Annotated in this window: 55 protein-coding genes (1 of these 55 only partly in view); 24 read left to right on the top strand and 31 right to left on the bottom strand. The window is 61.9% G+C overall.

The window, feature by feature from the left end; genetic code table 11:
- A protein-coding gene (locus tag J1G37_RS01825; protein WP_207039983.1) for a CynX/NimT family MFS transporter crosses the window boundary here: on the top strand, nucleotides 1-183 show its 3' end. It extends 1,071 nt beyond the left edge of the window; 183 of the gene's 1,254 nt are visible here — the last part of the coding sequence; its start codon lies off the left edge, out of view; it ends in the stop codon at nucleotides 181-183.
- Between the two features lie 3 nt (nucleotides 184-186).
- Here J1G37_RS01825 and J1G37_RS01820 read toward each other — a convergent pair whose 3' ends face one another.
- From J1G37_RS01820 to J1G37_RS01770, 11 genes are all read right to left on the bottom strand, one after another.
- On the bottom strand, nucleotides 187-807 hold the full coding sequence (locus tag J1G37_RS01820) for a DUF1120 domain-containing protein (protein ID WP_207039982.1): 621 nt from the start codon (nucleotides 805-807) through the stop codon (nucleotides 187-189).
- Between the two features lie 40 nt (nucleotides 808-847).
- Nucleotides 848-1,483: a DUF1120 domain-containing protein gene (locus J1G37_RS01815; protein ID WP_207039981.1), complete on the bottom strand. Its 636-nt coding sequence runs from the start codon at nucleotides 1,481-1,483 to the stop codon at nucleotides 848-850.
- 10 nt (nucleotides 1,484-1,493) lie between these two features.
- On the bottom strand, nucleotides 1,494-2,120 hold the full coding sequence (locus J1G37_RS01810; RefSeq protein WP_347402331.1) for a DUF1120 domain-containing protein: 627 nt from the start codon (nucleotides 2,118-2,120) through the stop codon (nucleotides 1,494-1,496).
- A 10-nt stretch (nucleotides 2,121-2,130) separates the two neighbouring features.
- The gene (locus J1G37_RS01805; RefSeq protein ID WP_207039979.1) at nucleotides 2,131-3,258 is read right to left on the bottom strand and encodes a DUF1120 domain-containing protein; all 1,128 of its coding nucleotides are present in this window, start codon (nucleotides 3,256-3,258) and stop codon (nucleotides 2,131-2,133) included.
- A gap of 11 nt (nucleotides 3,259-3,269) precedes the next feature.
- Nucleotides 3,270-5,720 carry a fimbria/pilus outer membrane usher protein gene (locus J1G37_RS01800; protein ID WP_347402330.1) on the bottom strand — a complete coding sequence of 817 codons (2,451 nt, stop codon included), beginning with the start codon at nucleotides 5,718-5,720 and terminating at the stop codon, nucleotides 3,270-3,272.
- 124 nt (nucleotides 5,721-5,844) lie between these two features.
- Nucleotides 5,845-6,591 (bottom strand): fimbria/pilus chaperone family protein, encoded by a 747-nt coding sequence (locus J1G37_RS01795; protein ID WP_207039977.1) that lies wholly within the window; start codon nucleotides 6,589-6,591, stop codon nucleotides 5,845-5,847.
- A gap of 2 nt (nucleotides 6,592-6,593) precedes the next feature.
- Nucleotides 6,594-7,220, bottom strand: coding sequence for a DUF1120 domain-containing protein (locus J1G37_RS01790; protein ID WP_207039976.1), 627 nt, complete (start codon nucleotides 7,218-7,220; stop codon nucleotides 6,594-6,596).
- A gap of 82 nt (nucleotides 7,221-7,302) precedes the next feature.
- Nucleotides 7,303-7,926, bottom strand: a complete 624-nt coding sequence (locus J1G37_RS01785) for a DUF1120 domain-containing protein (protein ID WP_207039975.1) — start codon at nucleotides 7,924-7,926, stop codon at nucleotides 7,303-7,305.
- Nucleotides 7,927-7,965: 39 nt separating this feature from the next.
- Entirely contained in the window at nucleotides 7,966-8,580 is a 615-nt protein-coding gene (locus J1G37_RS01780; RefSeq protein ID WP_207039974.1) for a DUF1120 domain-containing protein, read from the bottom strand.
- Nucleotides 8,581-8,611: 31 nt separating this feature from the next.
- Entirely contained in the window at nucleotides 8,612-9,256 is a 645-nt protein-coding gene (locus J1G37_RS01775; RefSeq protein ID WP_207039973.1) for a DUF1120 domain-containing protein, read from the bottom strand.
- On the bottom strand, nucleotides 9,253-9,630 hold the full coding sequence (locus tag J1G37_RS01770) for a DUF1120 domain-containing protein (RefSeq protein ID WP_207039972.1): 378 nt from the start codon (nucleotides 9,628-9,630) through the stop codon (nucleotides 9,253-9,255). The genes J1G37_RS01775 and J1G37_RS01770 overlap by 4 nt, the downstream gene beginning before the upstream one ends.
- A 362-nt stretch (nucleotides 9,631-9,992) precedes the next feature.
- Between J1G37_RS01770 and J1G37_RS01765 the strand changes: the two genes are divergently transcribed.
- The 8 genes from J1G37_RS01765 (at nucleotide 9,993) to dacB (ending at nucleotide 18,456) form a co-directional block, all read left to right on the top strand.
- Entirely contained in the window at nucleotides 9,993-10,811 is an 819-nt protein-coding gene (locus J1G37_RS01765; protein ID WP_207039971.1) for a response regulator, read from the top strand.
- A 180-nt stretch (nucleotides 10,812-10,991) separates the two neighbouring features.
- The gene (locus J1G37_RS01760) at nucleotides 10,992-11,630 is read left to right on the top strand and encodes a response regulator transcription factor (protein WP_207039970.1); all 639 of its coding nucleotides are present in this window, start codon (nucleotides 10,992-10,994) and stop codon (nucleotides 11,628-11,630) included.
- A gap of 164 nt (nucleotides 11,631-11,794) precedes the next feature.
- Nucleotides 11,795-12,439, top strand: a complete 645-nt coding sequence (locus tag J1G37_RS01755; protein WP_207039969.1) for a DUF1120 domain-containing protein — start codon at nucleotides 11,795-11,797, stop codon at nucleotides 12,437-12,439.
- A 99-nt stretch (nucleotides 12,440-12,538) separates the two neighbouring features.
- A complete protein-coding gene (locus J1G37_RS01750) occupies nucleotides 12,539-13,009 on the top strand; it encodes a nuclear transport factor 2 family protein (RefSeq protein ID WP_207039968.1) in 471 nt (156 codons plus the stop codon).
- 37 nt (nucleotides 13,010-13,046) lie between these two features.
- The gene (locus J1G37_RS01745) at nucleotides 13,047-13,322 is read left to right on the top strand and encodes a GIY-YIG nuclease family protein (protein WP_090409144.1); all 276 of its coding nucleotides are present in this window, start codon (nucleotides 13,047-13,049) and stop codon (nucleotides 13,320-13,322) included.
- 75 nt (nucleotides 13,323-13,397) lie between these two features.
- On the top strand, nucleotides 13,398-14,333 hold the full coding sequence (locus tag J1G37_RS01740) for a glutathione S-transferase family protein (protein ID WP_207039967.1): 936 nt from the start codon (nucleotides 13,398-13,400) through the stop codon (nucleotides 14,331-14,333).
- A gap of 164 nt (nucleotides 14,334-14,497) precedes the next feature.
- Entirely contained in the window at nucleotides 14,498-16,921 is a 2,424-nt protein-coding gene (locus tag J1G37_RS01735) for a TonB-dependent receptor (protein ID WP_207039966.1), read from the top strand.
- A gap of 95 nt (nucleotides 16,922-17,016) precedes the next feature.
- Nucleotides 17,017-18,456, top strand: a complete 1,440-nt coding sequence (gene dacB / locus J1G37_RS01730) for a D-alanyl-D-alanine carboxypeptidase/D-alanyl-D-alanine-endopeptidase (RefSeq protein ID WP_207039965.1) — start codon at nucleotides 17,017-17,019, stop codon at nucleotides 18,454-18,456.
- Between the two features lies 1 nt (nucleotide 18,457).
- On the opposite strand, the gene J1G37_RS01725 is transcribed toward dacB, so the two are convergent.
- On the bottom strand, nucleotides 18,458-19,237 hold the full coding sequence (locus J1G37_RS01725) for an IclR family transcriptional regulator (RefSeq protein WP_124527366.1): 780 nt from the start codon (nucleotides 19,235-19,237) through the stop codon (nucleotides 18,458-18,460).
- Between the two features lie 120 nt (nucleotides 19,238-19,357).
- Between J1G37_RS01725 and hmgA the strand changes: the two genes are divergently transcribed.
- The 4 genes from hmgA (at nucleotide 19,358) to J1G37_RS01705 (ending at nucleotide 24,090) form a co-directional block, all read left to right on the top strand.
- Entirely contained in the window at nucleotides 19,358-20,641 is a 1,284-nt protein-coding gene (hmgA, locus tag J1G37_RS01720) for a homogentisate 1,2-dioxygenase (protein ID WP_207039964.1), read from the top strand.
- A gap of 3 nt (nucleotides 20,642-20,644) precedes the next feature.
- The gene (fahA, locus tag J1G37_RS01715) at nucleotides 20,645-21,931 is read left to right on the top strand and encodes a fumarylacetoacetase (RefSeq protein WP_207039963.1); all 1,287 of its coding nucleotides are present in this window, start codon (nucleotides 20,645-20,647) and stop codon (nucleotides 21,929-21,931) included.
- Between the two features lie 13 nt (nucleotides 21,932-21,944).
- A complete protein-coding gene (maiA, locus tag J1G37_RS01710) occupies nucleotides 21,945-22,580 on the top strand; it encodes a maleylacetoacetate isomerase (protein WP_207039962.1) in 636 nt (211 codons plus the stop codon).
- A gap of 139 nt (nucleotides 22,581-22,719) precedes the next feature.
- Nucleotides 22,720-24,090, top strand: a complete 1,371-nt coding sequence (locus J1G37_RS01705) for an aromatic acid/H+ symport family MFS transporter (protein WP_207039961.1) — start codon at nucleotides 22,720-22,722, stop codon at nucleotides 24,088-24,090.
- 54 nt (nucleotides 24,091-24,144) lie between these two features.
- On the opposite strand, the gene J1G37_RS01700 is transcribed toward J1G37_RS01705, so the two are convergent.
- Nucleotides 24,145-24,948: a transglutaminase family protein gene (locus tag J1G37_RS01700; RefSeq protein ID WP_207039960.1), complete on the bottom strand. Its 804-nt coding sequence runs from the start codon at nucleotides 24,946-24,948 to the stop codon at nucleotides 24,145-24,147.
- A 187-nt stretch (nucleotides 24,949-25,135) separates the two neighbouring features.
- Between J1G37_RS01700 and J1G37_RS01695 the strand changes: the two genes are divergently transcribed.
- Nucleotides 25,136-26,155 carry a Glu/Leu/Phe/Val dehydrogenase gene (locus J1G37_RS01695; protein WP_207039959.1) on the top strand — a complete coding sequence of 340 codons (1,020 nt, stop codon included), beginning with the start codon at nucleotides 25,136-25,138 and terminating at the stop codon, nucleotides 26,153-26,155.
- A gap of 55 nt (nucleotides 26,156-26,210) precedes the next feature.
- On the opposite strand, the gene J1G37_RS01690 is transcribed toward J1G37_RS01695, so the two are convergent.
- Entirely contained in the window at nucleotides 26,211-26,471 is a 261-nt protein-coding gene (locus tag J1G37_RS01690) for a YebG family protein (RefSeq protein WP_010564043.1), read from the bottom strand.
- A gap of 287 nt (nucleotides 26,472-26,758) precedes the next feature.
- Here J1G37_RS01690 and J1G37_RS01685 point away from each other — a divergent pair, with 287 nt between their 5' ends.
- Nucleotides 26,759-27,208 carry a phosphate-starvation-inducible PsiE family protein gene (locus tag J1G37_RS01685; RefSeq protein ID WP_207039958.1) on the top strand — a complete coding sequence of 150 codons (450 nt, stop codon included), beginning with the start codon at nucleotides 26,759-26,761 and terminating at the stop codon, nucleotides 27,206-27,208.
- Nucleotides 27,209-27,220: 12 nt separating this feature from the next.
- Here the strand turns inward: J1G37_RS01685 and J1G37_RS01680 are convergent, their stop codons facing one another.
- The 6 genes from J1G37_RS01680 to J1G37_RS01655 all read right to left on the bottom strand — a co-directional run bounded on the left by J1G37_RS01680 (nucleotide 27,221) and on the right by J1G37_RS01655 (nucleotide 34,593).
- Nucleotides 27,221-29,626 (bottom strand): TonB-dependent receptor, encoded by a 2,406-nt coding sequence (locus tag J1G37_RS01680; protein WP_207039957.1) that lies wholly within the window; start codon nucleotides 29,624-29,626, stop codon nucleotides 27,221-27,223.
- A 100-nt stretch (nucleotides 29,627-29,726) separates the two neighbouring features.
- Nucleotides 29,727-30,698 (bottom strand): FecR family protein, encoded by a 972-nt coding sequence (locus tag J1G37_RS01675; RefSeq protein WP_207039956.1) that lies wholly within the window; start codon nucleotides 30,696-30,698, stop codon nucleotides 29,727-29,729.
- On the bottom strand, nucleotides 30,695-31,210 hold the full coding sequence (locus tag J1G37_RS01670) for a sigma-70 family RNA polymerase sigma factor (RefSeq protein ID WP_207039955.1): 516 nt from the start codon (nucleotides 31,208-31,210) through the stop codon (nucleotides 30,695-30,697). Before J1G37_RS01670 ends, J1G37_RS01675 begins: the two co-directional genes overlap by 4 nt.
- 68 nt (nucleotides 31,211-31,278) lie before the next feature.
- The gene (locus J1G37_RS01665) at nucleotides 31,279-31,593 is read right to left on the bottom strand and encodes a DUF3509 domain-containing protein (protein ID WP_207039954.1); all 315 of its coding nucleotides are present in this window, start codon (nucleotides 31,591-31,593) and stop codon (nucleotides 31,279-31,281) included.
- A gap of 270 nt (nucleotides 31,594-31,863) precedes the next feature.
- Entirely contained in the window at nucleotides 31,864-33,156 is a 1,293-nt protein-coding gene (locus tag J1G37_RS01660) for a serine/threonine transporter (protein ID WP_124527357.1), read from the bottom strand.
- Between the two features lie 60 nt (nucleotides 33,157-33,216).
- Complete coding sequence (locus tag J1G37_RS01655) at nucleotides 33,217-34,593, bottom strand: L-serine ammonia-lyase (RefSeq protein WP_207039953.1); 1,377 nt, start codon at nucleotides 34,591-34,593, stop codon at nucleotides 33,217-33,219.
- Nucleotides 34,594-34,729: 136 nt separating this feature from the next.
- On the opposite strand from J1G37_RS01655, the gene J1G37_RS01650 reads away from it, so the two are divergent.
- Together J1G37_RS01650 and J1G37_RS01645 are read left to right on the top strand one after the other, a co-directional pair.
- Complete coding sequence (locus J1G37_RS01650) at nucleotides 34,730-35,677, top strand: LysR substrate-binding domain-containing protein (RefSeq protein ID WP_207039952.1); 948 nt, start codon at nucleotides 34,730-34,732, stop codon at nucleotides 35,675-35,677.
- A gap of 212 nt (nucleotides 35,678-35,889) precedes the next feature.
- Nucleotides 35,890-36,300 carry an HPF/RaiA family ribosome-associated protein gene (locus J1G37_RS01645; protein WP_017736189.1) on the top strand — a complete coding sequence of 137 codons (411 nt, stop codon included), beginning with the start codon at nucleotides 35,890-35,892 and terminating at the stop codon, nucleotides 36,298-36,300.
- Nucleotides 36,301-36,353: 53 nt separating this feature from the next.
- On the opposite strand, the gene J1G37_RS01640 is transcribed toward J1G37_RS01645, so the two are convergent.
- Entirely contained in the window at nucleotides 36,354-37,868 is a 1,515-nt protein-coding gene (locus tag J1G37_RS01640; RefSeq protein WP_207039951.1) for an MFS transporter, read from the bottom strand.
- Nucleotides 37,869-37,974: 106 nt separating this feature from the next.
- Here J1G37_RS01640 and J1G37_RS01635 point away from each other — a divergent pair, with 106 nt between their 5' ends.
- Nucleotides 37,975-38,847, top strand: a complete 873-nt coding sequence (locus J1G37_RS01635) for a LysR family transcriptional regulator (protein WP_207039950.1) — start codon at nucleotides 37,975-37,977, stop codon at nucleotides 38,845-38,847.
- On the opposite strand, the gene fecA is transcribed toward J1G37_RS01635, so the two are convergent.
- The 3 genes from fecA to J1G37_RS01620 form a co-directional block, all read right to left on the bottom strand.
- Nucleotides 38,844-41,180 carry a TonB-dependent Fe(3+) dicitrate receptor FecA gene (fecA, locus tag J1G37_RS01630; RefSeq protein WP_207039949.1) on the bottom strand — a complete coding sequence of 779 codons (2,337 nt, stop codon included), beginning with the start codon at nucleotides 41,178-41,180 and terminating at the stop codon, nucleotides 38,844-38,846. The genes J1G37_RS01635 and fecA overlap by 4 nt on opposite strands.
- Nucleotides 41,181-41,270: 90 nt before the next feature.
- Nucleotides 41,271-42,212, bottom strand: a complete 942-nt coding sequence (locus J1G37_RS01625; protein WP_207039948.1) for a FecR domain-containing protein — start codon at nucleotides 42,210-42,212, stop codon at nucleotides 41,271-41,273.
- Complete coding sequence (locus J1G37_RS01620) at nucleotides 42,209-42,697, bottom strand: sigma-70 family RNA polymerase sigma factor (RefSeq protein WP_017736184.1); 489 nt, start codon at nucleotides 42,695-42,697, stop codon at nucleotides 42,209-42,211. The genes J1G37_RS01625 and J1G37_RS01620 overlap by 4 nt, the downstream gene beginning before the upstream one ends.
- A 171-nt stretch (nucleotides 42,698-42,868) precedes the next feature.
- Here J1G37_RS01620 and J1G37_RS01615 point away from each other — a divergent pair, with 171 nt between their 5' ends.
- From J1G37_RS01615 to J1G37_RS01595, 5 genes are read left to right on the top strand one after another with little or no spacing between them, the layout of a single operon-like run.
- Nucleotides 42,869-43,171 (top strand): DUF3649 domain-containing protein, encoded by a 303-nt coding sequence (locus J1G37_RS01615; protein ID WP_124527349.1) that lies wholly within the window; start codon nucleotides 42,869-42,871, stop codon nucleotides 43,169-43,171.
- Nucleotides 43,168-44,742, top strand: a complete 1,575-nt coding sequence (locus tag J1G37_RS01610; RefSeq protein WP_207039947.1) for a PepSY-associated TM helix domain-containing protein — start codon at nucleotides 43,168-43,170, stop codon at nucleotides 44,740-44,742. Before J1G37_RS01615 ends, J1G37_RS01610 begins: the two co-directional genes overlap by 4 nt.
- Nucleotides 44,743-45,069: a DUF3325 domain-containing protein gene (locus J1G37_RS01605; RefSeq protein WP_207039946.1), complete on the top strand. Its 327-nt coding sequence runs from the start codon at nucleotides 44,743-44,745 to the stop codon at nucleotides 45,067-45,069.
- A gap of 9 nt (nucleotides 45,070-45,078) precedes the next feature.
- Nucleotides 45,079-45,657, top strand: coding sequence for an RNA polymerase sigma factor (locus J1G37_RS01600; RefSeq protein WP_207039945.1), 579 nt, complete (start codon nucleotides 45,079-45,081; stop codon nucleotides 45,655-45,657).
- Nucleotides 45,654-46,631: a FecR family protein gene (locus tag J1G37_RS01595; protein ID WP_207039944.1), complete on the top strand. Its 978-nt coding sequence runs from the start codon at nucleotides 45,654-45,656 to the stop codon at nucleotides 46,629-46,631. The genes J1G37_RS01600 and J1G37_RS01595 overlap by 4 nt, the downstream gene beginning before the upstream one ends.
- Here J1G37_RS01595 and J1G37_RS01590 read toward each other — a convergent pair whose 3' ends face one another.
- Both J1G37_RS01590 and yejK read right to left on the bottom strand, forming a co-directional pair.
- A complete protein-coding gene (locus J1G37_RS01590) occupies nucleotides 46,632-46,982 on the bottom strand; it encodes a glutaredoxin family protein (protein ID WP_207039943.1) in 351 nt (116 codons plus the stop codon).
- Nucleotides 46,982-47,986: a nucleoid-associated protein YejK gene (yejK, locus tag J1G37_RS01585; RefSeq protein ID WP_003171997.1), complete on the bottom strand. Its 1,005-nt coding sequence runs from the start codon at nucleotides 47,984-47,986 to the stop codon at nucleotides 46,982-46,984. Before yejK ends, J1G37_RS01590 begins: the two co-directional genes overlap by 1 nt.
- Nucleotides 47,987-48,381: 395 nt before the next feature.
- Between yejK and J1G37_RS01580 the strand changes: the two genes are divergently transcribed.
- Nucleotides 48,382-48,663: an HU family DNA-binding protein gene (locus J1G37_RS01580; RefSeq protein WP_017736177.1), complete on the top strand. Its 282-nt coding sequence runs from the start codon at nucleotides 48,382-48,384 to the stop codon at nucleotides 48,661-48,663.
- Nucleotides 48,664-48,727: 64 nt separating this feature from the next.
- Here J1G37_RS01580 and rlmF read toward each other — a convergent pair whose 3' ends face one another.
- From rlmF to J1G37_RS01555, 5 genes are all read right to left on the bottom strand, one after another.
- Nucleotides 48,728-49,747, bottom strand: a complete 1,020-nt coding sequence (gene rlmF, locus J1G37_RS01575; protein WP_207039942.1) for a 23S rRNA (adenine(1618)-N(6))-methyltransferase RlmF — start codon at nucleotides 49,745-49,747, stop codon at nucleotides 48,728-48,730.
- Nucleotides 49,748-49,963: 216 nt separating this feature from the next.
- Complete coding sequence (locus J1G37_RS01570; RefSeq protein WP_017736175.1) at nucleotides 49,964-52,810, bottom strand: valine--tRNA ligase; 2,847 nt, start codon at nucleotides 52,808-52,810, stop codon at nucleotides 49,964-49,966.
- Nucleotides 52,811-53,021: 211 nt separating this feature from the next.
- Complete coding sequence (locus J1G37_RS01565) at nucleotides 53,022-53,405, bottom strand: DNA polymerase III subunit chi (RefSeq protein WP_207039941.1); 384 nt, start codon at nucleotides 53,403-53,405, stop codon at nucleotides 53,022-53,024.
- A gap of 7 nt (nucleotides 53,406-53,412) precedes the next feature.
- Complete coding sequence (locus J1G37_RS01560; protein WP_012722396.1) at nucleotides 53,413-53,841, bottom strand: DNA polymerase III subunit chi; 429 nt, start codon at nucleotides 53,839-53,841, stop codon at nucleotides 53,413-53,415.
- Nucleotides 53,842-53,896: 55 nt separating this feature from the next.
- Nucleotides 53,897-55,387 (bottom strand): leucyl aminopeptidase, encoded by a 1,491-nt coding sequence (locus J1G37_RS01555; protein ID WP_124527338.1) that lies wholly within the window; start codon nucleotides 55,385-55,387, stop codon nucleotides 53,897-53,899.
- Nucleotides 55,388-55,515 lie beyond the last annotated feature (128 nt).

The raw sequence follows: 55,515 nt of genomic DNA, 5'->3' as shown, positions 1-55,515 counted from the left end.
GCCCAAGGCATCGGCTATACGCTGGCGTCGCTGGGGCCCTTGGCGGTGGGTGTGTTGCATGATTGGACCGGTGGCTGGGCAGCCACCGGCTGGGTGTTCGGCGTGATCGGCGTGGGCGCGATCATTGCCGGGTTGGGGGCTGGCCGCGCGCTGTACGTCGGGGTCAGCAGCGAGAAGCTCTGAAGGTCACAGGTATTTCACCTCCATCGTGGCCGAGCCATCGATAGCCACCTCGTTGCTCAGGTCCAGACTGTTTGTTGCGACGACAACGGTACGTACTTTGATTTGCGCTGTGAGCTTCTGAATGGCGATCGGCAAGGTCAGGTCATCAGCCGCCGCGAACCCTGCCCAAAGGCCCGCGTACCAGAACGTCAGGTCTGGGGACCAGGTGCTGCCGTCCCAGGAGGTAATCAGCCTCACAGGGTCATTATCAGCGATCGGGTTCTCCAGCGTCATCCAAAACCAGCCCAACTTCTGGGTGCCATTGATCAGCCCCAGGCCGTAGTTGTAAATGGAATTGCTGGTGGCTGCGCGGTTGTCGATACCCCGCAGGGCAAACAGGGTCGCCGCGTCGCAACTCACCTCCATCGTCAGGGGGCTTATGCCAAGGGTGGTCGGTGATGTGGGGCTAAGGTCCTTGGCGGACAGTTTTCCGTGGTCGATAACCCCGCTATTGGACAGCGTCGGCGTGCACGCACTCGGGGTAATCGAGCCTTTGACGCTCAAATCCACGCTGGACGCCGCGAAAGCATGGCCGGTGCTGGCCAGTAACAGGCCAGCGATCAGGGTGTTGAGGGACTTGCTCATGGTGTTGTTCCTACCTAGGGACAGGGGAGAGTTTCAGGGATTACAGGTACACAACTTCCAACGTCGCAGAGCCGTCCATCGGCGTTTCCACGCTGAGGTCGAGGTTTTGCCGCGCGTTGATCGTGGCTTCCAGCTTCAGGGTGCTGGTCAGGCTCTGGATCGCCGAAGGGCCGGAGGTGCTGCCCACCACATCGGTAAAACCGAGCAGGCTGCGTGAACCGACGTCGATGGGGTTGAGGTTGGCGGTACGCCAGGCCAGGCCACCGGTGGTGGACTCGGTGCCGTACACCACGGCCAGGTCATCGACCACGGTTTGCTTGGGGTCGAAACTCACCGAGTACACGCCGATCTTGTTGCCGCTGCTGTCGAGCCCGAGGCCGTAGAAAATCTCGCTGTTGACGTGGGCGGTGCCGTCGCGGTTGTCGCGCATGCGCAGGGCATAGCGCCCGGCGGCGTTGCAGTTGACGGTCAGGGTCAGGTACTTGTGGGGTAGGCGCGTGCCGTTGGTGAGGTTGAGGTCGTTACGCGAGATCTTGCCGAAGTCCACCAGCCCGCCGCCGGACAACAGCGGCGTGCAGGCCATCGGGGTGATCAGGCCTTTGACGGTCAGTTCGGTGGTGGAGGCCGCGTGGGCGGTGCCGGTTACAAGGGCCAAGGCAATCAGAGTGTTTTTCATGGGGATGTACCTAGAGGTAGTTGATGTCGAGGGTGATCGAGCCGTCGATGGGCACTTCTTGCGTCAAGGTCAGGGTGTTGGCCGGGGCGATCGTCGGTTCGATCAGCACGTCGGCGGTCAACCGTTGGATCGCATCCGGCACGATGTCCGGTGTGGTTCGGTCGAGGGTGAACGAGGTGCGGAAGGTGGGTGACAGGATGGGGGTCGGCGCCCACGTGCTTGACCCCACGGAGCCGATGGGCTGCATGGCGGCGTCATCGGCGATGATCGATTCGAGGCGCAATAGCAGGCTGCCAACCTTTTCATCGCCATTGATCAGCCCCAGGCCAAATTTGAGCGGGTTGTCGCTATCGAAAGGGGAGCCTGCGCGATTGTCGCTGGGCTTGAGCGCGACCAGAGTCAAGGCCTGACAGGTGAGCGTCAGTTGCAGGCGTTTGTCGGGCAGGCGGGTGGGCTGATCAAGGTTCAGGTCCTTGGCGGGGATCTTACCCAGCTCCAGTACGCCGCCATTGGACAGGCTCGGTTCGCAGGCGCTTGGGGTGATTTTCCCGCTGACGCTCAGGTCGATGCTCGACGCCGCCTGGGCTGTGGCGCACAGCAAGGTCAGCGCGGCAAGTGGCAGTAAAAGGTTGATCACGGTGATGCTCCTAGAGGTAATGGAGTTCAAGCGTGGCGGCGCCATCGAGGCGCACCTCGCTGCCCAGGTCCAGGGAACCCAGCGGTGCCAGCACCGCCTCCAGGCTCGCCGTGGCGCTGAGTTGTTGAATCGGCTCGGGTCCACTGCTGCTGCCGGCGCTGGCGTTGAAGCCCAGGTGGCGGTTGGCGCCAATGGCGAATGGGCTGGCGCTGGAACTGCTCCACGGCGCTTCACCGGTGGGGGAGTCGGTGCGATAGAGCTGGGCAAAACTGTCGGCGGTCGCGCGCAGCGGGTCGAAGATCACCGCGTAACGCCCGATTTTCTGGCCCTTGGCATCAAGCCCCAGACCGTAGGTGGTTTGATCAACCGGGCCGGTGGCCGAGCCCTGGCGGTTGTCCTGCAGGCGCAGGGTGAAAGCGCTCGGCGCGTCGCAGGCCACACTGACCACCAACGGTCGGGCGGGCAGGGCGGTGTCCTTGTCCATGTGCAGGTCCATCACCGACAACTTGCCGAAATCCACCGTGCCGCCGTTGGACAGGCTCGGTGTGCAGGCCGCCGGGGCGAAGCGTGCTTGCAGGCGCAGTTCTCGCGAGCGGCCGGTGTTGATGGCGTCGAATAGGCCGCTGGTGTCCCAAGTCACCGCATCGCTGACCCGCGAGGCTTCGGCGCTGGCCCAGGCAACGGCCTCAAGCTGTACCGTCAGGCTACGCCCACTCACCGGCACCCCGGCGCGCACCGGTACGATGCCGTGGTCCGGGCGCCAGACCAGGCTGGCGCCGCTGCTGACGGCGGGCTGGCCGCTGCCCGCGAGCAACCCCAGTTCTACCGCTTGGCCGTCGAGCAGGGCATCGCTGGCGCGCAGGCTGTAACTGCCGCGCTGGGTCAATTGAAAGCGTTCGGCGCCGGCGCCGATAGCGCGATAGAACAGGCTCATGTCCGCCGGGTTCGCGCAGTTCAGGCTCAGGCTCAAACGCCGTTCTCCCAGCCAACGCTCCGCCGTCGGCACCAACGCGACCGCGCGGTTCATCAGGCCGAAATCCAGCGTGGTTTCGCTCAGGTTCAATTGGCACTCTTCGGAGCCCCATGCATTGGCGGCCACTAGCAGGCCCAGCGACAGCAAGACGGGTTTCAGGCCCATGGTCATCGTCCTCATGGTTGGCACCGCGCCGGTGCGGTTTCGTAATACAGCTCGGGGTCGCCGCGTTCCGGCAGTTCGAAGCTCAGGCGGCAACGGGGTTGGCCGGTTGCGCTGATCCACAGCGGGCGAGTGTCGAGTACATCGGGCAGGAACACTTGGCTGCCTTCCTGCACCAGGGTCACGAACTCGCCGTCTGCGGTACTGACGGCGGCGCCACGGGGCAGCGGCTGGCCGTCGGCGGAGGTCACGTTGAGCAGTGCACGGCGAGTCAGGGCGACCCCAAACTCGACCTTGTCCACCGCGCCCCGGCCGGCGGACAGTACCGCCAGGCCATTGCTGATATCGGCATTGCGCGGCAGCGAGCGGGTTTGCACTTCCACCGGGCTACGGCCGTAGGCGCTGAGCTGCGGGACGACAGCCTGGCCTTGCCAGTCGGTCCAGACCGGGCCGCTGGGGGTGCTGACCTTGATGCCCGCCATGTCGCCCACCGACATCACCGCAAAGGTCTCGCGCACGGGGTACGGCGAAAACGTCAGGCCGTCGCCGTGCAGCACCACGCCACCGCGCGCGCCGCCCTGATAACTGGAACGCTCGGCATCATTGCGGGTGTAGTTGAAGTCCAACTGGCTGTAATAGGGCAGGGCCGAAACGCCGATGGAGGACTCCACCGTGCGGTCGCGGCTGTCGCGCTCGACGCCGACCCGGTAGCCGAGCTGGTCGTTGAGTTGCTCACTGACGCCCGCGCCGATGCGGTGTTCGCCGCCGGCATTGCGCGCCCAGGCGCGGCCTCGGCGGTTTTCGCCGAGGGGCACGCTGATATTCAGGTAAACACTGTCATCGCTCTGCTGGCGCCCGCCGACTTGCCATTCGGCGCTGGCCGACACCGACACCCGGCCGAAACTGGTGCCCCAGGACGCCAAGGCGCGGCTGCTGCTGTCGCCGGTAAAGGTCGATGAGCGCGAGATGCCAGCACTGAACGCGCCCAACATCGGGTGCGACCAGGACGCCGTGGCACTCTGTTGGTCGCGGTAGCGCGAGCGCTGTTGTTCGCGGGTAGTGGTGGTGTAGGTGGAGTCCTCAAGGTCGCGATAACCCATGGTGCGCCACGAACCGGCGGTGGTGATCGCCCAGCGCTCGGTCAGCCGCTGCGACCACGATAGGTCCGTTTGCACGCCGCGCTCGTTGCCTTGGCGGGTGGCCTGGGCGAGCTGCGTGGACACTTGGAACTGGCTGTCCTGCCACGGCAACCACCCCACGTTCAGCCCTGTGGCGCGATAGTCTTCTGCCCCCAGCACGCCGAGGCCAAGGCTGATCTGCGGGTGCACTGCGCCGCTCCAGCCGCCACTGACCACCCAGGGCTCGGCGCTGTCACCGTCCCCGATCTTACGCACGTGCCCGGCGGCCACCGAATAACCCGGTGCTGGTAAACCCAGGCCGAGCATGGCGGCCGGTACCGTGAAGCGGCGTTCCTCCCCCGTGGTTTCCTTGACCGTCACTTCCACGTCGGAACGGCTGTTCAAGCGCCGCACATCGCTCAGGGAAAACGGCCCGGCGGGCACCACGGTTGAGTGAATCAGTGTGCCGTTCTGGCGGATCTCCACTTGCGCGGGGCTGTTGGCAATACCGGTGATGGTCGCGCCCTGATTCTGGTCCTGTAGCGCGGTTTCGGTCAGCACCTGGGCGCCAGTGATCTGCGCGCCCGCCAGCACGGGGTTGTACAGGTTGATCTGCCCGGCCTGGAACACCGCCTGTTGCTCGGCGAAGGTGCGCTGGGCGTAGGCATCCAGGTGCGTGGTGCGCGCGACCTTATCTTGCCAGGTGCGCACTTGGCGGCTGCGCACGATCCAGTCACCGGCATTGAAGCCCACCTCGGTATTGGCCGAGGCGAAGCGGCTGTCGTCGTCGCCGTAGTCGTTGTGCAGGCCGGACACATCGTAGTTGAGCAAGCCGGCTACCCCGCCGGTCTGGTAGCCGGACACATCCTGCATCGCCGGGCGCAGCGCTTCGGTGGGCACGATCAGCAACAGGCTGAGGTTGGCCGGGTCTTGCTCGATCACGGTTTGCGGGTAAGCGTCGAGAAAGTCATGGCATGCGCCATCGCCAGCGGGCATGCGCAACATGCCGGCGTCCAGCAACGCCTGGTTGAAACACAGCGCGCCCTGGTCGTCGAACACCACCTCGACCCGGCCGCGGCGTTGGCCGTTCACGTTGAGGTTGAGCGCATGGCGCCCGGCGGCAAAACGCGGTGCTTCCAGCAGCAGGTTGGCCAACTGCGGATCAATGCCGCGTTGGGACAGGGTTTGCGGGTCGAACCAACCGGCGGCCTCATCGGCCAGGGGTTTACCGGTTGGCAGCGCGGTGCCGAGGGTCAGCGCGAGGCCCGCGAGCAGGCAGCGGCGCGCTCGGCGCGGTGAAACGCCAGGCACGGCTTTGCCGTCGCGATCAGTCATTACTGTGCTCACAAGTCGTACTCAAATAATGGAGGCGTTCCCGTTCCACTCCCTGGCGCGGGCAGGCTCCTGGTGGCCTTCAATGTGAGGCCACTTCGTTATCAGGGCGCCGAGAACCAGTCCCCCGGCGCTGCGATCAAAGGGTGATCGGTGCTTGGTAAGGTTCCACGGCAAAGCCGTAGACCGTCGCCGGCTGCAGTTGCACGGTGCTGGCCGTGGCCTGGCTGGCCGCGACCTTCAGGGTTTCGCCCGGCAGTACATAAGTGCGTGGCAACAGCGCTGAACCATTGCCAGGCAGCAACTTCAGTTCCTGGGCCATGCGCACCACGTAGGGCGTCGGGTTGTGCACGCTCAGTTGGCTGTCTTGCAGGCTCCAGGTCAGGCCGGTCCAGGGTGTGCGGTTGGGCGCCAGGCCCTTGGGATGCAGGATCACCGGCAGGTTTTGGCGCACGGTCACACCGACCCGCGCATGGCCCGCCTGGCCCGCGGCCTTGCCCTGGGGCATGCCCTCGAAAATCACCCGCATCAGGTGCTGGGTCTTCAAGGGCTCAGGGGTTTGCAGGATGAAGCGAATCAGTTGGCTCTTGGCCGGCTCGACCCGTGATAGGGGGGGGGTGACGAATAACCGCGAGGCGGTGTCTTCGGGAATGTTTTCCAGGGTCACGTGCAGCAATGCCAACTTCGCGTCGGTGTTGGTCACCGATACCGAGGCTTCGCCGTCTGCTTCGTTGACGATCACCACGGAGGTGTCCGGCACCATGCCGTCCGCCAGTACCAGGCTGGGGCCCCATAATGTCAGCGCCAGTGCGACGAGGTATAGGCCGGCATAACGCACGACGTTGAAGGCACGGGTAAACCAGGCAAAACGAGGGAGGGGAAACATGACTATAGATACCTCAGGTCTAGCACGATGGAGCCGTCCAGCGGCACCTCTTGGTCGAGGGTCAGATAGGCGGCAGCGTTGATCGATGTGTTGATTTCCAGGGTGGCGCTCAGCAGGCGATGACGTTCGGGCACCAACGTGCCGGGGTGCGCAAAGCCCATGAAGGTGTCCGGGTAGGCGCTGGACTCGGGAAACCAGGTTTCACCCTGATTGCTGGACGCCAGCACCAGTGCACGCTGGTCGTCGGCCATCACTTCGCGAATCGCCAGTGACACTGAGCCCAGGCGTTCATCCGGCGCATGCACGTTATTGCCCAGGCCGTAATAAAACCCCGGTCCCACTGACGAATCGGCACGGTTGTCCACACCCACCAGCACATACAACACCGGCTCGTTGCAGCTCACATGCAGGTCCAGTTTTTTGCTTGGCAATTGGGTGAACTCGTATTGGTTGAGGGAACGGGCCGGCACCCGTCCATGATCGACCACGCCGCTGGGCGACAGGGTTGGTGTGCAGGCGCTGGGAATGATGCTGCCGCTCAACGTCACCTCCACCGACGAGGCGCACAGGGCGGGAGTGGCGGTCAGGCAGAGACCGAGCGTCATCAAGCGGCGTAGGAGCGTGTTCATGGTCGGGTGTTGGAACCGTGGTTAAGGGGACATCCTTGAGAACTGCAAAGGGTGCAAGGCAGAGCGCTGCACCCGTATTCCGTTACAGGTATTTGACGGTCAGGGTGGCGGAGCCATCGATGAGCACTTCTTCGGTCAGCGTCAGGCCACTGGCGGGGGCGATGGTGGGGAGGATTCTCATGTCAGCATTGAACAACTGAACGGCAATGGGTGCATCGACGCTCGCATCGGCCACGGAGACGATGTTATTGCGCATGAAATTCCGTTCCATCAGCCAGGTTGTGCCGCCGTCAGTGGAGCCGATTGTTCGGGCTGCCACGGAGTCGGCCAGCGGATTGATCAGCGACAGCTCCATGGCACCGAGTTTTTCGTCGCCATTGATCAGGCCCAGTCCGAACGACATCAGGTCGTTGTTGTAGTCCGAGCCCTGGCGGTTGTCTTTGGCTTCCAGAGCCATCAAGGTGGCCCCGTCGCAGGTCACGGTCAGGGCCAGATTTTGTTGCGGCAACAGCGTTGGCTGGTCGACGTTGAGGTCTTTGGCGGAAATCTTACCGATCTCGACTTGGCTGCCGTTGGACAAGGTCGGCTCGCAGGCACTCGGCGTGATCAGCCCTTTGACGGTCAAGTCCACGCTGGAGGCGGCGAACGCCTGACCGGCACCGGTGATCATCAGAGTGGCAAGCAGGGAGTTCAGGGTCTTGTTCATGGTGTTGCTCCTTGTAGGGGAAAGTTGAATGACAGCTGCTTACCAGTACTTCAGTTGCAGCGTGGCCTGGCCGTCGATCGGGACTTCATCGAGCAAGGTCAGGTCGGTGGATTTGACGATGATGGTGAATGCCCGAAACCGTGCGCTCAGGTCTTTCAGGGCAATGGGGGTGTTGGGGCCGCCGATGGCCGCGAACGAGGTCAACGCCTCATGGCCCAGGTAGGGCGAGACACTCCAGTTGCCGCCGCCATTGCGCGAGCTGATTACGTTGACCGGGTTGTTGTCGGCCACCGGATCAAACAGGGTGAACGCCACACTGCCCAGTTTCTCGTCCTCGGCGGTGGTGCCCAGGCCGTGGAGTGCGGGGTTGATCGCCGAGGTGCCAGCGCGATTGTCCACGGTGGTGAGCGTGAAAAACGTCTCACCTTCGCAATGCACTTCAAAGCGCATTTCCGCTGGGTCGAGCAAGGTCGGCTTGGCAGGCTGCAGGTCTTTGGCGGTCATTTTGCCGTGGTCGATCACGCCGCCATTGGAGAGCGTTGGTTCGCAGGAACTGGGGGTGATGCTGCCGGAGACACTCAGGTCAGCGTTGCTGGCGGCAAAGGCGCCGGGCGCACAAGCCGCCAGCAGGAGGGCGGCAACGGTTCGGTTCATGGGCACAAGTCCTTGTGGGTGAAAATTGGGGCTACAGGTAAAACACGTCCAGCGTGGCTGAGCCGTCCAGACGGACTTCCTCATCAAGCGTCAGCCCGTTGGCGGGAGCGATACTCGCGGCGACATGCAGGTCTGCTGTGACGTTAACCAGTGCAATGGGGGCCGCAACGCCGCTGCTGGTGTCGCCGAACGCAGCCAGTTGGTGCCACACCAGAAACACGCCATGGGGGAAACTCCACCAGAACTGGCCGTTATCAGTGCTGGTCATGGTGGTTACCGGGGCGGTGTCGGACATCGGATTGCGCAAAGTGAGCATGTAGCGACCTACCTTTTCATTGCCGTTGATCAGCCCCATCCCATAGCTGTATTCCTCATCCAGGTGGGCGGTGCCGGCGTGGTTGTCGTTGCCGCGCAGGGCAAACAGCGTCGCGGCGGCACAACTCACGCGTAATTGCAGGGTGATTTCGGGTAGCCAGGTTGAGCTGTCAGCGGACAAGTCCTTGGCCGGGATTTTCCCGTAGTCGATCACTGCGCCCTCGCCAAGCGTCGGGGTGCACGCGCTGGGGGTGATTTTGCCGGCGACCGAAAGGTCGACGCTGCTCGCGGCACGTGCGCCGGATGTCAATGCCAGCAGCAGGCAAGCCAGGCCGAAGACGGTTGAAGAGACGGGCTTCATAAGTAGCGCAACTCGACCGTGGCAGAGCCGTCCAGCGGCACCTCTTTGCTCAGGCCCAGGCCGTAGGCGTTGGGCAACGAAAAATGCGCCGAGCCCTGGCGGTTGTCGCGGCCGTGCAAGGCAAACAATGTCTGGGCTTCGCAAGCCACATTGGGCTTGAGGGTGACGATGGGCAGAAACGTGGTGCTGTCGACGGAAAGGTCTTTGAACGGGACTTTTCCGTAATCGACGTTACCGGCCTCAGACAAGGTATGAACGCACGCCTTGGGGGTGATGCTGCCTTTGACCGCCAGGTCTACATTGCTGGCGGCCACCGTCACACTGGCGTGCGCAATCAGCAGGGCGCCGGTCAGGGCCGCGAGAGACTCTTTCATATCAATGGATCTTCCTGTGCAAGGGCTTCAGGGACAGATAGGCGTGGTGAAGTTGCCCTGTGTCTTATGGTTGTTAAGGGCACACGCAGCTTTAGGGAAAAGCGGGAGAGAATTTATCGGCGGGGCACAGCGCAGGAAATGCAACTATTACGAATGACAGGGTGGCAATGACAAAAAGGGCTTGTTTAGTCATATAACCCGCTAAAACGCCAGTTGTCGTAGTTGTTGTATCGCAGCTATCCATACATTCGGATATTTTTCCGCGCTATTTGATTGCATAAAGCCATTCATTTGGATTTGTGCAGTCGTCTTGCTGCGAGCAGGTGGGCCTGTCGGGCTGATTGCTCTCGAGGAGAGCTCTGATGCCGGGCAAATTTCCATCTCGAGGCCCGCGCCACGCGCTGCCTGGCGCAATCAAGCCCAACCCTTGGGACCACGCTCGGGTGTTGGTGGTGGACGACCATTCCACCTATCGCCTGCTATTGAGCACGCTGTTGGAAAAGCTCGGCGTTGCCCATCAGTGTTGTTGCGACGGGGAACAGGCATTGCACGCCTTGGCGCTGCAGCGCTTCGACCTGGTGATCAGCGATTGCCGCATGCCCGGAATGGACGGTTACGCCATGACCCGCGAGCTGCGCCGACGTGAACGGGTGGACCGTCAGCTACCCACGACAGTATTGGGGTTTACCGCCAGCCTCGGCCCGGAAGAGATCCGTAAATGCGTGCTCAGCGGCATGGATGGATGGCTCACCAAACCCATCGGTTTTGCCCAGTTGCGTGAGGTATTGCGCTACTGGCTGGCGCCGCAACCTACTGATGCGGCTCACCGCGAAGGCGCTAGGGTGGCGCGTCAGAGCAGCTTTCCCAGTCGTGCCAGCCTGATCGCGGCGTTTGGTTCCTGGGACGTGGTAGAGCCGATGTTGTTCAGCCTGATCCAGGAGGCCCACGCCGACCTGGCCGTGTTGATCCATGCGCAAGCGACCTTGGATGCCAGGCTGGCCGCGCAATGTCTGCATCGCCTGGTGGGCAGTGTGGCGTTCCTTGGGGAAACCGGCTTGGAAGCGCAAACGCTGGCGTTGATAGGGGGCGTGCGCTCGGCTGGGGTCGCGATCAATGGTGCCGCCGTGGATGCACTGCGTCGTGAAGTAGAAGCGTATTTGAATTACTTGAGTTGTCTTTGAAGGAATATGCCTGTCTGACATGTAGTACTTTTCTGTATGTGATTTCTCTTATTTGTGTAGGCACTTATGTGAGGGTCTTTAAATACGGGGGGAACACGCATCTGACGATTTATTTCCTATTGTTGCAAAAACACGATCGCGCTATTTTGCCAGTCTCAAATTGCCATCATGGAGAAACTGATGAATCGCATCATTATTGCTGACGATCACCCTATAGTTCGTGTTGGGCAAAAAGTAGTGATTGAGGCGAGTGGCAAGTGCAAAGTCGTGGGGGAGGCAGATGGTCCGGATCAACTTCTGGAGTTGGTCAGCCGTGTGCCTTGTGACGTGATCGTTACCGATTTCGCCATGCCCGGTAATCAACAAGCGGACGGCTACGGGTTGCTGGGTTTGTTGAACCGTACTTACCCGGATCTGCCGGTCATCGTGGTCACCATGTTTGCCAATATCGCGACGCTGCGCGCGGCCTTCAGCCACGGTGCGCGGGGGGTGATTGCCAAGAGTGCATCCGCCCGCGAACTGCCCAAGGCGCTGAGTACGGTGGTGCAAGGGCGTACCTTTGTCAGTGAGTGCTTGCGCGTGCAATTGGACCAGACGTGCCTCGACCAGCCGACCAAGATGCCCACCTTATCGGGTAAAGAGCAGGAAGTAGTACGCATGCTGGCCAGCGGCATGACCGTCAGCCAGATCGCGGCTCGGGTCAACCGCAGTATCTCCACCATCAGTAAACAGAAGGGTACGGCGATGCACCGGTTGTGTATTTCTACCGATGTGGATTTATTTGCATATGCGCGGGATACCGGCATGGTGCCCAAGTAGACTTGTCTGAACTTTACTAAACGTTAAGTTGTTGGTTTGTTGTTGCGGGTGCATTCGTAATACTTGCATTGGGTAGGGCGTGGCCACGCAATAAAGTGCGCGAATGCCCCGATGCTTACAGTGTCAGGGTATTCATTCAAAGCACGCCAGTGAGCACTCTATAAATGAAGAAGTTATTTAATGTAATGGCAGTTGCCATTGCTCTGGGCGTTGTCGGCCACGCAACGGCGGCGTCCAATGTGGACTTGAGCGTGAAGGGCAGTATTACGCCGTCGGCGTGCATGCCTGTTATAGGCAACGGCGGGGTCGTGGAACACGGCAAGATATCGTTCCAGGATTTGCAGCCCAACGGCGAAACTGTGCTGCCGAGCGTAATAATGCCGTTGACCATCAACTGTGCGGCATCGACCTTGTTCGCCATCAACAGTACAGACAATCGCAATGGGAGTTCTTCAGAGTGGACCGGTGGCTCGTCAGGTTTCGGCCTGGGGTTTGTCAACGGCGATCTGAAGGTGGGGTTTTATTTGCTGAAGATGAACAACTCCAAGGCCGATGGTGTGCCCCAAGCGGTCATCGAGTCCGCTGACGGCAAGACGTGGTTTGACGCGCAAGATGACAATCAAATGTGGCAACCCAAATGGATGAGGGCATTCAAGGACGCTACAGCGGGTGCAATCTCGCCGATGCCGGTGCAGGTCATGACGACCGATATCGTGGTGAGCACCACGATCACCAGTAAAGTGCAATTGCCCGCGACTCAGGAAATCCCCATCGACGGCAGCGCCACCCTGGACATCGTCTACCTCTGACCCCACCGCCCTCATTGACAGGGCAAATGGGCATAGCCTTCCTCTCACGCGCAGACTATCGTGCAAGCCGGATAACAACAAAGCCCGGAGAACCTGCCCATGAGTGATGCCCACGACGCCCTGATCACCCGTTTCTACCAGGCGTTCCAGCGTCTGGACGCCGAGGCCATGGCCGCCTGCTACACCGACGATGTGGTGTTCAGCGACCCGGCGTTCGGCGAACTGCGCGGACGCGATGCCGGCGACATGTGGCGCATGCTCACCACCCGCGCCAAAGACTTCTCCCTGACCTTCGACGGCGTGCGCAGCGACGACAGCAGCGGCGCCGCGCATTGGGTAGCCACTTACCTGTTCAGCGCCACCGGCAATACGGTGGTCAATGACATCCAGGCGCGATTTGTATTTCGCGATGGCAAGATCTGCGAGCACCACGACAGCTTTGACTTGTGGCGTTGGTCGCGTCAGGCCCTGGGCACCAAAGGCCTGCTGCTGGGCTGGACGCCCGTGGTGAAAAACGCCGTACGCGCCCAGGCTTTGCGCGGTTTGAAGGCATTCCAGGCCAGTCGTTGATAAGCTTGGCGCTCCTGTGTGCTAGCTGAATCGACCCGTGACTGATCCTTCTGAACCCAAACCCTGGTTCGTCTACCTGGTACGCGCTGCCAATGGCGCGCTGTACTGCGGCATCAGCAATGACCCGGTGCGCCGCTTCGCCTCCCACCAAAGTGGCAAGGGCGCGCGGTTTTTCCTCTCCAGCCCGGCCGTGGCCCTGGTGTACACCGAGCAATGCGCGAGCAAGGGCGAGGCGTTGCGCCAGGAACGGCTGATCAAGAAACTGAAAAAAAGCGCCAAGGAATGCCTGGCGGCCAGCGGTTCATTGATTTGACTGATGGGTTCCCATCGCCCCCAAACGGGAGGTTGCAGGCTAAGCTAGCGGCTCACTTCTAGAGCGGAGTCCGGCATGTCTGAGTTGATCCTTCACCACTACCCGCAATCCCCCTTCGCGGAAAAAGCCCGTTTGTTGCTCGGTTTCAAGGGCTTGTCCTGGCACTCGGTGCTGATTCCGCCGGTCATGCCCAAGCCGGACTTCACCGCCCTTACCGGCGGCTATCGCAAGACCCCGGTTCTGCAAGTCGGCGCGGATATTTACTGCGACACCGCCTTGATCGCTCGCCGCCTGGAGCAGGAAAAATCTGCCCCGGCGCTGTTTCCCCAAGGCTTGGAACTGGTCACCCAAGGCTTCGCCGCCTGGGCCGACTCGATGGTGTTTTCCCATGCGGTGGCGCTGGTGTTCCAACCCGAATCCCTGGCGGTCAAGTTCGCCAAGGTGCCGCCGGAGATGCTCCAGGTGCTGGTGGCAGACCGCGGAAAATTGTTCAGTGGCGGCACGGCGGCGCGCGTGCAATTGGACCAGGCCCTGCACCAATGGCCGGCGATCGTCAGCCGTATCGATCAACAATTGAAGCACCAGGCCGGGGATTTCCTGTTCGGCGAGCCTTCCATTGCCGATTTCTCCCTGGCTCACCCGTTGTGGTTCCTCAAAGGCTCCTCGGTGACTGCGCCGCTGGTGGACGCTTATCCTGCTGTCGCCGCCTGGCTGGATCGCGTGCTTAGCTTCGGCCATGGCACGTCCACCCAGATGACCGCAGCACAAGCCCTGGAGATTTCCCACAACGCCACGCCGGCCAATTTGCCGGACGAAGTGTTCGAGGACTTGAATGGCTTCACCCCGGGCCAGCAAGTGACCATCAGTGCCACCGACTATGGCACCGACCCGGTTGCTGGTGAACTGCTGTTTGCCGGGCGCGAAGAGCTGATCCTGCGCCGTAGCGATGAACGCGCTGGCACCGTGCATGTGCATTTCCCACGCATGGGTTTCCGCATTCAGGCGCAATAAGATCGCTCCCACGCTCTGCGTGGGAACGCATCTCCCGACGCTCCGCGTCGTGTTCCCAGAAATATTTTGAATTTTATGTGAGGTAAACCGGCAGCCCATCCGTGTACTGCTTGAAACTGCGATCAATTCGCATTAACAGCGTTTTCTACACGGGTTCTCACAGCATGAAGTCGACGGCGGGCGGTTTGGTTAAACAGTGGTTGGGAGCTTCGGTATTGGCGGTCTCGGGGTTGGCGTTGCTGCCTTTGGCCGTGGCGCAGGCGCAGGAGCAGCAAAGCGCCCAGTTCACCTTTGCCCTGGCGGCCAAACCGCTGCCCCAGGCGCTGAGCGATTTCAGCCGGGTGACCGGGATCAGCGTGATCTATACCGACGAAGCCCCTTACGGCCTCAAGGCCCCGGCGGTCAGCGGCCAGATGAGCGCGACCCAGGCGCTGCAACGCTTGCTCGGCAACTCGGGTTTTACCTTCCGCCAGATCGATGCGCGCACCCTCGCGCTTGAGCCACTGCCCACTGAAGGCGCGGTCAACCTCGGCGCCACTACCATCAGCGGCGTCGGCCAGCAGGCCCAGGACAGCACCAGCTACCAGCCGCCGCCCACCAGTTCGGTGATGCGCTCCAAGGCGCTGCTGCTGGAAACCCCGCAAACCGTCAACGTCGTCCCGGCCCAGGTGCTGCGCGACCAGACCCCGCGCAACCTGGATGACGCCCTCGGCAATATCAGCGGCATCACCCAGGCCAATACCCTCGCCAGCACCCAGGACGCGGTGATGCTGCGCGGCTTTGGCGATAACCGTAACGGCTCGATCATGCGCGACGGCATGCCGGTGGTGCAGGGCCGTGCGTTGAACGCCACGGCCGAGCGCGTCGAAGTGCTCAAGGGCCCGTCGTCGTTGCTGTACGGCATCCAGGACCCGGGTGGTGTGGTGAACATCGTCAGCAAAAAGCCTGAGCTGGTGCAGTCCACCGCCCTGACTGTGCGCGGCTCGACCTTTGGCGACGGCAAGAACGGCAGCGGCGGCAGCCTCGACACCACTGGCCCGATTGGCGACAGCGGCCTGGCTTACCGACTGATCGTCGACCATGAAGACGAAGACTACTGGCGCAACTTCGGCACCCACCGCGAGACGCTGGTGGCGCCGTCCCTGGCCTGGTACGGCGACAACACCAAGTTGCTGTTCGCCTACGAGCACCGCGAATTTCTCTCGCCGTTCGACCGTGGCACCGCCATCGACCCCAAGACCAACCACCCGTTGAACATCCCGTCCACCCGGCGTCTGGACGAGCCCTTCAACAACATGGAAGGCCGCTCCGACCTGTATCGCTTCGAAGCCGACCACGACCTGAACGACGACTGGAAAGCCCACTTCGGCTACAGCTGGAACCGCGAAACCTACGACGCCAGCCAGGTGCGCATCAGCGCGGTGGGGACCAATGGCGCGCTGACCCGCAAGATGGACGGCACCAAGGGCGCGATCACCACCGACCGCTTCACCACAGCCAGCCTTGAAGGCAAGGTCAACGTCTTCGGCCTGCAGAACGACCTGGTGTTCGGCATGGACGACGAGTACCGCAAGATCTACCGCGCCGACCTGATCCGCCAGAACTCGCGCAGCAGCTTCAACTACTACAACCCGGTCTACGGCAACGAAGTCGCCGGCACCACCGTCAGCGCCGCCGACAGCGCCCAGACCGACCTGCTGCGCAGCGACTCGCTGTTCTTCCAGGACGCGATCCACCTCACCGACCAGTGGATCTTCGTCGCCGGTGCGCGCTACCAGATGTATGACCAGTACGCCGGCAAGGGCGTGCCGTTCAAGGCCAACACCAACGGCAATGGCCAGGCCTGGGTGCCGCGTGCGGGCCTGGTGTATCGCTACACCGACGAGTTGTCGTTCTACGGCAGCTACACCGAATCGTTCAAACCCAACTCCACCATTGCCGCGTTGGCCGATGGCAGCAAGTTGACCGGCGACCTGACGCCCGAGGAATCCAAGTCCTGGGAACTGGGGGCCAAGCTCGATATTCCTGGGCGCATCACCGCCAGTGCGGCGCTGTTCAATATCGACAAGCGCAATGTGTTGGTCTCCGTCGGTTCCGGCGCGAACACCATCTACAGCATTGCCGGCCAAGTCCGCTCCCGTGGCCTGGAACTGGACGCCAGCGGCCAGTTGACCGACCAGTGGAGCGTGATCGGCAGCTACGCGTTCACCGACGCCGAAGACGTCAAGGACAAGGACCCAACTCTGGAAGGCAACCGTCTGCAAAACGTCGCCAAGCACACCGGCTCGCTGTCGGTAGCTTACGACTTCGGCAGCATTTTCGGCGGCGACCAGTTGCGCGTGGGCACTGGCGCCCGCTACGTCGGCGAGCGCGCAGGCGACGCGGCCAACGACTTCACCCTGCCGGGTTACACCGTGGCGGACGCGTTTGCCACCTACAACACCAAGATCGACGGGCAGAAGGTCAAGTTCCAGCTCAACGTGAAGAACATGTTCGACCGCACCTACTACACCTCGGCGGCCAGCCGCCTGTTTGTGTCGATTGGGGATGCGCGGCAGTTCTCGGTGTCCAGCACCCTGGAGTTCTAAGCCCGACCCTTGTGGCGCGGGAGCAAGCTCCCTCGCCACAGGGGGAGCGAGCTGGTAGCGTTGCCGCATTGATTTTTCGCGGAAACCCAGCACCGATGCAATTTGCAAAGTTGATCTATACCAGCGCACTCCTGTTTTTACTGGGTGGTTGCGCCAGCGTTTCGCAGACCGCCACCCAGTCCTCCCTCGACCAACTCTTGGCCGACCCGGCGCTGCACGGCGCCACGGTGTCGCTGACGGTGCGCGATGCCCGCAGTGGCACCACGCTCTATCAGCACAACCCGCGCACGCGGCTGGTGCCGGCCTCCAATCTCAAATTGCTGACCACCGCGGCGGCGATGGATGTGCTGGGTCCGCAGTACCGTTTTGCCACCCAACTGTTGAGCAGCGGTGTGCAGCAGGGCGAGCGCCTCAGCGGCAACCTCTACCTGCGCGGCCTGGGCGACCCGACCCTGCAGTTCGCCGACTACCAGGCCCTGGCCGCACAACTGGCGAGCACAGGCATCCGCCAGGTGCAGGGCGACCTGGTGTTCGATGACACCTGGTTTGACGCCGAACGACTGGGCGTCGATTGGTCCCACGATGATGAAAGCACCTACTACGGCGCGCAGATTTCGGCGCTGACCGTGTCACCCAATGCAGATTTTGATGCAGGCACCGTGCTGGTCACGGCCAAGGCGCCGGTGCGGACTGGCCAGCCGGTGGCGGTGACGATCTTTCCGCCCACCGACTACCTGCAACTGAGCAACCGCGCCATCAGCGGGCCGGGCAACACCTATGGGATCAACCGTCGCCACGGCAGCAACCTGTTGCAACTCAGCGGCGCGGTGGCAGCGGGCAAGCAGAGCAGGCAACTGGTGAGCGTGTGGGAACCGACGCAACTGGTGGCCAACCTGTTCGAGCAGGCGCTGGCGCAGCAGGGCATCACCGTGCTCGGCCGTCGCGTGATGGGCGGCGCAAGCCCGGCCACGGCGAGTGTGCTGGCCGAGCATCAGTCGGCGCCGTTGCAGGAACTGATTACGCCGCTGCTCAAGCTGTCCAATAACAACATGTCCGAAGCCTTGCTCAAGGCCATGGGCCGCAAAGCGTCGAATAGCGGGACGGCGTCGGCAGGCGTGGCGGCGGTGGCGGGCTTCATGCAGCGCCAGGGGCTGGATACGACGATGTTGAGGCAGGTGGACGGCTCGGGCCTGTCGCGGATGAACCTGGTGTCTTCGCAAGCGCTCACTGACCTGTTGCTGGCCGCAAGCAAACAACCCTGGTTCGACGCCTGGTACAACGCGCTGCCGATTGCCGGCAACCGCGAGCGCATGACCGGCGGCAGCCTGCGCTTTCGCCTGCGCGAAACCCCGGCGGCGAATAACCTGCACGCCAAGACCGGCTCCATGGCCGGCGTTTCTTCATTGGGTGGCTACATCACCGACGCCCACGGGCGCCGCTTGGTGTTCTCGATGATCAGCAACAATTACCTGGCCAGTGGTGCGCAGATCAAGGCCCTGGAAAACCGCGTCGCGCTGACCCTCGCCAACTGGTGATTCAGGGCTGATAACCCATGCGCCAACTCACGGCCCGCGTCGCCGCCAGCAAGTGCTGCGCCGCCGGGCCGTCTTCATCGGCGTGGAACAGTGAGGTGGGGCCGACCACGGTCATCACCGCCGCGACTTGCCCGACCGCGTTGAACACCGGCGCCGACAACGCATCCACACCCGGCATCAGCAAGCCATGCACAAAGTGCAGGCCACGGTTGCGGATCTGTTCGCACGTGGTGGCGTAGGCCTGATCGTCGGCCAGGGCATGGGCGATCCCGGCCTCGATCTCGCGCGCCCTCAAGTCCACCGTCTCCCGCGACGGCAGGAAAGCGCTGAACACCAATCCCGTGGACGAACTGAGCAGCGGCAACACCGAACCCAGTTGCGTCACCACGGTGATCGCACGCACGGCGGGCTCGATATGCACCACGGTCGCGCCCTGGTTGCCCCACACCGCCAGGAAGCAGGTTTCATTCAGTTCATCACGCAGCTCGGCCAGGGGCAGGGCGCCGACCTTCAGCACGTCCATGCTGCCCAGCGCGGCCAGGCCCACGCGCAATGCTTCGCGGCCGAGGCCGTAATGGTTGGTGGCGGTGTTCTGTTCGGCAAACCCCGAGGCGATCAACGCCTGCAAATAGCGATGCACCTTGCTCGCGGGCATCTGCACATGCTCGGCCAGGCGCGACAGCGAAGTGGCCGGCGACAGTTCGGCGAGAGCCTTGAGGATATCGGTGCCCACTTCGGCCGAGCGGACTTTCTGTTTACCGGTGTCGCGGGGCTTTTCCATGGAGGGGCGAGAATCCGAGAGATGAATGGGCGTCTTTATAGCTTGACGGTCGATAGTGATCAAATTACGTTATGCGTAACTGGATTACGATAAAAACAATTTCCGTACAGAGGATGATCCATGAACCTCGAATACCTGTCGGGCTTCGGCAATGAATTCGCCAGCGAAGCCCTGCCCGGCGCATTGCCGGTTGGCCAGAACTCCCCGCAACAAGCGCCCTACGGGCTGTACACCGAACTCTTCTCCGGCACGGCCTTCACCATGGTCCGCAGCGAAGCCCGGCGCACCTGGCTGTACCGCATCCAGCCGTCGGCCAATCACCCGGCGTTTATCAAGCTGGAGCGGCAACTGGCCGGTGGGCCGCTGGGCGCGGTGACGCCGAACCGCTTGCGCTGGAACCCGTTGGATATTCCCGCTGAGCCGACGGACTTTATCGACGGCCTGGTCGGCATGGTTGCCAACGCCGGGTCGGAAAAACCCTCAGGCATCAGCATCCACCACTATCGCGCCAACCGTTCGATGGAGCGGGTGTTCTTCAACGCTGATGGCGAACTGTTGATCGTCCCCGAGCAAGGCCGCCTGCGCATCGCCACCGAGCTGGGAGTACTCGACGTCGAGCCGCTTGAGATTGTCGTGCTGCCCCGTGGCCTCAAATTCCGTGTCGAACTGCTGGACGCCCAGGCGCGCGGCTATGTCGCCGAAAACCACGGCGCGCCGCTGCGCCTGCCGGACCTCGGGCCTATCGGCAGCAACGGCCTGGCCAACCCGCGGGATTTCCTCACGCCGGTGGCGCACTACGAAGACCTGAAACAGCCTACAACCCTGGTGCAGAAATTCCTCGGCGAACTGTGGGCCTGCGAGCTCGATCATTCGCCGCTCAACGTGGTCGCCTGGCACGGCAACAACGTGCCGTACAAATACGACCTGCGCCGCTTCAACACCATCGGCACCGTCAGTTTCGATCACCCAGACCCGTCGATCTTCACCGTATTGACCTCGCCCACCAGCGTGCACGGCCTGGCCAACCTCGACTTCGTGATCTTCCCACCGCGCTGGATGGTGGCCGAGAACACCTTCCGGCCGCCGTGGTTCCACCGCAACCTGATGAACGAGTACATGGGCCTGATCCAGGGTGCCTACGACGCCAAGGCCGAAGGCTTCCTGCCCGGTGGCGCGTCGCTGCACAGCTGCATGAGCGCCCACGGCCCGGACGGCGAAACCTGCACCAAGGCGATCAACGTCGAGCTGGCGCCGCACAAGATCGACAACACCATGGCCTTCATGTTCGAGACCAGCCAAGTGCTGCGCCCGACCCGGTTCGCCCTGGACTGCCCGCAACTGCAACCCGCTTACGACGCGTGCTGGGCTTCGTTGCCCGCCACCTTCAACCCGAACCGGAGATAACCCATGACTCAGTCCACTTCTACCCGCAGCTGGGTGGCCTCCGCCAACGGTCACGCTGACTTCCCGCTGCAAAACCTGCCGCTGGGGGTGTTCAGCATCAACGGTTCTGCTCCGCGCAGCGGCGTGGCGATTGGTGATTCGATCCTCGATCTGCACGCGGCCATCGACGCGTTTGAAGGCGAGGCGCGACGCGCTGTCGACGCCACTGCCGGTGGCCAGTTGAACGCGTTTTTCGAACTGGGCCGTGGCCCGCGCGTGGCCTTGCGCGAGCGCCTGCTGGAACTGCTCGCCGAAGGCAGCCCGCTGCAATCCCGTGAAGCCCAGGTGCTGCACCGCGCCGCCGATTGCCAGATGCATGTGCCGGCGCGCATCAATGACTACACCGACTTTTACGTGGGTATCGAACACGCGCAGAACGTCGGCAAACTGTTCCGTCCGGACAACCCGTTGCTGCCGAACTACAAGTATGTGCCGATTGGTTATCACGGCCGTGCCTCGACCATTCGCCCGTCGGGTGTGGATGTGCGCCGTCCCAAAGGCCAGACCCTGCCTGCTGGCCACACCGAACCGACGTTTGGTCCGTGCGCCCGCCTGGACTATGAACTGGAACTGGGCATCTGGATCGGCCAGGGCAACGCCATGGGCGACTCGATTGCGATTGGCGACGCCGCCGAACACATCGCCGGTTTCTGCCTGCTCAACGACTGGTCGGCGCGGGACATCCAGGCCTGGGAATATCAGCCGCTGGGCCCGTTCCTGTCGAAAAGCTTCATCACCACCATTTCTCCGTGGGTCGTCACCGCCGAAGCCCTGGAACCGTTCCGCAAGGCCCAACCGGCCCGCCCCGAAGGCGACCCACAACCGCTGCCGTACCTGCTGGATAAACGTGACCAGGCCGCTGGCGCGCTGGATATCGAACTGGAAGTGCTGCTGACCACCGCCGCAATGCGCGAGCAGAACCTGCCGGCCCATCGTCTGGCGCTGAGCAACAGCCTGCACATGTACTGGACGGTCGCGCAGTTGGTCGCGCATCACAGCGTCAACGGCTGCCAGTTGCAGGCCGGTGACCTGTTTGGTTCGGGCACGTTGTCTGGCCCTCAGGAAGGGCAGTTTGGCAGCCTGTTGGAAATGACTGAAGGCGGTAAAAAAGTGGTCGAGTTGCCGTCCGGCGAAGTGCGCAAGTTCCTGGAAGACGGTGATGAAATCATCCTGCGCGCCCGTTGCCGCCGTGAGGGTTTTGCCTCCATCGGCTTTGGCGAATGCCGTGGCACGGTTGTCGCCGCGCGTTAAGAGGGCTCGGGTGATGGAACTCTATACCTACTACCGTTCTACCTCGTCGTACCGGGTGCGTATCGCCCTGGCGCTCAAGGGCGTGGACTTCACCGCGGTGCCGGTCAACCTGCTGGTGCCGGCCGGTGGCGCGAATCGCCAGCCTGAGTATCTGGCGATCAACCCGCAGGGCCGCGTGCCGGCCTTGCGTACTGACGACGGCGAGTTGTTGATCCAGTCGCCGGCGATTATCGAGTACCTCGACGAACGTTATCCACAGGCGCCGCTGCTGTCCAAGGACCTGGCGACCCGTGCCCATGAACGTGCGGTGGCGTCGATTATTGGTTGCGATATTCATCCGTTGCACAACTCCAGCACCCAGAACCTGTTGCGCCAGTGGGGGCATGACGAGGAGCAGGTGCTGGCGTGGATCGGTCATTGGATCAGCCAGGGCCTGGGCGCGGTGGAGCAGTTGATTGGCGACAAGGGTTTTTGTTTTGGCGAACAGCCGGGCATGGCCGATGCGTTTCTGATTCCGCAGTTGTATGCGGCGGAGCGCTTCAAGGTGCCGTTGGCGGCGTATCCGCGTATTGGGCGGGTGGCGGCATTGGCGGCTCAACATCCAGCCTTTATCCAGGCCCACCCCGCCAATCAACCTGACACCCCCTAAATACAAATGTGGGAGCTGGCTTGCCTGCGATAGCGGAGCACCAGTACCAGAAGAGTTGCCTGACACACCGCGATCGCAGGCAAGCCAGCTCCCACAGTTTGATCAGCGTCATCCTTATAAAAATAATAGGTACCTTGCGATGCACAATCAGATTGCCAGCTTTCGCGCGGCACTCGACGCCCGTCCGGTGTCGCGCTATCAGTGGTTGATCCTCCTGTTGCTGGCGCTGTTGCTGGTGACCGACGGCTATGACGCCCAGGTGCTGGGTTATGTGGTGCCGGCCCTGGCCAAGGATTGGGGCCTGGAAAAAGCCGCATTCGGCCCGGTATTCAGCGCCAACCTGCTGGGGCTGACCCTCGGCTCGCTGCTGGTGACGCCGCTGGCCGATCGCTTTGGCGTGCGGCGTATTCTGTTGGGCTGCGTGCTGATCTACGCCAGCCTCACCCTATTGATGGTGTTCGCCAACTCACTGACCAGCCTGATGGCCGCGCGTTTTATCTGCGGCATCGGCATGGGCGGCGCCATGCCCAGCGCCATGGCGCTGATGTCGGATTACTCACCCCCGCGCCTGCGCACCTTGATGGTGACGCTGGCCGCGTGTGGCTTCTCGTTTGGCGGTGCGGCAGGCGGGTTTGTGGCCGCAGGGTTTATCGACAGCTTCGGCTGGCAGGCGGTGTTCCTCGCCGGTGGCGTGACGCCGTTGCTGCTGTTCCCGTTTCTGCTGTGGCTGCTGCCGGAGTCATTGCCACGTTTGCTGCGGGATGCGCCGCCCTATGCACGCTTGCATCAGGTCACCACGCGCATGTTGCCCGATTGGCAGGCGCCGCTGGCCAGCATGGCAAAAAACCTACAGGAGCAGGGCAGCAAACTGACGGTGGTGGAGCTGTTCCGCAACGGCTATGCGCGCCCGACCTTGCTGATCTGGGCGACGTTTTTTGTCAGCCTGATCCTGCTGTATTTCATGATCAGCTGGCTGCCGTCGCTGCTACTGGAAAGTGGCCTGGCGCTCAAGGAAGCCAACCTGGTGACCTCGATGTTCCTGTTTGCCGGCACCCTGGGCGCCATCGGCATGGCCTGGTTTGCCGACCGCTTGAAAAGCAAAGTGCGCCTGCTATCGGGTGTGTTGGCGGCTGCTGCGCTGTGTACGATCCTGCTCGGCCTGAACCACGACAATCCGCGTTATCTGGTGGCCTGCGTGTTTGCCGCCGGGTTCTGCATCATTGGTGGGCAACTGACACTTAATGCGTTCGCCAGCAACTTCTACCCGGCGCATGTGCGCGCCACCGGCACGGGTTGGGCGCTGGGCGTGGGGCGCTTTGGCTCGATCCTGGGGCCGCTGTTTGGCAGCCTGCTGTTGGCGATGCATATTCCGGTGCAGCAGATTTTTTTCTTTTGCGCGATTCCGGCGGTGGTGGCGGCGATTTTGATCATTCAAGTGAGATCGCCGGGCTCAAGTGAGCCTGTGAGTCCGCTGCATGGCGACATTCTAAAGTCGCCGCTCAACCACTGATTCACCGCCGTTCAAAATGTGGGAGCAGGCAAGCCAGCTCCCACCTGATTACCCTCAATGCACCACCGAGTTGGGTGGCAAATGCCCGAGCCGTTCGGTCAGGCGCAGGCGCTGGATCGGGTCTTCGCTGAGCATCAGCGCGTGTTCCAGGTCAAAACGCTCGGCATTGGGGCAATCCAGCCGCTGATACAGGCTGGCCCGCGCCAGATAGTCGGCGGCGCTGGCATTGCCCAACTCCAGCACGCGCTCGGCATCCACCAACGCCTCCAGCGGTGCATCATTGGCCAGGTGTAGTTGCCGCAGGTTGCGCGACAGCCGCTGCAGGATCGAACGCGGGTCGGCGCTGTGCAGGTGCTCGGCTTGCAACTTGAGGTTGGGGCCGTATTGGCGTTGCAGCAGTTCGCGGCAGTCGTTGGGGTACAGGCGCCGGCCGCCGCAGGGGTCCAACAGGTGATCGGCGCCGGGCACCCGCAGCAGGAAATGCCCGGGGAAATTCACGCCAACCATCGGGATTTGCAGGCGCCGCGCCAGCTCCAACGCGATCAGCCCCATCACCAGGGGTTGCCCGCGCTTGCGTTGCAGCACTTTATCCAACAGGGCAGCGGCGGGGCGCAGCGGGGTGAAGTCGTCCTGGGCAAACCCCAGGTCATTCAGGCGCCGCAGCAACGGTTGGCCCAGTTCGTCTGGCGGCAGCAGGGGCATTGCCACGCTGACTTGCTGTTGCAGCACCGTCAGTTCCTGCAGGATCAGCAACGGCTGCACCGTAGGGTCGTGCTCGGCGGCAATCCACAAGGCTGCTTCAAACAGCGCAGGGGGCGAACGTTCCAGGCAGGCGAAAAAGGCGGTGCGGGGATTCATTGCATTCTCCGGCGGATGCTCCCGTTTTAGCCTTGCTGGGAATTTTCGTCCAGTAGCTTGGAAAATATCCTGCTTGCTTATGTCTCGTGGCCTACAAAAACGCAGGGCTTATTCCAGCGTAGTCCGTCGGTTTTCTACCGTAAGCCTATACTTGGGCCACTACCAGAAGTGATTCGGGAGCTTGACGATGTTTGCGCTCATGCACAGCACCCGCCTTGAATCGCTGCACCTGAGCGTCGATCCGGTCACCGGGCTGAAGGCGGTCATCGCCATCCATAACAGCCGCCTCGGGCCCGCCCTGGGCGGCTGTCGCTACCTCGCTTACCCCGACGACCAAAGCGCCGTGGCCGATGCTGCGCGCCTGGCCCAGGGCATGAGCTACAAAGCCGCCTTGGCCGGGTTGCCGGTGGGCGGTGGCACGGCGGTGATTCTTCGCCCGGTGCACGTGGAAAGTCGCGCCGCGTTGTTTGAAGCCTTCGGCCGCTGTGTCGAAAAACTCGACGGTCGCTTCATCACCGCCATCGACAGCGGCACCTCGGTGGCCGACATGGACTGCATCGCCCAACACACGCGCTTCGTCACCAGCACCACGGCTGCGGGCGACCCTTCGTCCCATACGGCCATGGGTGTGTTCACCGGCATCCGCGCCAGCGCGATGGCGCGCTTGGGCAGCGACAACCTCGAAGGACTGCGCGTGGCGGTCCAGGGCCTGGGCAACGTCGGCTACGCCCTGGCCGAACAACTGCACGCGGCCGGTGCCGAGCTGTTGGTGAGCGACATCGACCACGGCAAGGTGCAATTGGCCATGGAGCAACTGGGCGCGCACCCCATCGCCAACGACGCCTTGCTCAGCACCCCCTGCGACATCCTCGCGCCCTGCGGTCTCGGTGCCGTGTTCAACCGCCAAAGCGTCGGCCAACTGCGCTGCGCCGCCGTCGCCGGCTCGGCCAGCGCGCAACTGACCAACCTGGACATCGCCGACCAACTGGAAGGGCGCGGCATCCTCTACGCCCCCGACTACGTGATCAATTCCGGCGGCCTGATTTATGTCGCCCTCAAGCACAACGGCGCAGAACTCCCCGACATCACCGCGCACCTGGCGAATATCGGCACGCGCCTGACGGAAATCTTCGCCCATGCCCAGGCCGAAAAACGCAGCCCCGCACGGGTGGCGGACGAACTGGCCGAGCGCCTGCTCTACAAATAACCCACGCATTAAAAAGGCCCTGAATCCATGATTCAGGGCCTGTTCAATTCGGGCTTTATTCCGCCGGCGGGTTCAGCAACTCGGACAGCGCGTCCGGTTGGCTCTTGAACGCCTTGGCAAACACATCGCGGTTCTTCGCCATGTAGATCCCGGCTTCCTCCACCTGCTGCTCGCTCAACGACGGCACGGCTTTTTGCAACACTTCTGCGAGCAACTCAGCGAGTTCAAGCATCTTGTCATGACGGTCAGCTTCGGCTTTATCCATGAACAAACGCTCCAGATCTCGGCTGCTGCGGTATACCACTTCGACGGCCATTCACCACCTCACATGCCTTCACGATAGTTGTCTTTTGCGACTACTGTATTTATATACAGCGAAAAGGGTAAGCCAAACCGTGGGGTTTGGGTAGCAGTTTTTTACTGTAGCCCGTAAATACAGGTTTGAAGTGTCTCCTATCACCTCGCCATCATCTCACTCACCAGTGTCTGGCCTTTTTTCTGCATGCAGATGAAAGCGTCACGTCCGTGCGGGATCATCCGCCTGCATAACTGGCGCAGTCCTGGTGTAGTATTGATCGTTTTTTATACAGTGGTGGGGAAGCAATGACAGAACTGAAATGGGCAGAAAAGCTGCGCAAGGGCCTGCACGCCAATGCAGATTCGTTGGGTAACCTGGCAGTCGAGGCGTTTCACTACCTGGCGTTGTTCGGTATTGGAGCGATTACTGCCTATGCTGCGGTGCTGACCTTTATCGACATGCTCCACAAGGGCAGTATCAATGTGGATGACATCTTGTTGTTGTTCATCTATCTCGAATTGGGTGCGATGGTGGGGATTTATTTCAAGACCAACCACATGCCCATCCGCTTTCTGCTCTACGTGGCCATCACGGCGCTGACGCGCTTGTTGATCGGCGACGTCTCCCACCACAACGCCCCAGACCTGGGCATCATTTACTTGTGTGGCGGGATCCTGCTGCTAGCCTTCGCGATTCTGGTCGTCCGGCTTGCTTCCTCGAAATACCCTTCGGTCAAAGAAAAGTCCGAAGGGTAATTCGCTGATCTCCTACAGCGACCACTTCACCGTGAACATCAGGTTGCGCGGTTCGCCGAACAGGTTGGCGCCGGCATTGTTGCTGATGCTCTGGTAGTAGCGCTTGTCGAAGACGTTGTTCATGTTGGCCTGGACCTTGATGTTGTCACTCAGGCGATAGTTGCTCATCAGGTCCACGATGCTGTAGCCGCCTTGCTGCACGTTGAAGCTGGTGTAGGTCTGGCTTTGGGTACGAAAGGCGCCGCCGATCGACCATTTGTTCAGGTCGCCAGGCAGTTGGTAGCTGGTGGCCAACTTGAACAGGTTGTACGGCGTGTCGCTGTCGTAGCGTGCGCCTTTGCTGGCGCTGTCGGTGGCCTTGACGTATTCGGCGGCGGCGTAGGTATAGCCCGCCGAGGCTTGCCAGCGTTCTGCCAATTCGCCCGACAGTTCGAGTTCGACCCCGCGGGTACGCACTTCGCCGCTGGCTTCGTAGCACACGTCCTGATTGGGCTGGCACTGGCTGGACAGCAAGGATTTGGGCAGGTTTTCCTGATTGAGCTGGAACAGTGCAGCGCTGGCGTTGAGTGCGCCTTCGAAGTACTCGGCCTTGAGCCCGACTTCAAAGTTGGTACCGGTAACCGGGTTGAGCACGCTGCCGGAGGCGCCTTCGTAGTTTTGTGGCTGGAAGATCCGTGTCCAACTGGCATACACCGAATAGGTGTCGTTGAGGTCGTAGATCAACCCGGCATAGGGCGTCACTTCCCGCGTGGCTTTGTAGGGCTCGCCAAACCCGTAGGTACCGGACTGGGTGTGGATGTCGTTTTCATACCAATCCAGGCGTGAGCCCAGGATCAGCTTCAGATCGTCACGCAGGTTGAAGCGGAACGCACCGTACACGCTGGACTGGTCGATAAAGCCCTTGCGCGACCAGTTATAGTTGATTTCGGGCTTGGCGATGGCGTTGTAGTCGAAGCTGAACGGGTCGACGATCTGGTTGTAGCTTTCGCCCGGGCCACCACCAGGACCATCGTTGTCGTCTTCGCGGCGATAACTGGCGCCGACCACCAACTCATGGGTCGCACCAAACAGGCTGAAGGGCCCTTTGGCATAACCGTCGACGCTTTTTTGCGTGTGTTCGTAGGAATAGCGCCCGGCATTGCTGATCAGGTTGTTGTCGGCATCGCGGTAGAAGCTGCCGCCGAGCATCTCCAAATTGCTTTTGAGCCAGGTCGTGTTGAGGCGCAGGGACCAGGCGTTATCGAAGCGGTGTTCGATTTCGGCGAAGACGCTTTGGTTTTCTTTGTTCCAGTAGGTCCATGAGGGCGTGAGGCGGGTAGAGCGCGACAGTGGCAGGAATGCGCCGTTGGCGGCGGTGGGCATGCCGTTCCAGTCGGCGCCGGGGTTGTCTTCGCGATTGTAGTAGCCGCCCAGTGTCAGGGTCGTGGCCTGCGAAAGGTCGAATTCGCTGATCCCGTACAACAATTGGCGCTTGCTGCTGTAGGCATCGGTGAAGCTGTTTTTATCCTGATACGCCGCGACCACGCGCCCGCGCAGGGTGCCGGCCTGATTGAGCTTGCTGCTGGCGTCGATCTCGGTGCGGTAGTTGTCCCAGGTGCCGGCGCCCACGGAGACGGAAACCTGTGGTTCGACCGTAGGGCGTTTGCGCACCAGGTTCAGCGTGCCGGACGGGTTGCCGGAACCGACCATCAGCCCGGAGGCGCCGCGCACCACTTCCACGCGGTCAAACATCGCCAATGTCGAGGTACCCAGTGTGTCGCTGTCATAACCGATGGGCAGGCCGTCGATCATGATGTTGTCGATGGCGCTGCCGCGTGAGTAGAACTCCGGGCGCTCGCCGCCGGTTTTGCGCAGGGTCAGGCCGGGGGTGTTGGTGGATATGTCCTCCAGGCTCTGCATGTTCTGGTCGTCCATGCGCTGGCGGGTGACCACGGTCACGGACTGCGGCGTTTCCCGCGCCGAAGCCTGGAACTTGGTGGCGCTGCTCATGCTGCCGGTGGTGTAGGAACCGGTGTTCTCAGTGGTCTCGCCCAGCGCCTGGCCGGTAATGCTGGTGGCACCCAGTTGCAGGGCATCACCGCTGGGAACGGGCTCCAGGGTCAAGGTGCCGTTGGGGGTGACGCGCAATTGCAATCCGCTGCCTACCAGCGCCTGTTGCACGGCGGCTTCGGGGCTAAAGCTGCCCATCACAGGTGCGCTGGACTTGCCGCGCACCAGGGTCGGGTCGGCGACCACACCGCGTCCACTTTGGCGGGCGATCTGGCGAAGGGTTTGTTCCAATGGGCCGGGGGCGATGTCGTAGCGGCTGACGGCTTCGGCCGCGCAGGAGACGTCTGCGGTGAAGGTTGCAGCACCCGCCGTGAAAGCCAGTGCGACGGCCATGGCCAGGTTTGCGGGACGCAGAGAAGGGGAACGCATGATGAAGGGTTTCCTCGCTGAAATGTGTTGGGCATTTGCGGGTATGTCCAGCGAGTTGGAAAAAGCCCTCACGGCATCGAAGTTTTTTTGCACAAAGACGCTATTGCACGTCGATCAGTGTCACCGGGCCATAGTGATTGATGCCAATGGGCAGGACTTCAGCGAGGGATTGCAGGGCCTGGCCGCTGTCATCCAGGCTGAAAACGCCAAATACGCGCAGTTTTGCTGCGGCTGGAGAAACCCGCAGCAGGCCGTAGCGATAAGGGCGTAAGGCATCGATGACGGTACCGAGGGATTCGTTTTCAACATCCAGCAATCCGCTGATCCAGGCGTCCGCACGCGACTGGTCACCGGGGAGTGGGAACATCTGCGCTTGAGTGAAGCGCAGTGCGCAGCCTTCCTGCACCACGGCATGGGGGCCGAATTGGGTCTGCACCTGCACACTGTGTTGCTGCACGCCCACCAGGGTTTCACCGTCCATTTGCCGCACGTTGAAGCGTGTGCCCAAGGCGCGCACACGGCCTTGGGCGGTCCACACTTCGAGCGGGCGTGTCGGGTCGTTGGCGACTTCAATGCTCAGTTCACCCTGCTTCAATTGCACTCGGCGCAGATTGGCACTCAATTGAACGTCTACGATGCTGCGCGCGTTGAGGATCAGCACACTCCCATCGGGCAGGGTGAAGCGCTTGCGTTCGGCGGTACCGCTGTAGAAATCGCTGAACATGCCTTCGATTGGCAGGCGCCGTTGAACCGCCAGCGCGCCGCCCAGACCGAGAAACAGCGCTAACGCGGTGCCATCGCGCAACAACTTGCGACGCTCCGGTGACAGGCGCGATGAGCGCAGTGCACGGCTCGCAGCCTTTGCGGTGTGTTCACCTTGGGCCAGTTGATTGAAGGGCGAGACCAGCACATTTTGCAGGGCTTGCCAGGCGTGCTGGTTTCGGTGGTCGGCCGCCAACCAGCGTTCGAAAGCACTGTGGACCTGGGCGTCGGCATTGCCGGAGTCGAGGGTCACCATCCAGTCGATGGCTTCTTTTAACTGCGGGGTCAGTTGCGCAGGGCTAGGGTTCATCCGCGCATCACTTGTGCCAGGTAACACTGGGTGATGGCTTGTTTGATCCAGCGTTCGACCGTGGCGAGGGAGACATCCAGTTGCGCGGCAATTTGGCGGTGGGTCAGGCCTTCCAGGCGGTTGAGCAAAAAGGCGTGGCGTATTCGTGCCGGCAGGCCGTCGAGCATGGCGTCGATGGTTTCCAGAGCTTCGCGCAACAGGGCGAACTCTTCTTCAGAGGGGATGAACTCGCCAGGCAGGCTGGCCAGAGCATCCATGTAGGCCCGTTCCAACTCATGGCGACGCCAGAACGTGCACAGTACGCGCTTGGCAATCAGGCATAAAAAGGCGCGGGGCTCGTTGATATGGCCCAAATGCGGTGATTTGAGGGTACGCAGGAAAGTGTCGTGGGTCAGATCAGCGGCATCGGCCTGACAATCCAGACGCCGACGCAACCATCCCTGGAGCCAGTGATGGTTTTCGGCGTAAAGCAGATGGAAGGGGTCCTGCAAGGGACGGCGCAGATCGGACATGCGACAAGTACACTAATGGTAATTGTTCGCATTCTTGTCGTTTGGTCGCTTATTTGCAAGCGTGTGTGTCAAAGCCCGACGCTGAAGGGCAGCGCTCGCGCCGGCGGGCGCTGCAACAGTTTGTGATCGCCATCGGTCATCACCGCCAGGATCTCCATGGCGCTATGGCCCTGCTCGATGGCGATGCCGAATTGGATGCTTTGCACCAGGCGTTTGAGCCGCTGCGGGTCGTTGCGTTGCTCGGCGCTGATCATGCGTTTGGCCACCACGCCCGCCTCGTTGGAGAGGGTGAGCATGATGCTGCCATCCAGCCTCTGGATGCTCAGGTTGACGCGGTATTCAGGGGTGAAGGTGTCGGTGATGATCTGAAAAGGATTGTCCATGGTGCGTACCGCCTGATAAGAACATGCAGTCATTGACGACCGGTGGCGGGATTAGTTCGCGCTTCCTGACCACTGGCCATTTCCCTTATTCCCTGTACAGCAAGGGCCGTGCCGTACGGCGAACCCTCAAGCGCCGAGGTCCCCATGTGGGAGCGGGCTTGCTCGCGAATTCGGTACATCAGCCAAGTATTCATTGACTGATCCACCGCATTCGCGAGCAAGCCCGCTCCCACATTTACTCAGTGTTGTCCTTCAGGTTTATGCGTTGTTTCAGGGCAATACCGAAAAAACGATCGCAGACAGCGCAATCAGCCCAATCACCACCACAAACACATTCGACACCTGGCCCGAATACTGGCGCAGCGATGGCACGCGGCGGATCGCGTACATCGGCATCAGGAACAGCAGGCACGCGATGATCGGCCCGCCCATGGTTTCGATCATGCCCAGGATACTTGGATTGAAGGTGGCCACGGCCCAGCAGGTCAGCACCATGAAGATCGCGGTGGAACGCTCCAGCCATTTGGCCGACATCGAGCGGTTGCGCCCGCGCAGGGATTTGACGATCAAGCCTTGGAAACCTTCGCTGGCGCCGATGTAGTGGCCAAGGAAGGATTTGGTAATGGCCACCAGCGCGATCAACGGTGCGGCGTAGGCAATCACTGGCGTTTGGAAGTGGTTGGCCAGGTACGACAGGATCGAAATGTTCTGCGCCTTGGCGGCCGCGAGGTCAGCCGGCGACAGGGCCAGCACGCAGCTGAAGCAGAAGAACATCACCGTCAGCACCATCATGCCGTGGGCGGTGGCAAGGATGCCGCTGCTCTTGCGCTCGGCCTGCGCGCCGTACACGCGTTTTTGATCGACGGCGAACGCGGAGATGATCGGCGAGTGGTTGAAGGAAAACACCATCACCGGGATCGCCAGCCACAGGGTCTTGAAGAACAGTGGCATGGGCATGCCATCACCGGCCGAGGCGAAGAACGCGCCGTTCCAGTTGGGGATCAGGCTGAATGCCAGCAACAGCAGGGCGGCGACGAACGGGTAGACCAGCACGCTCATGGCCTTGACGATCACGCCCTGGCCGCAGCGCACGATGGCCATCAGGCCGAGGATCAACACCAGCGACAGGATCGCCCGGGGCGGCGGGGCGATGTGCAGCTGGTGTTCCATGAAGCTGCTCAGGGTGTTGGTCAGCGCCACGCTGTACACCAGCAGGATCGGGAAGATGGCAAAGAAATACAGCAGGGTAATCAGCTTGCCAGCACCCACGCCGAAGTGTTCTTCGACCACTTCGGTGATGTCGCCGGATTTGCCCGACAGCACAAAGCGCGTCAGCCCACGGTGGGCGAAGAAGGTCATCGGGAAGGCCAGCAGCGCCAGTACGATCAGCGGCCAGAAACCACCGACACCGGCGTTGATCGGCAGGAACAAGGTGCCCGCCCCGATGGCGGTGCCGTAAAGGCCCAGCATCCAGGTGGTGTCGTGTTTGGTCCAGCCTTTGCTCACGGTCGTTGTTGCGGTTTCAGCAGGATTTTCGGCAGCAGGTGTACGTACATCGGTCATCGTTATTGCCTCGTTATTATTTTTGCGCGGGCTCACGTTGGGACGGTCAGGGAATGCTCCTCAGCATTCCACCCAGCTCACGGCCAGGCCGCCCCGTGAAGTTTCTTTGTATTTGTCATGCATGTCGGCGCCGGTATCGCGCATGGTGCGGATCACACGGTCGAGGGAGATGAAGTGCTTGCCATCACCGCGCAGGGCCATTTGCGTGGCGTTGATCGCCTTGACGGCGGCGATGGCGTTGCGCTCGATGCACGGCACCTGCACCAGGCCGCCGACCGGGTCGCAGGTCAGGCCGAGGTTGTGTTCCAGGCCGATTTCGGCGGCGTTTTCCAGTTGTTCCGGGGTGGCACCGAGTACATCGGCCAAACCGGCGGCGGCCATGGCGCAGGCCGAGCCGACTTCGCCCTGGCAGCCCACTTCGGCGCCGGAGATTGAGGCGTTTTTCTTGCACAGGATGCCGACGGCGGCGGCGGCCAGGAAGAAATTGACCACGTCGTCATCCGACGCTTCGGGGTTGAACTTCATGTAGTAGTGCAGCACCGCCGGGATGATCCCCGCCGCGCCATTGGTCGGTGCCGTCACCATGCGCCCGCCCGCGGCGTTTTCTTCGTTGACGGCGAGGGCGAACAGGTTGACCCACTCCATTGCCGACAAGGTCGACGTGATCACATTTGGTTTGCCGATTTCCAACAGGCTGCGGTGCAATTTCGCGGCGCGGCGCGGCACATCCAGGCCGCCCGGCAAGATGCCTTCATCGCGCAGGCCTTGTTCCACGCACTCGCGCATCACCGACCAGATATGCAGCAGGCCGCTGCGGATCTGTTCGTCGCTGCGCCAGGCGCGCTCGTTGGCCATCATCAGTTCGGAAACCCGCAGGCCATGCTTGTTGCACAGGGCCAGCAGTTCCACGGCGCTGGAAAAGTCGTAGGGCAATTGCACGTCGCTGGTCGGCGCAATACCGGATTCAGCCTCAGCCGCTTCGATGATGAAACCGCCGCCTACGGAGTAATAGGTTTGCTCGCTCAACAGGCCGCTGTCGCCGTAGGCGTGCAGGGACATGGCGTTGGGGTGGTAGGGCAGGCTTTCGTCCAGCAGCAGGAGATCGCTTTGCCAGTTGAAGGCAATTTCCTGAAGGCCTGCGAGCAACAGCCGGCCGGATTCGCGCAGGTGCTGGATACGCGCGTTGATCGATGTGGGATCGACTTGGTCCGGCCACTCGCCCATCAAGCCCATCACACAGGCTCGGTCGGTGGCATGGCCGACCCCGGTGGCGGACAGCGAGCCGTACAGGCGCACTTCAACGCGGCGGGTGTCGCTCAGCAGTTGTTGGTCGATCAGGGCTTGGGCAAAGGTCGCCGCCGCCCGCATCGGGCCGACGGTATGGGAGCTGGACGGGCCGATGCCCACCTTGAATAGATCAAAAACACTGATAGCCATGCTAAAGCCTTACAAGCAATGGAAGATAATCGCTGCCATTTTTTGTCGGCCGAGCGGGATTGGCGCGATACTGATCCTCTGGATTGGCACTGACCAACGAATTATCCTAAGACACCCTTTAGCAGGACTAAACACTATGGCTCGCCCCCTTCATGGCCAGACCTACGTCTGGTTGCACGTTTTCTCCTGCGCTGCGCGGCATTTGTCGTTCACCCGCTGCGCCGAAGAACTGCACATCACGCCGGGGGCGGTGAGCCAGCAGATTCGTCAGTTGGAGGAGCGCCTGGGGTTTCGCTTGTTCCATCGCCGCGCACGCGGTGTGGAGCTCAGCGCCGAAGGCCAGCGGCTGGCGGCGACGGTGGGGGAGGCTTACGGCAGCATCGATGCCGAGTTGCAGCGCTTGGACGCGGGAATGATCAGCGGCACCTTGCGCCTGCGTTCGATCCCATCCTTTCTCGGCAAATGGCTGACCCCGCGTTTACCGCGTTTGCAGCAACGCTTTCCGGACATTCAACTGCGCATGGTCGCCGAAGACAGCAGCATCGCCCTGCACGAGGGCGACTTCGACCTGGCCATCGACTTGAATGACGGCAGCTACCCCGGCTTGTTATCCACAGCCCTGTTGGACGAGCAGATTTTTCCGGTGTGCGCGCCGAGCCTGCTGCGCGGGCGGCCACCGTTGCATGGTCCGGCGGATCTGGCGCACTTTCCCCTGCTGCACGACATCACCGCCTGGCGTGGGAGTTATGAATATGCGGAGTGGGAGTTCTACCTGAATGCCATCGGCTATCACGAAGCCGACGTGCGCCGTGGGCACACCTTCAACCGCAACCACCTGACCATCGAAGCCGCCATCGCCGGCATGGGCGTGGCCATTGCGCGACGCACCTTGCTCAACGACGAACTGGAACGCGGCACCTTGATCGTGCCATTCGGCCTGGCCGTGCCCAACCATAAACGCTATGTGCTGCTGTATGCGCCAGGCGCGCTGAGCCACCCGGGCGTGCGTGCGGTGCATGATTGGCTGGTGGAAGAGGCGGGAATTTTTCGCGGCTTGCACCCGTTGGGCGACGGGCAATTGTGAGGATTGCTGGGCGTAGGAAGTTGTAACTAACTCCCCACCCTAACAGCGTTTTTGATCGTAGTCAGGGTTAATTTGTAATGTGGGATTTATCTTTGAAAAGGGGTTGAATTGTTCGGCTGACTGCTCAATTGTGTAGTCAAGAGGTCATGGTTTCACCGCATCGGTGTTGCAGTTGTGACCTCTCGCGAGCTAGCTGAAATAAGGGAAAAACTATGCAAATCCAAGTCAATAGCGATAACCATATTGAAAGCAGCATCCGACTGGAGGAGTGGGTACGTACTACCATTGAAAGCACGCTCGAACGTTACGAAGAGGACCTGACCCGCGTTGAGGTCTACCTGCGGGATGAGAACGGCGACAAGCCCGGCCCCCACGATTTGAGCTGCCGCCTGGAAGCACGGCCAAAAGGCCATCAGCCGCTCTCGGTACTGCATAAGGCCGATACCCTGGAACAGGCGATCGACGGTGCTGCCACCAAGCTGGACCACGCGCTGGAGCATCTGTTTGGCAAACTGCAAGGCAAGCCCCGCGCTGCCGCGAAACCCCAGCCAGCCAAAAGCGTGAATGATGACGCGCTTGAAGAGGAATTCCTGGAAAACGAAAACGCTGCACTCAATAGCTGACAGTATTTTCCACCCCACTGAAAACGGGCCTGCATTTGCAGGCCCGTTTGCGTTTAGGGGTTTCGTCGGAAGAAGTACCCGCTCAACAACGCCAGCCCGCCCGCACCCATCCCCGCGAACAGCATTGCCCAACCAGCGCCCTGACGCAGTGCGGCCTGGGCTTCGGCAAATGACAGCCCCATGGAAACCGTCAGCTTGCCCGCCGCAATGTCCTGGCTGATGGCGGGCCAATCCATTGCCGTGCTAGCGGGCAAGATAGTTGCCAGTTGATGGCCGATGCCCAGCAACAGCACCAACCCCATCAACGCGATGTTGAGCGCCAGGGTGATCAGGCGTGCGCTGAGGTCGATGCCCGAGGCCATGCCCGCGCGGTCGGCCGACACCGAGCCGGTGGTGGTGTTGGTGGTTGGCGAGTTGGTCAACGCCAGGCCCACGCCGGCTATCACGCAGCTGACCAGTACCAGCACGATGCTCGGCTGCGCCGCAGTGTTGACGGCCGCCATGCCCAAGAACCCCGCACCCATCAAGCCCAGCCCCAGGGGGATGATGCGTTCGGCGCCATAACGCAGGGCCAGGCGTTCGGCCAGCGGCGGCACCAGCAAGGTCGGCAAGGTGTAGGCGAGCAGGGCGACGCCGGTGGTCAGGGTGTCGTAGCCCAGGCCGGCCTGGAAGTAGAGCGGCAGGTAGATCATGAACGGCCAGAAGCTGAAGTTCATGCCAATGGAACCCATCAGGGCGCCGTTGAAACGCTGGATGCGAAACACCGAGAAATCAAACATCGGGTGTGCGCTGCGCTTCTCGATAATCATGAACAGCACCAGGCCGAGCAGTGACAAGCCCGCCCAACCCAGCATGGCCGGGGTGCCGAAGCCGTGTTCGCTGCCTTGGGTGATGAAGTACACCAAGGCGAACACCGCCAGCGTCAAGGTCAGCATGCCGGCGATATCCAGGCGATGACCGGCCGGGTCGCGGGACTCCTGCACACTGACGTGCAGTAATCCCAATGTAAGAAGCGTCAGCGGTACATGCACGAGAAACACCCAGCGCCAGTCCGCCACCGCCAGGATCAACGCACCGACCATCGGCCCGAAGCCCAGCCCGACGCCTGCGATCACCCCCCACACCGCAAAGGCGCGTGCGCGCGTCGCCGGTTCGCGGAACTGGTGCGACAGAATCGCAAACTGACAGATCATCATCGCCCCGGCGCCAATACCTTGTACGAAACGTGCGGCGATCAGCGTCGAAGCATCGTTGGCCAAACCACAGGCCAGCGAGGCCAGGCCAAACAGCCACAGGCACAGCACCAGCATGCGTCGCCGGCCGAAACGATCCGCCAAGGTGCCCGCCGCCATCAGTACGCTGGTGCAGGCCAGGGTGTAGGCATTCATGATCCATTGGGCGTCCTGGAAACCGGTGCCCAGTTGCTGTTCGAGGGTGGGCAGAATGACCGGCACGCTGGAGATTTCCAGGCCGAACATCAGGGCCACCAGGCATACGGCAGTGAGGGCGAGGCGGTCTCTGGCGGCGCGGGGTGGATGGGCGGCCGATAACGTGGCGGCGGGTGGCATGGGATTCTCCTGGTCATAGTGAAGTCGGGCTATTTTCAGGGGAATGCATTTCTTTATTCGTGATAAGTTTTCCGTTGATAAGGGAATCAAGGGCGACAATTGACTCATGGGCACCCCACGTTTTGATGGCGTTGAACTGTTTCTGCAAGTGGTGGAAAGCGGCAACCTGACGGAAGCCGCCGAGCGCCTGAACCTCACCCGTTCGGCGGTGGGCAAAGGCTTGGCACGCCTGGAGGCGCGGTTGGGTACCCGCTTGTTGCAGCGTTCCACCCGTCGTCAGCATCTGACAGAAGACGGGCAGGCGTACTACGAGCATTGCCTGCGCGCCTTGGCGGAATTGGAGGCGGCCGAGTCGGTGCTGGAAAGCGGGCGCCAGCAACCACGCGGACGGTTGAGGGCGAGCGTGCCGCTGGCATTTGGGCATCACTACGCGGCGCCTGCGTTGTGGGGCTTGCTGGATCGTTATGCGGAACTGGAGATCGAGGTGTGCTTCTCTGACCGTATGATCGATTTGACGCAGGAAGGCTTCGACATTGCCGTGCGCATCGGCCCATTGCCCGACACCGATCGTCTCAGTGCCCGCCGCCTGGGGGAGCAAGCCGTGGGCCTCGCCGCAGCGCCGGCGTACCTGCAACGTGTGGGGCACATCGAATCCATCGATGATCTGGCAGGCCGTCGGGAGATTGCCTACAGAACCAACACCCCGCATCGCTCACGGCTGATCGCGCCGCTGGTGCTGGACGACCTCCAGGCCGTGGCCGATGCCGCCATCGCGGGCGTCGGCCTGGCCTGGTTGCCGAGTTGGTTGATTGCCCATTACGTCCTGCGTGGGCAACTGGAGGCGGTGCTGCCGGGCTACCGTGAACAGCCTTCGCCGATCCACGTGATCTGGCCGACCGCACCGCATATGCCGGCCAAGACCCGCTGCGCCATCGACGCATTGGTCGCCGCGACCCCCAGTTGCCTGGCGGGCAGTTAGAACGCGATGGAGGTTTGCACGTACACCGTGCGCGGCTCGCCGACGTACTTGCCCTTGTTGTTGTCGTCGAACGAGCGGGTGAAGTACTGCTTGTTGAAGATGTTTTTCACTCCCACGGCGACGTTCAAATCCGACAGCTGCGGGCCAAAGTCGTATGCCGCACGGCTGCTGAACAGCATGTAGCCAGGGATACGTCCGGTATTGCCGTCAGCATTTTCCTGCTCGGTATTGGCGTTGTCGGCGAACTGACTGCTCTGGTAGCTGCTGTCCACGTTGAGTTTCCAGCGCCCTTCGGTGTAACCCACGCCGAGGGTGCCTTTGTGCTTGGACGAGAAGGGCACGCGGTTGCCTTTGTTCGGGCCGTCTTCGCGGATGGTCGCATCGACGTAGGCGTAGCTGGCGTACACATCAAAACCGGCGAGGGCCGGGCTCAAGCCGTCGAGGGCATAGTTGATGCTGCTCTCGATGCCCTGATGGCGGGTTTCACCCCGGGCGATCACCGAGTCGTCGGTCTGGTTGCTTTCGTATTGGTTGTCGAAGTTGATCAGGAACGCGCCGATTTCTGCACGCAAGGCGCCGTCGTCGTAGCGGGTGCCGATTTCCCAGGTGCGGGCTTTTTCCGGTTTGACCTGGCCTTTGGGCACGCGCTTGGCCATCTGGCTGTACTGCACGCTGCCGAACGAACCTTCGGTGTTGGCGTAGAGGTTCCAGTTGTCGGTGAGGTGGTAGAGCACGTTCAACGCCGGCAACGCGGTGTTGTAGTTGCCTTTGTAGTTGAGGTTGTTGATGTGGTCGGTCTGCTCGGACTTGATCATCTCGTAGCGCACGCCCGGGGTGATGGTCCACTTGCCGATATCAATGCGGTCGTCGATAAAGAACGCATTGGCTTCGGTGCTGCCACGGGTGTCGCGGTCGTTTTTGCTGTTGGTGGTGGGGATCTGCTGGTTGGCCGAGATCGGCGTGGTGTAGCGCAACTCGTGGCCGGCTTCGTTGATATAGCGATAGCCCACGCCGACTTCGTGGCTGGTGTTGCCGAGGTCGAAGCCCTGAGCAAAGCGGGTTTCCAGGCCGCGCACCCAGTATTCGCGGGGCGACAGGGACAGGAAGCGGGTCTGGTCCAGGTAGCCGTTACGCAGGGTGGTGGTGAAGAAGGAGTTCACGGTGAATTCGCGGCGGTCTTCCTGGTAGCGGTAACCGGCGTTGAACATCGTACGGCGGCCCCAGAATTTGTCGTAGGGACGGGTGGACTGATACGGATCAGCCTTGTAGTCCTTGACGTTCAAACCACCGGGCATATCCGCCTGGCCTTCGTAGTACTGCGCCATGGCGTTGAAGCTGTTGGCTTCGTCCAGCTGGTATTTGCCCTTGAGGATCAGGTCGTCGATGCGCGTATTGCTGTTTTCGCGCCAGTCGCCGCCACGGGTGCCGGAGTACAGGATCGCGCCGCCCAGGCCGTTGTCGGCAGTGCCGCCGGCCAGCAGGTTGCCGGTAGTCTTGAAGCCATCATGGCTGGACGACGGGCTGGTTTCGGTCTGGAAGCCGCCTTTGACCGTGGGCGCGTCCGGGATCGCGCGGGTCACGAAGTTGACCACGCCGCCGACGTTCTGCGGGCCGTAGCGCACGGCGCCGCCGCCGCGGACCACGTCCACCGCGTCCATGTTGCCCATGCTGATCGGTGCGAACGACAGCTGCGGCTGGCCATACGGCGCGAAGGGCACCGGGATGCCGTCCATCAGTACTGTGGAGCGCGACGCCAGGCGCGGGTTGAGGCCGCGAATGCCGAAGTTCAGCGCCATGTCGTGGCTGCCGGTGCCGTTGTTTTCCGGGGCGTTGACGCCGGGGATGCGGTTGAGCACATCGCGGGCCTGGGTGGCGCCCTGGCGTTCGAACTCTTCGCGGCGGATCACGTCACGGGCGCCGGGGTGTTCGAAGACGTTGGTTTGCGCGGCGTCGCCGAGCCAGTCGCCGACCACGCTGGAGGTGCCCAACTCGATGGTCGCCGGCGTATTGGCCGACTGCAGGCTGTAGGCATTGTCGCCTTCGGCGCGGGCTTGCAGGCCGGTGCCTTCCAGCAGTTTTTGCAGGCCTTCGGCGGCGCTGTAGTTGCCGGACAGGCCATGGCTCTGCATGCCCGCGGTGACTTCCGAGCCGAAGGAAATCAGCACACCGGCTTCGCGGCCGAACTGGTTCAGGGCGGTTTCCAGCGAGGTCGGTGCGATGTGATAGGGCTTGGCGTCAGCCGCCATCACCGTAGGCAGCACGGTAAGACTCAAGCTGGCGCCGAGTAGGAGCTGGCGCAGGGAGCGGGCAAGAAGCGTCGGTTGCTGGGGCATGAAGAGCGTCCTGAGAAGGAAGGATCAAGGTGGCTTTCCTTCTCTGTCACGCGAGGTGTGGAAAACGGCTCACAGGGTTTGAAAATAATTTCAGGCGCGCGCCTCGACGGTCACCCAATAGCGGGTAAAGCGCCGCACCTTGACCGGCAGGCTCACGGTGAGCAGGTCGAGGATGCGCTCGCTGTCGTCCAGTGGGTAGCTGCCGGAGATCAACAGGTTGGCGACTTGCGGGTCGCAATTGAGCTGGCCGCGGCGATAGCGGCCCAGTTCATTGAGGAAATCTTCCAGGCGCATGTGGGCTGCGACCAACATGCCGTCGGCCCAGGCGCCGCTGTTGGCGTCGGTGGCGCGCGGGGTGTCCCAGCCTTTGCGGGTGAAGTTGACCTGGTGCGCGGCGTCGACGCTCAGCGGCAGGCCGCTGTAGGTGTTGGGCATCACATCAACGTGGCCGTCGAGGACCGCCAACTGGGTGTGGTCGTTGAACTGGCGCACATTCAGGCGTGCAGCCTGGCTGCTGAGCAGACCTTGGCCGGTCAAGACCTTGAGCGGTGCAGGACCTTTGACGCCGGTCAGCAGGATCTCGCCTTCGAGCAGGCGGATCAAACGTTGCTGGCCATCGAAATGCACATCCACCGCGCTGCCGGTGTTGAGGTGCAACTGGCTGCCGTCGGCCAGTTGCACCTTGCGCCGTTGGCCCACCGGGCTGCGGTAGTCGGCAGTCAGCGGCGGCAGGATATGTTGCTGGCGCAGGCTCCACGCGGCGGCCGAACCGGCGCCGAGAATCAGCAGCAGCTTGAGGGCCTGGCGCCGGCTGGTGGAGGTTGGCGCGTTGAGCGCAGCATGGGCCAGGGGCGAGGGCATGCCGCGCAGGCGCTGGTTGACGCGTTGCATATGGTCCCAGGCGCGCTGGTGTTCACTGTGGGCATTCAGCCAGTGCTGCCAGGCGGCTTGCTGGCGCGGGTTGAGGGCGCCTTGCTGCATTTCCATCAACCAATGCACGGCTTGTTCGGCGACTTGAGTGGAGAAATTCATAGGGCAAAGTAGCAGCGCATGGCCGCTTTATTCAGGTGGCGTTTGACGGTGGCGATGGAGATGCCCAGTTCCGCGCCGATTTGCGCGTAGGTCAGGCCGTCGAGCTGGGCCAGCAGGAAGGCGCGTTTGACTTGGGTGGGCAAGCCGTCGAGCAATTGGTCCAGCTCCACCAGGGTTTGCAGGATGATTGCGCGTTCTTCTTCCGAGGGCGCCACGTGTTCGGGCATCTGCGCGAGGGCGTCGAGGTAGGCGCGCTCCAGGTCCTGGCGGCGGTAGAAGTTGAACAGTACGCGCTTGGCCACGGTGGTAAGGAAGGCGCGGGGTTCGATCAACGTGGGCGTTTCACGGGCGGTGAGCACGCGGATGAAGGTGTCTTGCGCCAGGTCGGCGGCACTTTCCGGGCAGCCGAGCTTGCGTCGCAACCAGCCGGTGAGCCAGTGGTGATGGTCGTTGTACAGAACTTCGACGGTGTTGGACGGCTGCAACGCAATCACTCCACAAGCATTTCGCATGCTTTAGAGAACAAGAATTGTTCGCATTGTAGGCGGCCCGATACGGTTCGGCAATCCGCCAGCAGCGGTGTTTCATCCGTTCTGTTTTGCTTATGAGAATATTTATCATTAATATTGCGCGCTGATGAACCTGGCGCCTCCTGCATGAAAAGCAAAACCTCACTTCCCGTCGCTTACCGTCTTGCCGTGACCTCACGGGTGCTTGCGGCTGTGGTCGGCGGCTACCTGATGGCCTCCCTGGCCGCCATCTGCCTGGCGCTGTGGCTGCCCACGTCCCGCGCCGACGCGGTGATCACCGGGATGATGAGTTCGTTTGTGTTCTATCTGCTGGCGGTGCTCTGGTGCTTTGCCTGCCGCACGGCCTGGCGTGCCTGGTTTGGCGTGATGCTGCCGAGCGCGGCGTTTGCCACGCTGGCGGGTGTGGGCTTGTGGATGGTGCGCACATGAAAGAGGGCTTTCGCCAGGCCATGGCCTGGTTGCACACCTGGAGCGGGCTGATCTTTGGCTGGCTGCTGTTTGCGATTTTTCTGACGGGCACCTTGGCGTACTTCAAGGAAGAAATCAGCCACTGGATGCAGCCCGAAGTGCAGGCCTATCCACTGGACAACGCACGCAGCCTGAGCGTCGCGCAAACCTACCTGCAGCAAACGGCGCCGAAGGCCGCGCGTTGGTTTATCAACCTGCCGGACGAGCGCGACCCGGCCTTGTCGGTGATGTGGCAAGACAAGCTCGACCCCGGCCGGCGCGGCAATTTCAGCCAGAAAACCCTCGATCCGGTCACCGGCCAGGACGTGCAGGCCCGCGAAAGCATGGGCGGCGACTTCTTCTATCGCTTCCACTTCCAACTGCAAATGCCCCACCCCTGGGGCCGCTGGCTGTCCACCATCGCCGCGATGGTGATGTTTGTCGCGTTGATCACCGGGATCATCACCCACAAGAAAATCTTCAAGGACTTCTTCACCTTCCGCCCCCGCAAAGGCCAGCGCTCCTGGCTCGATGGGCATAACGCGGTGGGCGTGCTGGTGTTGCCGTTCCATTTGATGATCACCTACAGCAGCCTGGTGATTTTCATGAGCATGGTGATGCCGGCGCCGATCCTCGCCTCCTACAGCGGCGATACCCGCGCTTTTTTCAACGAAGTGTTCCCTGCCACTAATAACGCGCCGGCGCTGGGACAACCGGGCCAATTGCTGCCGCTGTTGCCAATGTACGAACAGGCACGGGCGCAGTGGGACGGTGGCCACGTAGGCCGACTGGGGGTGAACAACCCCAGTGATGTGAATGCCTCGGTCAATGTGTTTCGCGCCAGTTCCGACAACGTGGTGCATGAATTCGACAGCATCCTGTCGTTCAACGGCACCACCGGCGAACTGCTGCGCAGCAGTGACGGGCAATCGCTGCCGGCGATTATCGGTGGCAGTTTCTATGGCCTGCACATGGGCCATTTCGCCGGCCCGGTGCTGCGCTGGCTGTACTTTATCTGCGGCCTGGCGGGCACGGCGATGATCGGCACCGGGCTGGTGATCTGGCTCGGCAAGCGTCAACTCAAGCACGCGAAAAGCGGCGTGATGCCGTTTGAACTGCGCCTGGTGGAAGTGCTGAACATCGCCAGCATGTCCGGGCTGATGATCGCCATTGCTGCGTTCTTCTGGGCCAACCGCCTGTTGCCGGTGAGCTTCGCCGAGCGCTCGGGCTGGGAAGTGCAAACCTTCTTTATCGCCTGGGGCTTGAGCCTGCTGCACGCGATCCTGCGCCGTGGCCGCCGGGGCTGGGTCGAGCAATTGAGTGTGGGCGCGCTGTTGTTTGCCGCGATTCCATTGCTCAATGCGCTGACCACCCAGCACCATCTGGGCGTTTCATTGGCGACGGGCGACTGGGCCATGGCCGGCTTCGACCTGACCTGCCTGGCGAGCGGCGTGTTCCTTGCCTGGGCGGCCTGGAAGATGCAGCACCGCGTGGCGCCGCAAGCCAAGGTCGAGCGCGCACGGCCGTTGACCCTCAAGCAGGAGGCTAACTGAATGTTGCTCGCGCTCTTGCTGTGCTATGCCGGGTTTACCGCGCTGTGCCTGTCCACCGACCGTCACCACGGTGAGCTGCTGCACAGCAAGCCGTCGCCCCGTCGGCGCCTGGGTTTGCGCGCAGCAGGCTGGTTACTGCTGACGCTGTCGATCTGGCCCGCCGTGGCGCTCGGCGGTTGGAGCCGGGGCCTGGTGGATTGGTGCGCGGTGCTGATGCTCAGCGCGTTGCTGCTGGTGTTGCTGTTGCCGTATCGGCCAAGGTTGGCCTTGATCCTGGCAGGCGTTGGCCTGCTGGCCAGCCCCGTCGCTGCTTTCGCCACCCTCTGAGCAGCGCCCATGATGATCAGCACCCCACCGGAGTCCGAGGACAGCCAGCGCGCTGAATCAGCGGGTGGGCGTGCGCATTTCCTACAGGTGTTTCTCTCGCAGCGTTCGCAGATGGAGGCCCTGGTCAATCGGCGCGTAGGCTGTCGCGCCACGGCCGCCGACCTGGTGCAGGATTTGTTCCTGCGCTTCTGGCGTCGCCCGCTGGTGCAGGTCGAAGAACTCAGCACCTACCTGCTGCGCTGCGCCGGCAATATCGCCATCGATCACTTGCGCAGCGAAGGCGCGCGGGTGCGCAGTAGCGAAGGCTGGCTGCCGGAACAACAGGGCAACCAGGGCTGCGAACCCCAGGCGGCGTTGGAGGCGGGCAATGATTTGCGCCATGTCGAAGCTGCCTTGCGCAGCCTGCCGGAGCGTACCCGGCAGATTTTCCTGCTCAACCGCATCCACGGCCGCAAGTACGCGGAAATCGCCAAGGCCATGGGCCTGTCCCAAAGTGCCGTGGAAAAACATATGATGCGTGCCCTCGAAGCCTGCAAAGCCAGCCTTCGTGAGCCATCGCCCCCACGCACGCCAGGGAAAGCACCGTGAACCGCACCCCCACGCCCGACCAGGAACACGCCGCGCTGGCCTGGCTGAGCCTGTTGCACGACCAACCCAGCAGCGGCGACCAGGCCACGTTCAGCCACTGGCTGCGCGCCGACCCGGCCCACGTCGAGGCCTATTCGCAGGCCCAGGTGGTGTGGGAATTGAGTGAAGTGCCTGCGCGAAAACTTGCGGACGAAGAGGCGTTGGCGTTGCAGGGTTACCTGAATGCGATGAACACCGCGAAGCGTGCACGGGCGCTGCGCTGGTCCGGCGCCCTGGCGATGGCGGCGTGCCTGCTGCTGATGGTGGGCATGGGCGCAGGATGGCAGCCCTCGCGTTGGGTCGATGACTTTGGCGCCGACTACGTAAGCGCGCCGGGGGAGGTGAAGACCGTCACCCTGGCCGATCAATCCCAAGTCACCCTCGACGCCGACAGTGCGATTGCCGTGGATTTCAGCCATGGCGAGCGGCATATCCAACTGCGCCGTGGCGCGGGTTTTTTCAGCGTGACCCACACGGGGCAACCTTTTGTCGTGGAGGCGGGCAGCGGTGAAGCGCGGGTGTTGGGCACACAATTCGAAGTGCGCCTGCAACCTGCGGGGGCGCAGGTGACGGTGTTGTCGGGGCGGGTTGGCGTGACGCCGTCGAAACAGGGCCAGCAGCAAATTCTTACCGCCGGGCAGCAAGTGGCCTACGCCGAGGGTGTGGCCGATGCCATGCACCCGGTAGACAGCGAATCGCGCCTGGCCTGGCGCGACGGTTGGCTCAACTATTACAAGGCGCCATTGGCCGATGTGGTCAAAGACCTGGAACGTTACTACCCGGGGCGCATCCTGTTGCTCAACGACGACATGGGCGCCAAGCGCGTCAGTGGCAGCTTCCCGAGCAAAGACCCGCAGGCAGTGCTGAATGCGTTGCAGGCGGTGCTGGGGTTTGAACAGCACAATGTGCTCGGGCGGATGATCGTGGTGCGCTGACTACTTCAGCGCCGCCGTGATTTTTTCCGGGCTGAATTCCCGAATCAACGTGCCGTTCACATCCACAAACGGAATCCCGCCACCGCCCAACGCCTCATAGGCCTTGCGCGCCTTAGCGTCCTTGTCGATATCGAACGCCTGGTACGGGATGCCCTTCTGATCGAGGAAGCGGCGGATCTGCTTGCAGTACCCGCACCATTCGGTGGAATAGAGCACCACCCGCGCCGAAGCGCGGACTTGCTCCGAGACCACCTGCGACGGATTGAACACCCGCTCGATCTTGCCCCAGTTCTGGATCACCAGCACGACCAGCAACACCAGCAGGACTTTTTTAAAGACCCCGCCGAGCATCAGTTGCGGCGCTTGAGCTGGTCGGTCAGTTGGGTCGGCAGGCCCTTGATGATCAAGGTGCCTGCGGCTTCGTCGTATTCGATCTTGTCGCCCAGCAGGTGCGCTTCAAAACTGATGGACAAGCCTTCGGCGCGGCCGGTGAAGCGGCGGAACTGGTTGAGGGTGCGCTTATCCGCTGGAATCTCCGGCGACAGGCCGTAGTCCTTGTTGCGGATGTGGTCATAGAACGCCTTAGGCCGATCTTCGTCGATCAAGCCCGACAGTTCTTCCAGGCCCATCGGTTCGCCGAGCTTGGCCTGGCTGCTGGCGTAGTCCACCAGGGTCTTGGTTTTTTCGCGGGCGGATTCGTCCGGCAGGTCTTCGCTTTCAACGAAGTCGCTGAATGCCTTGAGCAGGGTGCGGGTCTCGCCTGGGCCGTCGACGCCTTCCTGGCAGCCGATAAAGTCGCGGAAGTACTCCGAGACCTTCTTGCCGTTCTTGCCTTTGATAAACGAGATGTACTGCTTGGACTGCTTGTTGTTCTGCCATTCGGACACGTTGATGCGCGCCGCCAGGTGCAGTTGGCCGAGGTCCAGGTGGCGCGACGGGGTCACGTCCAGCTCATCGGTCACCGCCACGCCTTCGCTGTGGTGCAGCAGGGCGATGGCCAGGTAGTCGGTCATGCCTTGCTGGTAGTGGGCAAACAGCACATGGCCGCCGGTGGAGAGGTTGGACTCTTCCATCAGCTTCTGCAGGTGCTCGACAGCGGTGCGGCTGAAGGTGGTGAAATCCTGGCCACCGTCGAAATACTCCTTCAACCAGCCACTGAACGGGTGCGCACCGGACTCGGCATGGAAGAAACCCCAGGCCTTGCCTTGCTTGGCGTTGTAGCTCTCGTTGAGGTCGGCAAGCATATTCTCGATGGCGGCCGATTCGGACAGCTCCGAATCGCGGGCGTGGAGAACTGCGGGGGTGCCGTCGGGTTTTTTGTCGATCAGGTGGACGATGCAATGACGGATCGGCATAGGCTTCTCGGCTGGTTGAAGGGGAGCGGTCGGCCTCCCCGAAAAGTCGCCCAGTGTACCGCACCCATTGGGCAAGACGCGCTCCGAAGGCCGTTTTGGCGCTCTCCGACGAGGCATATTCCTTTTTTTCACGGTTTAGAGCGATAAAGCTGACCAAATGGGTAGGTAGAAGCGGATATTTCCCCGTCTCTGTGCTAGTTTTGCCCCGTCTTACGCCAAGTCTCGGCGTTAAGCGTGCATTCAGCATCTGTCAGGTCGAACCAATCCCCGTTTCAAGCATCTATAACCCCGAACTTCGTGGTTATGGTCAGGGGTGCCAGGCCTTGACGGTCGGGCTCGATGGCTGACACTGCACTCTGCAATCCATATGAATTTGATAGGGAAGGAACACCACAATGGCTTTGACTAAAGACCAACTGATCGCTGATATCGCTGAATCCACCGACACCACCAAGGTTCAGGTGCGTGCAGTTCTGGAGCAACTGTCCCAGATCGTTGCTGATCAGCTGGAAAACGCTCAGGAAATCACTCTGCCAGGTGTTGGCAAACTGAAAGTGAGCGAGCGTCCTGCCCGTACTGGCCGTAACCCTTCGACTGGCGCTGCCATCGAAATCGCTGCCAAGAAAGTTATCAAGCTGGTTGTGGCCAAAGGCCTGACCGACGCTGTTAACAAGTAAGACGCAGCAAAAAAAACCGTGCTTCGGAGCGATCCGGGCACGGTTTTTTGTTGCCTGCGATTTGTCAGTCGCGAACCCAGCGCTGGCGCCAGATCTGTTGCTCGTTCTTGGTCTGGAAGGTCCAGGCGACAAAGCGGCTTTGTTTCTGCCCCTGGGACATTTCCACCACTTGGCTTTCCAGCACGCCGGCCTTTTTCAGGGCTGTCTCGATCGCGGGCAGGTTTGACGCTTTTGACACCAGGCAGCTGAACCACAACACCTTGTGGGCAAAATGCGCGCTCTCGGCGATCAGCTGCGTCACAAACCGCGCTTCGCCGCCTTCACACCACAGTTCCGCCGATTGGCCGCCGAAGTTCAGTACCGGCAATTTGCGCTTGGGATCAGCCTTGCCCAGGGCGCGCCATTTGCGCTCGCTGCCCTTGGTGGCTTCGTCCATGGAGGCATGGAACGGCGGGTTGCACATGGTCAGGTCAAAGCGTTCGCCAGGCTCCAACAGGCCCAGCAGGATCTGCTTGGGGTTAGTCTGCTGGCGTAGCTGGATGACCTTGCTCAGGTCATTGGACTGCACGATCGCCTTGGCAGCTGCCACGGCAATAGGGTCGACCTCGGAGCCGAGGAAGTTCCAGCGGTACTCCATATAGCCAATCAGCGGGTAGACGCAGTTGGCGCCCATGCCGATATCCAGCACCTTGACGATGGAACCACGCGGGATCTTGCCGTCGTTGACGCTGGCCAGCAGGTCGGCGAGGAAGTGCACGTAGTCTGCACGCCCTGGCACCGGTGGGCACAGGTAGTCAGCCGGGATGTCCCAGTGCTGGATGCCATAGAAGGACTTGAGCAACGCCCGGTTGAACACGCGCACCGCATCCGGGCTGGCGAAGTCGATGCTCTCTTTGCCGTACGGGTTGAGGATCACGAATTTCGCCAGTTCCGGCGTGGTCTTGATCAGCGCCGGGAAGTCGTAACGGCCTGTGTGGCGGTTGCGCGGGTGCAGCGTGGCCTCTTTGCGCGGCGCGACGGGTTTGGCCGTGGCGGCGGTTTTAGGCTTCTTGCGCGGAGGCTTGGGTGTGCTGGGGGCGGTCATGATGATTCTGGTGTTGGCTCAAAGTGGTGGGCATTGTCACACATCTTGAGCCTTACTCGGTCAACTGTGGGAGCTGGCTTGCCTGCGATGGCATCACCTTGGCCTGCTGAAGGACCGGGTTGTCTGCATCGCAGGCAAGCCAGCTCCCACATTGATTGGGTTTTCAAGGTAAAAAAAAAAGAGGCCCGAAGGCCTCTTTTCTACAGGGAATCCACCTTACAGGCTGGAAATCCGCGCATGTTGCTCCGCCAGCTTGCCCAAAGCCTGCTCAGCCTCGGCCAGCTTGGCGCGTTCCTTGTCGATCACTTCGGCCGGGGCCTTGTCGACAAACGCCGCGTTGGACAGCTTGCCGCCCACTCGCTGCACTTCGCCTTGCAGGCGCGCGATTTCCTTATCGAGACGAGCCAGTTCCGCGCCCTTGTCGATCAGGCCGGCCATTGGCACCAACACTTCCATCTCGCCAACCAGTGCGGTGGCGGACAGCGGTGCTTCGGCGTCGGCCGCCAATACGGTAATCGACTCCAGCTTCGCCAGCTTCTTGAGCAGCGCATCGTTCTCGGTGAGGCGACGCTGGTCTTCAGCACTGGCGTTCTTCACAAACACTGCCAGTGGCTTGCCCGGCCCGATGTTCATCTCGGCGCGGATGTTGCGCGTGCCGAGCATCAGGGTCTTGAGCCATTCGATATCGCTTTCGGCCGCTTCATCGATGCGCGCTTCGTTGGCCACTGGCCAAGGTTGCAGCATGATGGTCTTGCCTTCGATGCCGGCCAGCGGCGCCAGGCGCTGCCAGATTTCTTCGGTGATGAACGGCATGAACGGATGCGCCAGGCGCAGCGCCACTTCCAGCACGCGCACCAGGGTACGACGGGTGCCGCGCTGGCGTTCGACCGGCGCGTTTTCGTCCCACAGCACTGGCTTGGACAGCTCCAGGTACCAGTCGCAATACTGGTTCCAGATGAACTCGTACAAGGCCTGTGCCGCCAGGTCGAAGCGGAACTGGTCGAGCTGGCGGGTCACTTCGGCTTCGGTGCGTTGCAGCTGCGAGATGATCCAGCGATCGGCCAGGGACAGCTCGTAGGCTTCGCCGTTCTGACCGCAGTCTTCGCCCTTGTCCAGCACGTAGCGCGCGGCGTTCCAGATCTTGTTGCAGAAGTTGCGATAGCCTTCGACGCGGCCCATGTCGAACTTGATGTCGCGACCGGTAGACGCAAGCGAGCAGAAGGTGAAGCGCAGGGCGTCGGTGCCATAGCTGGCGATACCGTCGGCGAACTCGTCGCGGGTCTGCTTCTCGATCTTCTTCGCCAGTTTCGGCTGCATCAGGCCCGAGGTGCGTTTTTGCACCAGGGTTTCCAGGTCGATGCCGTCGATGATGTCCAGCGGGTCGAGGACGTTGCCCTTGGACTTGGACATCTTCTGGCCCTGGCCATCACGCACCAGGCCGTGCACGTACACGGTCTTGAACGGTACCTGCGGGGTGCCGTCCTCGTTCTTCACCAGGTGCATGGTCAGCATGATCATCCGGGCAACCCAGAAGAAAATGATGTCGAAACCGGTAACCAGCACGTCGGTGGAGTGGAATTTCTTGAGGAATTCGGTCTGCTGCGGCCAGCCCAGGGTGGAGAAGGTCCACAGGCCCGAGCTGAACCAGGTGTCCAGTACGTCGTTGTCCTGTTGCAGCGCGATGTCGGCACCGAGGTTGTGCTTGGCACGCACTTCGGCTTCGTCGCGGCCTACGTAGACCTTGCCCGACTCGTCGTACCAGGCCGGAATACGGTGGCCCCACCACAATTGACGGCTGATGCACCAATCCTGGATGTCGCGCATCCACGAGAAGTACATGTTTTCGTACTGTTTTGGCACGAACTGGATGCGGCCATCTTCAACGGCAGCAATCGCAGGCTCGGCCAACGGCTTGGTGGACACGTACCACTGGTCGGTCAACCACGGCTCGATGATGGTGCCGGAACGGTCGCCCTTCGGCACTTTCAGGCCGTGGTCGTCAACGCTCACCAGCAGGCCGGCGGCGTCGAAGGCCGCAACGATCTGCTTACGCGCTTCGAAACGGTCGAGGCCGGCGTATTCGGCCGGGATCTTGCCGTCGATGCTGTCGTTCAGCGTGCCGTCCAGGTTGAACACCTGGCAGGCCGGCAGTACGGCAGCATTTTTGTCGAAGATGTTCAGCAGCGGCAGGTTGTGGCGCTTGCCGACTTCGTAGTCGTTGAAATCGTGGGCCGGGGTGATTTTCACGCAGCCGGTGCCGAATTCTGGGTCGCAGTAATCGTCCGCGATGATCGGGATGCGGCGACCAACCAACGGCAGCTCGACGAACTTGCCGATCAGCGCCTGGTAGCGTTCGTCGTTCGGGTTCACCGCAACGGCGGCGTCGCCGAGCATGGTTTCCGGACGGGTGGTGGCGACGATCAGGTAGTCGTTGCCCTCGGCGGTCTTGGCGCCGTCAGCCAGCGGATACTTGAGATTCCACAGGAAACCTTTCTCGTCGTGGTTTTCCACTTCGAGGTCGGAAATTGCCGTGTGCAGCTTGGTGTCCCAGTTGACCAGGCGTTTGCCGCGGTAGATCAGGCCGTCTTCATGCAGGCGCACGAAGGCTTCTTTCACGGCTTCCGACAGGCCGTCGTCCATGGTGAAGCGCTCGCGGCTCCAGTCTACGGACGAACCCAGGCGACGGATCTGACGGCTGATGTTGCCGCCGGACTGGTCTTTCCATTCCCAGATCTTTTCCAGGAATTTCTCGCGGCCCAGGTCGTGACGGCTCTGGCCGGTGGCTTCGAGTTGGCGTTCCACCAGCATTTGGGTGGCGATACCGGCGTGGTCGGTGCCTGGCTGCCACAGGGTGTTGCGGCCCTGCATGCGGCGGAAACGGATCAACGCATCCATGATCGCATTGTTGAAGCCATGGCCCATGTGCAGGCTGCCAGTGACGTTCGGTGGCGGAATCATGATGGTGTAGGAATCGCCCGCGCCTTGCGGGGCGAAATAATTCTCGGATTCCCAGGTGTTGTACCAGGAAGTTTCGATAGCGTGCGGCTGGTAGGTCTTATCCATGCGCGGCGGGACCCTAGTTGGCATTAATTCAGGAAAGCCGGCAAGTATAACGGGGCAGGGCGTGGAGGGCGAGTTGAAGACGGTCTAGAGGTCGATGCAAATCAATGTGGGAGCTGGCTTGCCTGCGATAGCGGCCTATCAGTTATTGATGCACTGACTGATCCACCGCTATCGCAGGCAAGCCAGCTCCCACAGGAGACCTACGTCCGTCTCAAGACTGATATTGGCTGAGCAACCGCTCCATCCGCGCATCCAGCCGGCGCTTGATCTCGGTCTCGATATGCGGGGCGAAGTCGTCGATCACGTCTTGCATGATCAGTTGCGCGGCGGCGCGCAGTTCGTTGTCCAGGTGCAGCAGCAGGGCGTCCGGGCCTTTTTCGGCGGGGACGGGGGCGGGTTCGACAGCGGCGGCAACCGGCTCCGGCGCAGCGGCCTTGGCGCCGACCATATCGAACAACAGCGGAATCTGTACCTCTGGATCGACCGAATCGGTCAATAGCGGCGGTTGCAAGTCATCATCACCGAGCAACTGGCGGATCGACTCGAGGTCGTCCAGCAGGTGGTCGTCTTTTTTTGTAGGGTTGGGCGTGTCCATCATTTACTCAAAGTCGTTGTAGCCGGTGATCCTGCAAAGGATAGCCCTGTTCGCGATAGAAACGGAAACTCTCCCGCGCGGCCTGACGAATAGCCGGATCTTCCACCACCACCTCTGCCACGCGGGCAAACGCCTTGGCGAACGGCGGTACTTTCAGGTCCAGGTTGACCAGCAGGTCATGGTGATCGCCGCAACTGTCGCCCAAACCCAGTACAACCAGGCCTTCGGGTTCGGATTCGGCGGGGCCGTGGGGCACGAAGCTTTCGCCCTTGAAGCGCCACAGGCGGGCGTCGAGCTCGTCGCGTTGGGCGGCATCGCTGCAATGCAGGTAGATGCGGTGGCCCATGCGCCAGGCTTTTTCGGTGAGTTTGCAGGCAAAGTCCAGGCGCGCGAGCGGGTCGGCGCTGGGCAATATATAGAAGTCGACTTGGGTCATTGCGGTTCCTGGAACCCAGGGCGGCTTTATAAAGGCCGCCCTGGTGTTCTCATTTTCAGGCCTTGGCGCGATCCAGCAGGTACTGGGTCAACAAGGGGACCGGACGGCCAGTGGCGCCCTTGTCCTTGCCGCCGCTGGTCCAGGCCGTACCGGCGATGTCCAGGTGCGCCCAGTTGAAGTTCTTGGCAAAACGCGACAGGAAGCAGGCCGCAGTGATGGTGCCGGCTTTCGGGCCGCCAATGTTGGCGATGTCGGCGAACGGGCTGTCCAGCTGTTCCTGGTACTCGTCGAACAGCGGCAGTTGCCAGGCGCGGTCGTCGGCGGCCTTGCCGGCGCTGAGCAGTTGCTCGATCAGCTCGTCGTTGTTGCCCAGCAGGCCCGAAGTGTGGGAACCCAGGGCGACGATGCACGCGCCGGTCAGGGTGGCGATGTCGATCACGGCTTGCGGCTTGAAGCGCTCGGCGTAGGTCAGGGCATCGCACAGCACCAGGCGGCCTTCGGCGTCGGTGTTGAGGATCTCGACGGTCTGGCCGCTCATGGTGGTGACGATGTCGCCCGGACGCGCCGCGCCGCCGCTTGGCATGTTCTCGGCGCAGGCCAGGATGCACACCAGGTTGATCGGCAGCTTGAGCTCCAGCACGGCACGCAGGGTGCCGAATACGCTGGCGGCGCCGCCCATGTCGTACTTCATTTCATCCATGCCGGCGCCTGGCTTGAGGCTGATGCCGCCGGTGTCGAAGGTGATGCCTTTACCCACCAGGGCGTAAGGTTTGTCGGCCTTCTTGCCGCCGTTGTATTGCATCACGATCAGGCGTGGCGGCTGGTCGCTGCCCTGGCCCACGGCATAGAACGAGCCCATGCCCAGTTCCTTGATCTTCTTCTCGTCGAGGACTTCGACTTTGAGGCCCTTGAACTCTTTACCCAATGCCTTGGCCTGTTCGCCGAGGAAAGTCGGATGGCAGATGTTCGGCGGCAGGTTGCCCAGGTCGCGGGTGAACGACATGCCGTTGGCGATGGCGGTGGCGTGGGTCACGGCGCGCTGCACTTCAGCCTGGGCGGCCTTGATGGTCAGCAGAGTGATTTTCTTCAGGGCTCGCGGTTCGGCCTTGGTGCTCTTGAACTCGTCGAAGATATAGCCGCCGTCGACCAGGCTCTCGGCCAGCAGGCGGGTCTTGCCGTAGCTGTCGCGGCCCTTGACCACGACTTCGTCCAGCGCCAGCGTGGCATCGCTGCCGCCCAGGCCCTTGAGGGTGGTGAGGATGCCGCTGATGATCTTGCGGAACGGGCGGTCGCCCAGTTCGGCGTCCTTGCCCACGCCCACCAGCAATACGCGGTCGGCCTTGAGGTTTGGCAGGCTTTGCAGCAGCAGGCTCTGGCCGACTTTGCCGGCCAGGTCGCCGCGCTTGAGGATGGCGCTGATGGCGCCGCCGCTCAGTTCGTCGAGTTGTTTGGCGGCAACGCCGAGTTTGCGGCCTTCGCCGATGGCGACCACGAGGGTGGCGGTTTTCAACGTTTCGGGGCTAACGCTTTTTACAACCAATTCCATTTTCGGGTCCCTTATTAAGGTCTGAGAGCCTTGCGTCTGTACGCAGGCTTTAATGCTTGGCAGCTGTGTAAACCGCCAGCGACAAAGGCCGCAGTTTGAACCTCGGCGGCGGAGCCTGACAACCCTTG

Source organism: Pseudomonas sp. Marseille-Q1929 (assembly GCF_017316265.1).
Classification (GTDB): Bacteria; Pseudomonadota; Gammaproteobacteria; order Pseudomonadales; family Pseudomonadaceae; genus Aquipseudomonas.
This window is presented reverse-complemented; position numbering and strand designations above follow the sequence as displayed.

Coding starts and splice junctions, on each gene's coding strand:
- J1G37_RS01805 (WP_207039979.1), bottom strand. CDS start 3,258: ATGGGCCTGAAACCCGTCTTGCTGTCGCTGGGCCTGCTAGTGGCCGCC.
- J1G37_RS01765 (WP_207039971.1), top strand. CDS start 9,993: ATGCCGGGCAAATTTCCATCTCGAGGCCCGCGCCACGCGCTGCCTGGC.
- J1G37_RS01785 (WP_207039975.1), bottom strand. CDS start 7,926: ATGAACAAGACCCTGAACTCCCTGCTTGCCACTCTGATGATCACCGGT.
- J1G37_RS01625 (WP_207039948.1), bottom strand. CDS start 42,212: ATGAATTTCTCCACTCAAGTCGCCGAACAAGCCGTGCATTGGTTGATG.
- J1G37_RS01695 (WP_207039959.1), top strand. CDS start 25,136: ATGTTTGCGCTCATGCACAGCACCCGCCTTGAATCGCTGCACCTGAGC.
- hmgA (WP_207039964.1), top strand. CDS start 19,358: ATGAACCTCGAATACCTGTCGGGCTTCGGCAATGAATTCGCCAGCGAA.
- fecA (WP_207039949.1), bottom strand. CDS start 41,180: ATGCCCCAGCAACCGACGCTTCTTGCCCGCTCCCTGCGCCAGCTCCTA.
- J1G37_RS01655 (WP_207039953.1), bottom strand. CDS start 34,593: ATGGCTATCAGTGTTTTTGATCTATTCAAGGTGGGCATCGGCCCGTCC.
- J1G37_RS01675 (WP_207039956.1), bottom strand. CDS start 30,698: ATGAACCCTAGCCCTGCGCAACTGACCCCGCAGTTAAAAGAAGCCATC.
- J1G37_RS01760 (WP_207039970.1), top strand. CDS start 10,992: ATGAATCGCATCATTATTGCTGACGATCACCCTATAGTTCGTGTTGGG.
- dacB (WP_207039965.1), top strand. CDS start 17,017: ATGCAATTTGCAAAGTTGATCTATACCAGCGCACTCCTGTTTTTACTG.
- J1G37_RS01555 (WP_124527338.1), bottom strand. CDS start 55,387: ATGGAATTGGTTGTAAAAAGCGTTAGCCCCGAAACGTTGAAAACCGCC.
- J1G37_RS01770 (WP_207039972.1), bottom strand. CDS start 9,630: ATGAAAGAGTCTCTCGCGGCCCTGACCGGCGCCCTGCTGATTGCGCAC.
- J1G37_RS01590 (WP_207039943.1), bottom strand. CDS start 46,982: ATGCTCGGCGGGGTCTTTAAAAAAGTCCTGCTGGTGTTGCTGGTCGTG.
- J1G37_RS01635 (WP_207039950.1), top strand. CDS start 37,975: ATGGGCACCCCACGTTTTGATGGCGTTGAACTGTTTCTGCAAGTGGTG.
- J1G37_RS01615 (WP_124527349.1), top strand. CDS start 42,869: ATGAAAAGCAAAACCTCACTTCCCGTCGCTTACCGTCTTGCCGTGACC.
- yejK (WP_003171997.1), bottom strand. CDS start 47,986: ATGCCGATCCGTCATTGCATCGTCCACCTGATCGACAAAAAACCCGAC.
- J1G37_RS01725 (WP_124527366.1), bottom strand. CDS start 19,237: ATGGAAAAGCCCCGCGACACCGGTAAACAGAAAGTCCGCTCGGCCGAA.
- J1G37_RS01580 (WP_017736177.1), top strand. CDS start 48,382: ATGGCTTTGACTAAAGACCAACTGATCGCTGATATCGCTGAATCCACC.
- J1G37_RS01670 (WP_207039955.1), bottom strand. CDS start 31,210: ATGTCCGATCTGCGCCGTCCCTTGCAGGACCCCTTCCATCTGCTTTAC.
- J1G37_RS01820 (WP_207039982.1), bottom strand. CDS start 807: ATGAGCAAGTCCCTCAACACCCTGATCGCTGGCCTGTTACTGGCCAGC.
- J1G37_RS01560 (WP_012722396.1), bottom strand. CDS start 53,841: ATGACCCAAGTCGACTTCTATATATTGCCCAGCGCCGACCCGCTCGCG.
- J1G37_RS01690 (WP_010564043.1), bottom strand. CDS start 26,471: ATGGCCGTCGAAGTGGTATACCGCAGCAGCCGAGATCTGGAGCGTTTG.
- maiA (WP_207039962.1), top strand. CDS start 21,945: ATGGAACTCTATACCTACTACCGTTCTACCTCGTCGTACCGGGTGCGT.
- rlmF (WP_207039942.1), bottom strand. CDS start 49,747: ATGACCGCCCCCAGCACACCCAAGCCTCCGCGCAAGAAGCCTAAAACC.
- J1G37_RS01750 (WP_207039968.1), top strand. CDS start 12,539: ATGAGTGATGCCCACGACGCCCTGATCACCCGTTTCTACCAGGCGTTC.
- J1G37_RS01780 (WP_207039974.1), bottom strand. CDS start 8,580: ATGAACCGAACCGTTGCCGCCCTCCTGCTGGCGGCTTGTGCGCCCGGC.
- J1G37_RS01565 (WP_207039941.1), bottom strand. CDS start 53,405: ATGGACACGCCCAACCCTACAAAAAAAGACGACCACCTGCTGGACGAC.
- J1G37_RS01645 (WP_017736189.1), top strand. CDS start 35,890: ATGCAAATCCAAGTCAATAGCGATAACCATATTGAAAGCAGCATCCGA.
- J1G37_RS01605 (WP_207039946.1), top strand. CDS start 44,743: ATGTTGCTCGCGCTCTTGCTGTGCTATGCCGGGTTTACCGCGCTGTGC.
- J1G37_RS01815 (WP_207039981.1), bottom strand. CDS start 1,483: ATGAAAAACACTCTGATTGCCTTGGCCCTTGTAACCGGCACCGCCCAC.
- J1G37_RS01570 (WP_017736175.1), bottom strand. CDS start 52,810: ATGGATAAGACCTACCAGCCGCACGCTATCGAAACTTCCTGGTACAAC.
- J1G37_RS01740 (WP_207039967.1), top strand. CDS start 13,398: ATGTCTGAGTTGATCCTTCACCACTACCCGCAATCCCCCTTCGCGGAA.
- J1G37_RS01650 (WP_207039952.1), top strand. CDS start 34,730: ATGGCTCGCCCCCTTCATGGCCAGACCTACGTCTGGTTGCACGTTTTC.
- J1G37_RS01755 (WP_207039969.1), top strand. CDS start 11,795: ATGAAGAAGTTATTTAATGTAATGGCAGTTGCCATTGCTCTGGGCGTT.
- J1G37_RS01775 (WP_207039973.1), bottom strand. CDS start 9,256: ATGAAGCCCGTCTCTTCAACCGTCTTCGGCCTGGCTTGCCTGCTGCTG.
- fahA (WP_207039963.1), top strand. CDS start 20,645: ATGACTCAGTCCACTTCTACCCGCAGCTGGGTGGCCTCCGCCAACGGT.
- J1G37_RS01640 (WP_207039951.1), bottom strand. CDS start 37,868: ATGCCACCCGCCGCCACGTTATCGGCCGCCCATCCACCCCGCGCCGCC.
- J1G37_RS01705 (WP_207039961.1), top strand. CDS start 22,720: ATGCACAATCAGATTGCCAGCTTTCGCGCGGCACTCGACGCCCGTCCG.
- J1G37_RS01735 (WP_207039966.1), top strand. CDS start 14,498: ATGAAGTCGACGGCGGGCGGTTTGGTTAAACAGTGGTTGGGAGCTTCG.
- J1G37_RS01610 (WP_207039947.1), top strand. CDS start 43,168: ATGAAAGAGGGCTTTCGCCAGGCCATGGCCTGGTTGCACACCTGGAGC.
- J1G37_RS01795 (WP_207039977.1), bottom strand. CDS start 6,591: ATGTTTCCCCTCCCTCGTTTTGCCTGGTTTACCCGTGCCTTCAACGTC.
- J1G37_RS01660 (WP_124527357.1), bottom strand. CDS start 33,156: ATGACCGATGTACGTACACCTGCTGCCGAAAATCCTGCTGAAACCGCA.
- J1G37_RS01685 (WP_207039958.1), top strand. CDS start 26,759: ATGACAGAACTGAAATGGGCAGAAAAGCTGCGCAAGGGCCTGCACGCC.
- J1G37_RS01665 (WP_207039954.1), bottom strand. CDS start 31,593: ATGGACAATCCTTTTCAGATCATCACCGACACCTTCACCCCTGAATAC.
- J1G37_RS01790 (WP_207039976.1), bottom strand. CDS start 7,220: ATGAACACGCTCCTACGCCGCTTGATGACGCTCGGTCTCTGCCTGACC.
- J1G37_RS01600 (WP_207039945.1), top strand. CDS start 45,079: ATGATGATCAGCACCCCACCGGAGTCCGAGGACAGCCAGCGCGCTGAA.
- J1G37_RS01680 (WP_207039957.1), bottom strand. CDS start 29,626: ATGCGTTCCCCTTCTCTGCGTCCCGCAAACCTGGCCATGGCCGTCGCA.
- J1G37_RS01700 (WP_207039960.1), bottom strand. CDS start 24,948: ATGAATCCCCGCACCGCCTTTTTCGCCTGCCTGGAACGTTCGCCCCCT.